At 42.4% G+C, this 43,857-nt stretch carries 39 protein-coding genes; 5 read left to right on the forward strand and 34 right to left on the reverse strand.

The window, feature by feature from the left end:
• The 29 genes from ADH27_RS03050 to ADH27_RS03190 all read right to left on the reverse strand — a co-directional run.
• Positions 1 to 963 (reverse strand): GBS Bsp-like repeat-containing protein (locus tag ADH27_RS03050; protein WP_048715593.1); only part of this gene is annotated, 963 nt, incomplete at its 3' end.
• A gap of 252 nt (positions 964 to 1,215) precedes the next feature.
• A complete protein-coding gene (locus ADH27_RS03055) occupies positions 1,216 to 5,022 on the reverse strand; it encodes a GBS Bsp-like repeat-containing protein (protein WP_065426892.1) in 3,807 nt (1,268 codons plus the stop codon).
• Positions 5,023 to 5,164: 142 nt separating this feature from the next.
• Positions 5,165 to 6,217 carry a sugar transferase gene (locus tag ADH27_RS03060; RefSeq protein WP_048715595.1) on the reverse strand — a complete coding sequence of 351 codons (1,053 nt, stop codon included), beginning with the start codon at positions 6,215 to 6,217 and terminating at the stop codon, positions 5,165 to 5,167.
• Between the two features lie 10 nt (positions 6,218 to 6,227).
• The gene (locus tag ADH27_RS03065) at positions 6,228 to 7,220 is read right to left on the reverse strand and encodes a stealth family protein (protein ID WP_048715597.1); all 993 of its coding nucleotides are present in this window, start codon (positions 7,218 to 7,220) and stop codon (positions 6,228 to 6,230) included.
• Entirely contained in the window at positions 7,217 to 8,317 is a 1,101-nt protein-coding gene (gene glf / locus ADH27_RS03070) for a UDP-galactopyranose mutase (RefSeq protein WP_048715599.1), read from the reverse strand. Before glf ends, ADH27_RS03065 begins: the two co-directional genes overlap by 4 nt.
• Positions 8,318 to 8,337: 20 nt before the next feature.
• The gene (locus ADH27_RS03075; protein WP_048715601.1) at positions 8,338 to 9,336 is read right to left on the reverse strand and encodes an acyltransferase; all 999 of its coding nucleotides are present in this window, start codon (positions 9,334 to 9,336) and stop codon (positions 8,338 to 8,340) included.
• Complete coding sequence (locus ADH27_RS03080; RefSeq protein WP_048715603.1) at positions 9,333 to 10,754, reverse strand: flippase; 1,422 nt, start codon at positions 10,752 to 10,754, stop codon at positions 9,333 to 9,335. Before ADH27_RS03080 ends, ADH27_RS03075 begins: the two co-directional genes overlap by 4 nt.
• Positions 10,755 to 10,803: 49 nt before the next feature.
• A complete protein-coding gene (locus tag ADH27_RS03085; protein ID WP_193389715.1) occupies positions 10,804 to 11,979 on the reverse strand; it encodes a polymerase in 1,176 nt (391 codons plus the stop codon).
• Positions 11,980 to 12,057: 78 nt separating this feature from the next.
• A complete protein-coding gene (locus ADH27_RS03090) occupies positions 12,058 to 13,044 on the reverse strand; it encodes a glycosyltransferase family 2 protein (protein ID WP_048715605.1) in 987 nt (328 codons plus the stop codon).
• Positions 13,045 to 13,063: 19 nt separating this feature from the next.
• Positions 13,064 to 14,038, reverse strand: coding sequence for a glycosyltransferase (locus tag ADH27_RS03095; RefSeq protein WP_048715607.1), 975 nt, complete (start codon positions 14,036 to 14,038; stop codon positions 13,064 to 13,066).
• A 133-nt stretch (positions 14,039 to 14,171) separates the two neighbouring features.
• Positions 14,172 to 15,320, reverse strand: a complete 1,149-nt coding sequence (locus tag ADH27_RS03100; RefSeq protein WP_048715609.1) for a glycosyltransferase family 4 protein — start codon at positions 15,318 to 15,320, stop codon at positions 14,172 to 14,174.
• 2 nt (positions 15,321 to 15,322) lie between these two features.
• Positions 15,323 to 16,495: a beta 1-4 rhamnosyltransferase Cps2T gene (cps2T, locus tag ADH27_RS03105; RefSeq protein ID WP_048715611.1), complete on the reverse strand. Its 1,173-nt coding sequence runs from the start codon at positions 16,493 to 16,495 to the stop codon at positions 15,323 to 15,325.
• Between the two features lie 37 nt (positions 16,496 to 16,532).
• Positions 16,533 to 17,906 carry a sugar transferase gene (locus tag ADH27_RS03110; protein ID WP_048715612.1) on the reverse strand — a complete coding sequence of 458 codons (1,374 nt, stop codon included), beginning with the start codon at positions 17,904 to 17,906 and terminating at the stop codon, positions 16,533 to 16,535.
• Positions 17,907 to 17,925: 19 nt separating this feature from the next.
• Positions 17,926 to 18,621, reverse strand: coding sequence for a tyrosine-protein kinase (locus ADH27_RS03115; protein WP_048715614.1), 696 nt, complete (start codon positions 18,619 to 18,621; stop codon positions 17,926 to 17,928).
• A gap of 12 nt (positions 18,622 to 18,633) precedes the next feature.
• Positions 18,634 to 19,329: a Wzz/FepE/Etk N-terminal domain-containing protein gene (locus ADH27_RS03120; protein ID WP_048715617.1), complete on the reverse strand. Its 696-nt coding sequence runs from the start codon at positions 19,327 to 19,329 to the stop codon at positions 18,634 to 18,636.
• A 42-nt stretch (positions 19,330 to 19,371) separates the two neighbouring features.
• The gene (gene cps4B / locus ADH27_RS03125) at positions 19,372 to 20,103 is read right to left on the reverse strand and encodes a capsular polysaccharide biosynthesis protein Cps4B (protein ID WP_048715619.1); all 732 of its coding nucleotides are present in this window, start codon (positions 20,101 to 20,103) and stop codon (positions 19,372 to 19,374) included.
• A complete protein-coding gene (locus tag ADH27_RS03130) occupies positions 20,096 to 21,574 on the reverse strand; it encodes an LCP family protein (protein WP_048715654.1) in 1,479 nt (492 codons plus the stop codon). The genes cps4B and ADH27_RS03130 overlap by 8 nt, the downstream gene beginning before the upstream one ends.
• A gap of 489 nt (positions 21,575 to 22,063) precedes the next feature.
• Entirely contained in the window at positions 22,064 to 22,927 is an 864-nt protein-coding gene (locus ADH27_RS03135) for a hypothetical protein (RefSeq protein ID WP_048715621.1), read from the reverse strand.
• A gap of 150 nt (positions 22,928 to 23,077) precedes the next feature.
• Positions 23,078 to 24,613, reverse strand: a complete 1,536-nt coding sequence (gene cls / locus ADH27_RS03140; RefSeq protein WP_048715623.1) for a cardiolipin synthase — start codon at positions 24,611 to 24,613, stop codon at positions 23,078 to 23,080.
• A gap of 265 nt (positions 24,614 to 24,878) precedes the next feature.
• Positions 24,879 to 25,301 (reverse strand): SP_0198 family lipoprotein, encoded by a 423-nt coding sequence (locus ADH27_RS03145; protein WP_048715625.1) that lies wholly within the window; start codon positions 25,299 to 25,301, stop codon positions 24,879 to 24,881.
• 121 nt (positions 25,302 to 25,422) lie between these two features.
• Positions 25,423 to 26,670 carry a bifunctional folylpolyglutamate synthase/dihydrofolate synthase gene (locus tag ADH27_RS03150; RefSeq protein ID WP_048715627.1) on the reverse strand — a complete coding sequence of 416 codons (1,248 nt, stop codon included), beginning with the start codon at positions 26,668 to 26,670 and terminating at the stop codon, positions 25,423 to 25,425.
• A 370-nt stretch (positions 26,671 to 27,040) separates the two neighbouring features.
• On the reverse strand, positions 27,041 to 27,352 hold the full coding sequence (locus ADH27_RS03155) for a DUF1292 domain-containing protein (protein WP_006595405.1): 312 nt from the start codon (positions 27,350 to 27,352) through the stop codon (positions 27,041 to 27,043).
• Between the two features lie 17 nt (positions 27,353 to 27,369).
• The gene (gene ruvX, locus ADH27_RS03160) at positions 27,370 to 27,789 is read right to left on the reverse strand and encodes a Holliday junction resolvase RuvX (RefSeq protein ID WP_023027379.1); all 420 of its coding nucleotides are present in this window, start codon (positions 27,787 to 27,789) and stop codon (positions 27,370 to 27,372) included.
• Positions 27,789 to 28,055, reverse strand: a complete 267-nt coding sequence (locus ADH27_RS03165; RefSeq protein WP_006597020.1) for an IreB family regulatory phosphoprotein — start codon at positions 28,053 to 28,055, stop codon at positions 27,789 to 27,791. Before ADH27_RS03165 ends, ruvX begins: the two co-directional genes overlap by 1 nt.
• 141 nt (positions 28,056 to 28,196) lie before the next feature.
• Positions 28,197 to 28,748, reverse strand: a complete 552-nt coding sequence (locus ADH27_RS03170) for a hypothetical protein (RefSeq protein WP_048715629.1) — start codon at positions 28,746 to 28,748, stop codon at positions 28,197 to 28,199.
• Positions 28,749 to 28,757: 9 nt separating this feature from the next.
• Positions 28,758 to 29,351, reverse strand: coding sequence for an SP0191 family lipoprotein (locus ADH27_RS03175; RefSeq protein WP_048715631.1), 594 nt, complete (start codon positions 29,349 to 29,351; stop codon positions 28,758 to 28,760).
• 184 nt (positions 29,352 to 29,535) lie between these two features.
• On the reverse strand, positions 29,536 to 29,934 hold the full coding sequence (gene spx / locus ADH27_RS03180) for a transcriptional regulator Spx (protein WP_006595399.1): 399 nt from the start codon (positions 29,932 to 29,934) through the stop codon (positions 29,536 to 29,538).
• An 87-nt stretch (positions 29,935 to 30,021) separates the two neighbouring features.
• Positions 30,022 to 31,164: a recombinase RecA gene (gene recA, locus ADH27_RS03185; RefSeq protein ID WP_006595398.1), complete on the reverse strand. Its 1,143-nt coding sequence runs from the start codon at positions 31,162 to 31,164 to the stop codon at positions 30,022 to 30,024.
• 47 nt (positions 31,165 to 31,211) lie between these two features.
• Positions 31,212 to 32,480 (reverse strand): competence/damage-inducible protein A, encoded by a 1,269-nt coding sequence (locus ADH27_RS03190; RefSeq protein WP_048715632.1) that lies wholly within the window; start codon positions 32,478 to 32,480, stop codon positions 31,212 to 31,214.
• 357 nt (positions 32,481 to 32,837) lie between these two features.
• Here ADH27_RS03190 and ADH27_RS03195 point away from each other — a divergent pair, with 357 nt between their 5' ends.
• Entirely contained in the window at positions 32,838 to 33,875 is a 1,038-nt protein-coding gene (locus tag ADH27_RS03195) for a S66 family peptidase (protein ID WP_048715634.1), read from the forward strand.
• A gap of 56 nt (positions 33,876 to 33,931) precedes the next feature.
• Here ADH27_RS03195 and ADH27_RS03200 read toward each other — a convergent pair whose 3' ends face one another.
• The 3 genes from ADH27_RS03200 to mutL are packed head-to-tail and all read right to left on the reverse strand — an operon-like array spanning position 33,932 to position 37,068.
• On the reverse strand, positions 33,932 to 34,495 hold the full coding sequence (locus ADH27_RS03200) for a DNA-3-methyladenine glycosylase I (RefSeq protein WP_048715636.1): 564 nt from the start codon (positions 34,493 to 34,495) through the stop codon (positions 33,932 to 33,934).
• Positions 34,496 to 34,504: 9 nt separating this feature from the next.
• Complete coding sequence (gene ruvA / locus ADH27_RS03205; RefSeq protein WP_048715638.1) at positions 34,505 to 35,098, reverse strand: Holliday junction branch migration protein RuvA; 594 nt, start codon at positions 35,096 to 35,098, stop codon at positions 34,505 to 34,507.
• Positions 35,099 to 35,118: 20 nt separating this feature from the next.
• The gene (gene mutL, locus ADH27_RS03210) at positions 35,119 to 37,068 is read right to left on the reverse strand and encodes a DNA mismatch repair endonuclease MutL (RefSeq protein ID WP_048715640.1); all 1,950 of its coding nucleotides are present in this window, start codon (positions 37,066 to 37,068) and stop codon (positions 35,119 to 35,121) included.
• A gap of 252 nt (positions 37,069 to 37,320) precedes the next feature.
• On the opposite strand from mutL, the gene ADH27_RS03215 reads away from it, so the two are divergent.
• Entirely contained in the window at positions 37,321 to 37,761 is a 441-nt protein-coding gene (locus ADH27_RS03215; RefSeq protein ID WP_040802875.1) for a LytTR family DNA-binding domain-containing protein, read from the forward strand.
• Positions 37,755 to 38,213: a DUF3021 domain-containing protein gene (locus ADH27_RS03220; protein WP_048715642.1), complete on the forward strand. Its 459-nt coding sequence runs from the start codon at positions 37,755 to 37,757 to the stop codon at positions 38,211 to 38,213. The genes ADH27_RS03215 and ADH27_RS03220 overlap by 7 nt, the downstream gene beginning before the upstream one ends.
• Positions 38,214 to 38,445: 232 nt before the next feature.
• On the opposite strand, the gene mutS is transcribed toward ADH27_RS03220, so the two are convergent.
• The gene (gene mutS / locus ADH27_RS03225; protein WP_048715644.1) at positions 38,446 to 40,989 is read right to left on the reverse strand and encodes a DNA mismatch repair protein MutS; all 2,544 of its coding nucleotides are present in this window, start codon (positions 40,987 to 40,989) and stop codon (positions 38,446 to 38,448) included.
• A 106-nt stretch (positions 40,990 to 41,095) separates the two neighbouring features.
• Positions 41,096 to 41,539, reverse strand: coding sequence for an arginine repressor (gene argR / locus ADH27_RS03230; protein ID WP_048691892.1), 444 nt, complete (start codon positions 41,537 to 41,539; stop codon positions 41,096 to 41,098).
• A 102-nt stretch (positions 41,540 to 41,641) separates the two neighbouring features.
• On the opposite strand from argR, the gene argS reads away from it, so the two are divergent.
• Together argS and ADH27_RS03240 are read left to right on the forward strand one after the other, a co-directional pair.
• Entirely contained in the window at positions 41,642 to 43,330 is a 1,689-nt protein-coding gene (gene argS / locus ADH27_RS03235) for an arginine--tRNA ligase (protein ID WP_048715646.1), read from the forward strand.
• A gap of 166 nt (positions 43,331 to 43,496) precedes the next feature.
• Entirely contained in the window at positions 43,497 to 43,742 is a 246-nt protein-coding gene (locus ADH27_RS03240; protein WP_048715648.1) for a hypothetical protein, read from the forward strand.
• Positions 43,743 to 43,857: the final 115 nt, after the last annotated feature.

Genomic DNA, 43,857 nt, shown 5'->3' on the forward strand with positions numbered 1-43,857 from the left:
TTGATCTACATAGTAGACATGAACATTGTATTTGCCATCATCATTTTTATGATCTGAAGCTTTGATGGTAGCACGGTAGCTGCCGTCACTTTGACGAATCGCTTTGTGCCAAACAAGATCATCTTGCCAGTTCTTGTCTGACCAAGTTGGGATCAAGACTTCTTTCAATCCATTTGGAGCTACTACATTGCGAATAACTGCATCAAATGTGCCCGTCTCGACATTATTATTTTCAATTGTTAGCGTGCCACTTGGTTTTACGTGGTGTACTTCTGTAGTGGTTTCTGTGATGTAGTTTCGTTTGTCAGCTTGATCTACATAATAAACATGGACATTGTATTTACCATCTTCATTTTTATGATCTGAGGCTTTGATAGTAGCTCGGTAGCTGCCATCACTTTGACGGACTGCCTTGTGCCATACTAGATCATCCTGCCAGTTCTTGTCCGACCATGTTGGAACCAAGACTTCTTTTAATCCATTCGGGGCTACTACGTTGCGAATAACTGCATCAAAGATGCCTGTCTCTGTATTGTTATTTTCAATTGTTAGCGTACCACTTGGTTTCTGTACTTCATCTATCGGTAAACTATTATTTTCTGCATCTACCACTCGTGCGCGTGCGCCGTATGGGGCGCGACTAGCTACCACAGTAGGTGCTGGTTGCTCTAATGAACCCTTCTCGTCAGTGACCTGCTCAGATGACTGATTGTCACTAACAGTCTGTGTGACAGGTGCTATCGCTGTTGCAACGGTATTTTCTGTCTGAACACCTTTCTTAACTCCCACTCCTTCGTTCACAGTATTCTGTGCTTCTGATGAAGTTGTTGTATTTGCAACGACAGCTGATGTATTTTCTGGTGTTTGATTGGACGAATGTTGCTCATCAGCTTTGACTTGTTGTGTCGAAAAAGCTAACAAAACGGCTGTCCCAGCATAAAAAATAAGATCTTTCTTTTTCATGTATCTTCCCTTACAATTTTTTTACGGATTGTACCCACGTAGTAGTATTATAGCACAAACCACCGGATCAAGGAACCTCTATAAAAAGTATAAGTTGAAGTAGAAAAAAAAGTTCTCGGTTGATTCAGTAAGTCCCTATATTTTTAAATTAAAAACGAGCATCTCCGTCTATGAGAATACTCGTTTTTCCAAAACAAAATGGATTATACCTGATTGCCATTGAATAAAATTTACTTACTTTTTTAGAAATAGCTAAGCAAAAACACTGAAAAATGGTGATCCTAATTTTGCATCAATTGGATCTGTACTTTTTACCGAGAAGATGTAATCAATAGAATGCCAACCGTTATTAGCAGGGTTGAATGGATCTCTTACATAAGTTTTCCCATTATCGTAGCCCTGCAAGACAATTTCATGCGTATAAGGAGCATTGATAAAGATGCTTTCCTCAACTGCAGCAAGAACGTGTTTTCCTGATACTAAGGTAGCTGCAATTGCATCTTTCCCTGTAAGCATTTGGCTCGTCAATCCCCAATGCTTAGTAGCAGCCACTAGTCCATCTGCATCAGTTCCAGCTACAGCAATTTTATTAAAGGAATTGGTGTTGTGATACAGATAATCCGCTACTGTCGTTGGTAGTACTTCTCTTCCGAGAATATCCGTAAATGCCATCGCTAAAGAGGTTGGAACACACCCTGATTGGTCCATATTACTCACACCATACCATTTTGCTCCCCAACGAGGGTCCCGTTGAGAATAATAGGTTGTTTGTGGATTTACCTTTTGATTTCGTGGAGACAAGGCTGTCTGACCGAGGTTAAAACCTTCAACTCCCCCATCTTTGTAGTCTACATAGACGTGAGTGGTATAGTTGCCCGCTTCATTACCGTGATTATTGGCAGAGACAGTGATCTCTGTGTGCATACCTGTCGGTGTTGCGGAATACCAGTAAAGATTTTCTTGATGAGCTTTAGACCAAGCTGCAACACGAATATTCTTAATCTGACGTCCCTGAGGTGCTTGATCTACAGCTACCGTATAGGTTCCGTTCGTTGTATTAACATTCTTGATAGAAGCTTGCGTCTTGGTCTGGGCATTTCGGAACTCCACTTCTGTAGTCGTTGTACCAGCACCCACACGAGAGCCATCGTTTTGAATATAGTAAAGGTGAACATGGTACTTACCAGTAGAGTTCTTGTGATCGCTCGCTTTGACCGATACCTTGTAGTCTCCATTTGATTGGCGAGCCGCCTCATACCAGCGGATGTCGTCTTGGCCATCCTTATCAGACCAAGTTGGGACTTGCACAGTCCGAACACCTTTAGGGCTGTAAACATCCTTGATAATGACGTCAAAGGTACCTGTATCCTTGTTATTATTTTGGATTAAGAGAGTACCAGAAAGACGGGCTTGACGCACTTCTGTCGTGGTTTCTGTAATATAGTTTCGTAGGTTATTTTGATCTACATAATAAACATGGACATTGTATTTACCATCTTCATTTTTATGATCTGAGGCTTTGATGGTTGCACGGTAGCTACCGTCACTTTGACGGACTGCTTTGTACCATACTAGATCATCTTGCCAGTTCTTGTCTGACCAGGTTGGGATCAAGACTTCTTTTAATCCATTTGGAGCTACTACATTGCGAATAACTGCATCAAAGGTGCCTGTTATAGTATTGTTATTCTCAATCGTTAACGTGCCGCTTGGTTTTACGTGATGTACTTCTGTAGCGGTTTCTGTAATGTAGTTTCGTTTGTCCATTTGATCTACATAATAGACATGGACATGGTACTTACCATCTTCATTTTTGTGATCTGAGGCTTTGATGGTAGCTCGGTAGCTGCCGTCACTTTGACGGACTGCCTTATGCCATACTAGATCGTCTTGCCAGTTCTTGTCTGACCAGGTTGGAACCAAGACTTCTTTTAATCCATTCGGGGCTACTACATTACGAATAACTGCATCAAAGGTACCCATCTCAACATTATTATTTTCAATCGTTAACGTGCCACTTGGTTTTACGTGGTGCACTTCTGTCGTAGTCTTTGCAATGTATGTTGTGGTTTCTGTGATGTAGTTTCGTTGGTTATTTTGATCAACAAAGTAGACATGGACGTTGTACTTACCATCTTCATTCTTATGATCACTCGCTTTGATCGTTGCACGATAACTGCCATCACTTTGACGGACCGCTTTGTGCCATACTAGATCGTCTTGCCAGTTCTTGTCCGACCAGGTTGGAACCAAGACTTCTTTCAAGCCATTTGGTGCAACAACATTGCGAATAACTGCATCAAAGGTGCCTGTCTCTGTATTGTTATTTTCAATCGTTACAGTTCCACTTGGTTTTACGTGGTGCACTTCTGTCTTGGTCTCTGTGATGTAGTTTCGTTTGTCAGCTTGATCTACATAATAAACATGGACATTGTATTTACCATCTTCATTTTTATGATCTGAGGCTTTGATAGTTGCACGGTAGCTGCCGTCACTTTGACGGACTGCTTTATGCCATACTAGATCGTCTTGCCAGTTCTTGTCCGACCAGGTTGGGATCAAGACTTCCTTCAATCCATTTGGAGCTACTACATTGCGAATAACTGCATCAAAGGTACCTGTCTCTGTATTGTTATTTTCAATCGTTACAGTGCCGCTTGGTTTTAAATCCTCTGGTCGTTTCCCAATATAAACGTTTGTCGTTGTTCCACCCACACCCGTCATTTGTCCATTATTCTGAACATAGTAAAGGTGAACATTGTAAAGACCGGTTGAGTTTTTATGGGCCGCTGCTTTTACATTGACGGTATAGGTCCCATTTGCTTGACGGTTAGCTGTATACCAAACAAGGTCATCTTGACCGCCTGTTTCTGACCAGATTGGGACAGAAACGGTTCGAACTCCATTTGGTGCCTTAACATTTGAGATGACAACATCAAAGCGGCCCGTCATAGAATCGTTATTGACAATGTCAATCTTCCCACTTAAGCTGCCTTCTGTCGGGTCTGCTGCAAGTTTTGCGTTCGCTGTAAAGCGACCGGTATAGTCCACACTGTGGTCAAAGAGGTGTTTTCCTGGAAGCAATTCCGCTTGAGAAGTGAACTGCCACGCACCAGCTTTCCCATTGTAACGCAAGCTTTTCGCATCGTTTACAGACAATTTTGGAGAAGGGTATTGGGCAACCCAGAAATTCTGAAGTCCAAATTGAGCGGTGTTGACAGGACCTTTCTTGCGAAGGTTGTTTTCATCCAACCAGCTAGCACTGGTGTAGAACATTAAGTTGGTGTAGCCATTTTTACGCATTTCGTCCGCCCAAGCTTGGGTGTTACGGTTAATGTTTGGCTGCATCTTAGCATCCTCAAAGTCATTGACCATGAGGGTGTTCTTTGGAAGATTCAACCGTTGCGCAGCCGCAATATAGAATTGTGCCTCTGCACGCGCTACTTCTTCAGAAGTATAGCGAGAGAAGTGGTAGGTCGATACTTGCAGACCCGCAGCTTGTGCATTGCGAATTTGGTTCTCCGCATTCGGGTTCTTGTACCAAGTGTCTTCTGTCAATTTGACAACGACACCGCCCACGCCCTTATTAGCTAAGGTACGGTAGTCACCAATACTAATCTCTCCGTTGTGGCTACTCACATCAACGAATGATTTTGGCTGAACTGCTACATCCGTAGAGCGACTAGCTGGAGCGTTTGAACCCGTATTGAAAAAGGTGGTGCTTCCTGCATCAGACTGAAGAGGAGTTTCTTCTGTCCTCTCAGTAGGCGCTACTTCTGTGGCCTTCTCCACAGATGGGGTCCCACTTTCTGAAGCCGCGACCTTGCTCGCAGGTGACACAGGCTGCTCAGTCACATTTGCTGGTGCTGCATAGTTGCTTGCGACAGGTGCTACCGACTTTTCAGAAACGGCTACTTCTGGCGCTTTTTCAGCTTGGACTTGGTTGCCTTCAGTAGTAGCGGCCTCATTTAAAACCAGCTCATCTGCACTGACTCCCTGAGCAGATACAGCCATCAAGACTGCCGCTCCGGCATAAAAAATAAGATCTTTCTTTTTCATATAAACTTCCCTTTATACAAATTTTATACGTAAATCATTTTACCACACGGTTTCAGCGATGAAAAGTTTTATAAGGCAATTTTTAAAATTAGTGATATTTTTTAAAAACTAAAAAAAGAAGTCCTTCTGACTTCTTTTGATCTTATGCTAAATGCTTTAAGGCTGTCTTTAAGTAGTGACCATCTCGGATTTCTTGGCCAACACGCTTGGCATTTTCAACCAAGGTTCTGTAAGCCTCATCTGAAAGATTTTCAATGGTTGCCTTCAAGTCATGAAGAGACTCTACTGCAATCCCGCAACCCTTCTCAAGTACAAAGTGAGACAAAGCCGACTGCTTCCACACCACAAGCGGGAAGCCCGATGCTAGATAAAGCGACGCTTTGTGAGAGTTGTTGTAGCGAAGGTACTCGCCAAAAACACCACTACAGGTTTCCGCACTATCCCCATCCCAAACTAATCCAAAACCACCCTCAAGAGCAGCAGGAAGTTCATCTGGTAGAAAGGAACCAAAGTAGGTTTCATTTGCAAGTGCTCTAGTCTTATCAAAGCCAACACCATAAAGGTTATATGCAGGTTCAGCAGGAAGTGAGTATAGATAGCCAGCTTTTTCTTGTGCCAAATTACCTGCCACAATCATCGGCTGGTCTTTTGTTTGGCCACTCTTCTCTTGGAAATTTGGAATCAAATAGTCAAAAATGCCAAGACTGACAATCTTATCTTCCACCACTCCTTTATCCACCAAAACTGACTTCATAATAGGATTATGGGCAATAATGCCATCAGCTGCACCAAGAAGACCTGATTCTTGAACCTGAATACGAATCTTGTGCTTTAAAGGGAAATTCTCAACATTGACATAACGAAGAGCTTCTAAATCGTGGATAATAAAATTAACTTTTACCCCTTTTTTCTGCGCTTTCTTGACATGATGTGTCGTAAAAAAGCTATGGTGAAGCATTGGGAATTGAATAAGCAATTCATCTCCTTGTTGCAATTGATCCAAAGCCTGACCAAAAGCCTTTGATTTATGAAGCTGTGCTTTAACCGTGCTCATCTCGTACCAATTGTCAACTGAAAGAACCAAGGCTTGATAGCCCTCTCTCTTTACAATTTCTTCAACGTCATTACGTGCCTTGTTACCCGCATTTTTTACATTGTTATCGTGTAAAAATTCTTCTTTTAAATAGTATTTCATCTCTTATTTCTCATTTTTCAAAAGCTGATTTTTCAGGATAGCGTTCTTTCAAGATTTCCTTAAAACGAATGATATTCTCCTCTTTAATGTCAACATCATCATTCACACAAATCAGTTTTTTATGTTTGTCTTTAAAGATACTCTCTAACCGATCTACTTGATTTAAATCTATCGACACTCCAAAATTCTTTGACATAGGGTAAAACTGATTACTTTCAATTTGCCAATGTTGACAGATATATTGATTAACATCTACTCCGTAGTCTCTAATTTTATTTCGTGACGTTTTATCTAGCGTTTCTTCTTCAATTTCCCATAAATGTGCCAAGGTACTCTTCTTCATTGGAACAGGCACATGCTGATTTACGTATCCAGTCGGCCCCCAAGGCAGGAGTAGCAAGTTTTTCAAAAGCAAAGACCCATAACGGAAATTAAAGAATTTCCAAGGTGAAGATTTTAAAGCCTTCTTATTAGGAAAATGACGATAAATTAATTCAACATTATTGTGATAAGTGTTCGTAAACGGCGACCAAGGAACCAAAGCATCGTATACTGCTAAAAGCTTGGGTTGTCCATTCTTATAAAAATCGGAAGGTTGACTGTCTCTAATCAAGTACATATCATCATTGAAATAGAGATAGTTTTCCAACAAGCCTTCAATCCGATGGAGATTAAGTTCAATAGCCGCTGAATTATAAGTAGGTAGATACTCTTTTGGCATAAATTCTTTATGAGTGACCAACTTGAGTTTTGGATGCTCCAAGTTCAACCATTCCGGTTTTTGTCCATTGGTGACTAAGTAAACATGATTGACCCAAGGAGCGTGCTTTTCAATCATTCGAAACCAATAATTAAAAATGCCGTAATCACGATAACGTTGCTCTCCGTCGATTTCTTGGTCTATTTCTGACATTTGACCTGTCACGGCTTGTTTCTCGCGGATAAACTCAGGATCACTTCCGTCGACCCAAAGAACCACGATATCAATTTTTTCTTGTGTCATTTAGTAAATTCTTTCTCAACGACTTCCAAAGCACGCTCTATAACCACGTGCATGTCGTAGTATTTATAGTCTGCCAGGCGTCCACAGAAGATAACCTTGTCATTTTTAGCGGCTTCTTTTTGATACTTGGCAAACATAGCGTTGTTCTTTTCGTCGTTGATTGGGTAGTAGGGTTCATCTCCACGTTTCCAATCAGCTGGATACTCACGGGTGATAACTGTCTTCGGTTGAGTACCGTATTCGAAGTGCTTGTGCTCGATGATCCGAGTGTAAGGAATCTTACGCTCGGTATAGTTGACCACGGCATTCCCTTGATGATTTTCCTCATCCAAGATTTCATGTTCGAAACGCAGGCTACGATATTCCAACTCCCCATGTTTGTAGTCAAAGTACTGGTCAATCATCCCTGTAAAGACAACTTTATCAGCTGAAGCTTCAAGCTCTTCACGATTGGCGAAGAAATCAACCCCAAGCTCTACTTCTACATCGCCCAGCATGTTTTCAATGATGACGTTGTATCCACCGATTGGAATTCCTTGGTAACGGTCATTAAAGTAGTTATTATCAAAGGTCAAACGAACTGGAAGGCGCTTGATGATAAATGGTGGAAGGTCTGTTGCAGAGCGGCCCCATTGTTTTTCTGTATAGCCCTTGATCAATTTTTCGTAGATATCTGGACCAATCAACTTGATGGCTTGTTCTTCCAAGTTTTTCGGCTCAACATCTTTCATGTCAGCCGTTTGCTCCGCAATCTTGTCCTTGACTTCTTGAGGAGTCTTTGTTCCCCACATGCCATAGAAGGTATTCATGTTGAAGGGAAGATTATAGAGGCTCCCCTTGTAGTTAGCCACCGGCGAGTTGATATAGTTATTGAATTCAGCAAATTGATTGACATAATCCCAGACTTTTTTATTTGAAGTATGGAAAATGTGGGCACCGTACTTGTGAACATTGATTCCTTCAACATTTTCACAGTAAATATTTCCGCCAAAGTGATTACGCTTGTCAATCACTTTTACTTTTTTGCCACGCTTGGTTGCCTCATGAGCAAAAATTGCCCCCGATAAACCAGCACCAACGATCAGATAGTCGTACATAGTTGTCTCCTATTAATAATTTATAATTTAACGATTCGATTGAAATAAGGGATTTTCATTAATATTCCAACCACAATAAAACTTACACTCAATGTGAAGATGAGAAAAAGCAAATGTGCTCCTGCAAAACTAAATCCAACTGATTTCTCCCACACTTTCATAACATATGTATGTATAATGAAAACACCCATAGTTTGATTAGAAAGATAGATTATCCATCTGTTTTTATCTGTATTTAAATCAAACGTCAGCACCGTCAAAAAAGTCCCTAAACTTATAACTTTCACAAAAATACTATCATAAAAATATTCAGCAAAAAGATTATGGTGAATATACTTCGCTAGCATAAATAAGATTAATGGTGAAGCAAATAGTAAAACTACGGTTATTTCTTTCATCCAACTCCTAAAACATTTTTTAAGAGTATCCAAGCTAAATTGTGCTAGAAATCCACCTAAAATATAATAGAAAAACCAGGTCCATAATCTAAATGTCTGTATAACATAAACTTGAACTGGCATTTGAAGTAAAATATTTGTCAGCTCAACTACCAAACCGATAATTACCAGTACAGAAAGAATCAACAAATACCGTTTTTTTGATTTTAGAAATTTTTTCAAAATTGGTAGACACAAGTAAATAAGAATTAAAGCACCAAAAAACCAAAACTGGAAAAAATAACCTCTTTGTAACAAAGAACCCAAAACTTTTTTTATTGGGTTTTCTGAAAAATCCCTCTTATAAATCCAAATGATTAAAGTCCATATCGATACGGTTACAAGAATCCATTTTATTTTTTGCAGGATGTATGAATAGCTTATTCCATTTTTTCCCAATAACAAATAGCCATTTACCATAAAAAATAGCGGAATTGAATAGGTACCTAAGTAATATAAGTATGTTAAGTAATTCCAAGATCCAGTTTCTTTAAATCCTGGCATTGTGGTATGGAGTAGAACAACTCCTATACAAGCCATAATTTTAAGCAAATCTAGGTTTGTATTCCGTATTTTCTTCATTTCGATTGTTTTCCTATTATTTGTTTTAACTCTTTCACATCTACCACTTTCAGAACTAGAATAACAAGCAGGTAAATGAGGCCACCAAGCACTGCATACACAAGAACATTTAAAGTAGGTGAAAAATGCAAGAATGGTTTTGCACTTAGCAACAAGCCATACATTATAGCAGAAGCGAGAATAATTTTTGCCATAGCCCCAAGAATCGGTACTTCCTTGAGGTAATGACGGGTATAGTACAATTGAATTCCCCAGACCAAGGATTCTGTTAAAACCGAAACAATGGCTGCACCGATAAAACCAAAGTGAGGCAAGAAGAGCAAATTCAACCCGACACTGACAATGGCAGGAACAGTGGTCGAAATCATAAATTCTTTGTTTTTATCATGCGGGATGAGGATTTGAATCCCCATGATATTGGTCCAGCCGATAAAGAACATTCTAAAAATCATGATGGCTATGGCATAACGCGCATCCTGGAAATCCTTTCCTAGGAAGAACTGAACAAAGTCATCATTGACAATCAGCATGCCGGCAATGATCGGGAAAATGACCAAATTATAAATCAAAAAGGACATTTGGTGCATCTTGTTGACAGCCTTGTGGTCCCCTGAGGATAAGAGGCTCGATACCCGAGGCAACATGACACTTCCCAGTGAGGTCACTAGGGTCAGCAAAATATTGACCAATTTCAAGGCCTGATCATAGATCCCCACATCCTTTGTAGAGGCGAGAGCCCCCAGCATGGTCCGGTCAAGGGTGACATAGAGGGAAATAGCAATCTGCGGTAAAAAAAGCAAAATGACCGGTTTTAAATGCACCCGTGCATAAGCCATATCAAAATGGGCTTTCCCAATAAATTCACGGGCGGGCAACCACATACTGAGCTGACCTAATAATTCAAAGATCGTTAGTAAGAATACATAGAGATAAAGATCATTAGCAGACTTAACAAACAAGAAGATGGAGATGACTCCAACCAGTTTGACCGTGATGTTCCGAATCGTAATCTTGCGAAAGTCCTCTAAGCCCTGAAAGAGCCAGGAAATATCGAGCCCTTTTGATACTAAGCTAAGGCCCAAGATATAGGCAACAGGATTTTGCATGGAAGGAAGCGCCAAGCAAAGCAAGAGATAGAGTAAAATGGAGACAAAGGTCGCGCCTAACTGGAGAGTATAAATCCCCCAGAAATTCTTTTGGATGTCCTTGCGGTGTCCTGAGATCTCCTTGGTTCCATAATTGGCTACTCCTAGGGTCGCTAAAAGGATAAAGTAGGTGACAATGGAGTTGAAATAGCCGTAAGTCCCTAAGTCATCTGAACTAAAAACCCGTGTCACATAAGGTGTGGTGATAATCGGTAGAATAATCACTAGCAACTGGTAGGAGAGATTATAGGCGTAATTTTTAAGAACTTTCATAAGGATGTAACTCGTCTTAATCTTTCTTTTTAACTGGACTTAACTCTTTTTATTCAATTTTATTATCTGGATTCATAATAAACAATCGACTGATGAACAAAATTAACGGAGAGTAGCGAAGAACCAACATCTGAGGATCGAACATTCCATGGATAATCATAATTCCTAGGCAAGCCAGTACGATATCTTTTTGAATGGATATGAAATATTTCATAACTTTAGTAAGAGCAAACAACATGAAGGCACTGACAATCAAGCCATCAATAACCAATAATTGAACAAAAGAGCTATCAATATAATTGTAATTACTAGTGAAATTTCCAAACATATCAAGAGTTGTAAAGGAAATTGGTTGCCCTAACCAAGATACACCAAAATTTCGGAAACCATCCACACTGAGACGCAAACGATTATGCGTAAATTGATCGACTAAGTGAAATAAATTGCCAGATGAATAAAAACAAAAATACAAGATAACCGCTAAAGCTACAATAAAACCGTACTGCGCAAGTGCCTTTGACAAGAAATTTCCAATGATAAACTCTTTTTTAAAGATTTTAATACTCAACAAGGCATAGGTTAGTATCAAAATACTTAAGTAAAATGGACTAGATGTCGAAGTTTGTTGGTACATATAAATCGTAGCCAAGAGTAAGGCCAACAATTCAAGATACGAAATTCTTTTACCCCGAAACATCAGATAAGTACACAAGGCAAAGAACAGTCTCTGTGATGCAAATGATACATAGTTAAATCCTAGACTAAAACGGTAGCCACCATCTGCATTCATAAACATATTGGTAATCATACCTTTTTGACTGGCATAAATTGTCAAACAAAGCACCAGGAATGTCGCCACAGAAAAAGTTCCTAATAATTTCCTAAAATCAATATCTCTAGCGGAAAAAACAAGAAGCAACACATTTATATCTAACAATCCATCGCGATTTTTTGCAACTATAAACATTGCAATAAAAAATGCCGTTACTATTAATAATTGTTGCCAATGAAATCTAAAGTAATATAGCGTTTTCGGAAAGTTCATCAACTCCTTTATCAACAGCATAATAATTGTAAAGTAAAGGAGTAAACGATAAAGCGATAGAAAACCATCTAATCGAACAAAATAAGTGGTTGTGACTAACGAAGCGACAACAACCCATATAAACAAGGTAAATAAATAAATTTTTTCTGAGATAAAACGATTGTTCATCACAACAGTCATCCAAACCTTTCAATCATGATCATATAGTCTTATTACCGGTATCTATAAAAACCTCTCACAACTAAATAGCGAATTTCCCTATTTTATCAAGGTTTGCAGTTTTTTTAAAAAAATTACTGTCAGATACATTCTGAAATGTAATAACCGTCTAACTAGAGGGTGAAGCGGAGAAGTAGATTTTTTTATCAATGAAAACATCTCTTGATTTCTACACAAGACCTCAACATAGTGTCGTTTTTTAGAAAGAGACATCTTTTGCTTTGATATGTTCTGAATATTACTCATCAGGATGCGCGCCTTTATTTGATCTATAAATTGATCATCTTGGATATTCCAACTTGTCATCAACTGATCAACTTTTCCTAGTTCTTCCAATTGATAGTTCATCCTATTAGGATGATACTGTCCCATCGCAGAATCTATTCTTCCTGAAATATAGACATAATAACAAGATTTCACCAAGAGAACTGAATTGACATGTTGATAAACATTAAAATTGAAACGAACATCTTCTCCCAATTCATAGGATTCAAAAACAATTTGATGTTCCTCCAGAAATTCTCTACGGTAAATTTTATTCCAAACAGTATACATCATGTCTGTTAACCATAATTCTTGAAAAAGCGCAATAAAATCACTCTTGTCTTTTTTTCCTTCAGCAGGAAGTATTTTTGCCGATCGATCTATTTCTGATAAATTCTTTTCAATCGAATTATAGTAACTAAACACCAATAAGTCTAATTGTGAATCTAATTGACTTTCCACATCTGAAAATAGATTTCCCACAAGATAGTCATCCGCATCCACAAAACAAATAAACTCGCCTTTCGCTTTGGATAAGCCAAAATTACGTGCCGGACCAACACCATGGTTTTCAATATGATAGACAGAGATATTTGCGTACTCATTAGCATAAATATCGCAAATACTACCACTACGATCTGTAGAACCATTATCTACCACTATAATCTCCAAGTCATCATAATTCTGAGAAATAACACTTTTTAAACAACGCTCAATGTATTTCTCAACGTTATAGACTGGAATAATAACAGAGTATTTCAAATTAAACTCCTAAATCATATCAGAAAATGTTTTGTATACTGAAGGCTAGTTTTAATACTTTAAGTCTAAACAGTATATATTTTAACTTATTTGGTTGGTCTTTCATTTGAGAAAGAGAAACATTATTCTTAAGTAATTCTTGTTTCACTTCATTAGTAATGTCTATATATTTTTTATCTAATTTAGATTTATATAAACTTGCCAAGATATGAGTCAAGCCATTCACATAATATAGCTGTGAAATTTGTAATTCTTCTTGATTCAACTGTGAACGAACAAAAGTAGAATAAAAAACTTCTTTGTAGAACCCAAACATATCTCTAAACTTCTTCTCATTCCAAGACTGTGTAATGGAATCCGGGTTATCGATTAAGTAGTGATAGTACTTCTGATTTGTCGCATAAACCCTCTTTGCTGAAAGAAAAAGCTTGTAATTAGTACCAAGATCCTCATAGTATTTACCAATTGGAAACTGAATGTTATGATCAGTGAATAAGGATTTCCGATAGACTTTGTCGTTAGCAAAACCAGTAATATAACTATGCTTCAGCATTTGCACAAAAGCATCCTTCCCGTCAAAGACTTGAGTCTCTACTGAATCCGAAACTATAACATCTTCTTCACCTTTGACAAACTCACGATTAAAAGAAATAATATCAAATTTTTGAGATTCAAGCGCTTCTGCCAAGGCTATAAAGGTATCTGGCTCAAGCCAATCATCTGAATCAGGAAAATAAACATATTCTCCCTTAGCCTGAGAAAGACCCGTATTTCGAGCTTCAGAAAGTCCACCATTCTCTTTATGAATGACTGAAATAAAGTCATACGCTTTAACATAGTCATTACAAATTTGAGGAGAACGATCAGTACTTCCATCATCAACAAGTATGATGTCATAGTTTTTCCATTCTTGAACAAGAATACTCTTAAGACAACGGTTTAAATACTTTTCGACATTATAAACTGGAATAACGACAGTTAAAAGTGGTTTCATATATTTTTCACCTGAACTTTTATTTTAGTCTGTATTTTCATAATCTGTTTTACTGACTTTACAACATTTAATAATAATGGTAATTCTTTAAAGCAGACAGGAAATAGTTCTATTTTTCAACCAATTTTATTTTTTAGTATTTCCTATACAACTCCGAAAAATTCCGAATATAACTTTGTAAGGAGAAGAGTTCTTTTTGACGTTTGACTGATGCCTTGCCAAATTGCTCTCTCTTCTCAGTGTTCTCGGCTAAATCTTGAATAGCCTTAGATAATTCTGCAGGCTGATTTGGTGTGGCGAGAAGACCATTTTCCCCTTCCTTGACCATTTCACAGACACCGCCATGACGGTAACCTACTATAGGTTTGCCACAAGCCATGGCTTCTAGGACGACTGTTGGTAATGGATCTGGATTGGTACTTGGCAAGACAAAGATATCAAACATATTATAGAGTTCTGTCGTCTTGCTATAATAGTCAATTCGCTTGATTTGTCCAGCTACTGGTGAGTCTGAAATAGCTTTTTCCAGCTCATCCACGCGCCACTCTTCTCCCTCAAATGCACTACCTGCTAAAAAAGCTACTGCTTTTGGATTGGTCTGTAAGATTGGAGTAACAGCTTCTAGGAAGTCCCCTTGCCCTTTCCAGGCATTCACTCGACCAACCATACCGATAACCAAAGCATCCTGTGCGATCCCAAATTGATCACGGACAGTGCTAGCATCGATTTCATGATAGACGGCATTGTCGACCCCATTATAAATAACTTGAACTTGGTCATCCTTGACATAGCGAGACTGTTTGACATGATTAGCAACGGCATTTGAAACTGTCACAATCGTATCCGCATAGCGCCCCATCAAAAAGTTGATGAAGTCAGAAATCGCTTTTGGTTTGACGATAATCTCGTGCACATGCCAAATCAAAGGAAGTTTTAACTTCCGTTTGAGATAAATTCCCTCCAGCACCGCAGTCGTATTATTGTGAATGAGGGTTATACCATTCTCCTTAGCATACTTTGCAATTTGTTTAGAGTAACTGTTATAGGAGCCAAAGTACTCAAGAATGCCTTTTGGATTAAAATATTTCCGGCGCAAGATTGGATAATCAATAACTTTAACCTTTGCACCGACCTTTTCCAATGCACTCACTAAGACACCATCGTTGGGCAAGATGACATGGGCCTCAAAGGCATTTTTATCCAACCCCTTAATAAGTTCCAACAAAACCTTGTCAGCACCATACATTTCGGCACCAGCGTGAAGATATAAAATTTTCTGCATTTCTATCCTTTAAATACTTTCTCGTAGTCAGTGACAATCTTTTCCCAAGTAAAGGCTTCAGCAATCCGTTGACTTGATTTTTGATTGAGATCTTCGATTGCTTGAGCATCCATTTGTTCAGCCTGATCAATGACATGTGCCAATTGATCTTTCTTCCAATAAAGTGCTCCATCTTCACCGACTTCACGGTTAAAGCCAACATCTAACAAGAGGTTGAGTTTAGTAGACTCGAGCGCTTCTAGAAGTGACGGATTGGTTCCACCCACCTCATGACCATGGAAGTAAGCGAAGGCATTCTCACGAATGTATTTGAGCAATTCTTGATCGTAGACTGTCCCGACAAACTTCACTCGAGGATCTTGATCAAATCCTGTATCCTTACGCAACTGTTCATAGAACTTGTTTTGTTCCACATTGGTAATGAGAACAAAGTCCTTGTCAGAGTTTGATGCCATAAAGCCACGAATCATGGCCTCATAGTTGTTCTCGGGGACAAAGCGACCTACGACAAGATAGTAATTCCCTTCGGAGACTTGCTTATCCGCAAACCAAGTCCGTACTTTCTCGTCTTCTTTACTCAGGAGCGACTTGTTTGTATCGGTTCCATAGGCGATATAGGTGGTCTTAGGTTGATACTTTGCGTAATCCTTCTGGATATAGGCTTCGATATTCTTGCTATCACAGATCAAAAGGTCAGCGTGTTTGACCATGAGTTGCTCAGAAAACTTCCAATACTTGCGGACTGGAAGACTCCACTTCGCACGAAGCCACTCATGACCATCTGGATTGACCATAAGAGTCCCACCGATAGCCTTGATTTTCTTTTTAATCCTAGAAATAAAGGGACCAATCCGGCAAGCCAAGACATAGAAGATTGGTGCCTGGTCCTTGTTTTCCTTTGCGATCTCAATCGCCTTGTTAAGTGCCGCAATATCGTAAGCAATAGCACGCGCAGGACCGATATTAGGGACGTCAATGTTATAACAGATTGCGCCATTATGCTCGAAAGTATCTGCAGTAATCCCAGATTTTGCAGAATTCTCCCGCATACAAGCCACATAGTACTGAATTTCACGGTCTTGTTGGCACTCTGTCAGCTTTTCGACAAAGGTTTCAAAACCACCATATTTCGCTGGAATTCCTTTAGAACCAACGATATAAACTGACTGTTTCATTTTTCTCCTTACATGGAAAGGACGAAGCAGGAATTTCCTACTTCGCTCCATCTCGTTTAAATACAACTTTGATCGTTTTCAGCAAGATTTTTATATCTGACCAAATGGTCCAATCGTCAATATAAGATACATCTAAGCGAACCACTTCATCAAAGTCCGTAATTTCGCTGCGTCCACTCACCTGCCAAAGCCCTGTAATTCCAGGCTTGAAGCTCAAGCGGCGTTTCTGTTCCGGAGTGTACTTCTCATACTCATCCACTGTTGGCGGACGGGTTCCAACCAGACTCATATCTCCTTTTAGGACATTAAAGAATTGGGGTAGCTCATCCAGACTGGTCTTGCGGATAAAGCGTCCAATTGGCGTAATCCGAGGATCATTGTCCATTTTGAACATCCCACCGGTCATAGTGTTTTGATCCATCAATTCTTTTTTCCGCTCCTCTGCATCGACATACATAGAACGGAACTTATAAAACTTGAAATAGCGTCCATTTTTCCCGACCCGCTTCTGGGCAAAAATAGCAGGACCACCGTCCTTACGAATCAAAGGTACCAATACAATCGCTACCAAGCCACAGAGGAGCAAGCCTACCAAGGAACCACAGATATCAATCACGCGTTTCGCGGTCACGTGGCTAGGTTTGTAGAAGTTGGTCGAGAAGGTAACAACATTGAGTCCAGCCACTTCGCGAATCCGTTTGTTGCCAGCAAAGTTCAAATCAAAAGCATTGAGGTTAACGGTAACGTCGATTCCCATGGTCTCAAATTGTGAGACATACTCCCCAATATCATACTCTTCACTTGGAAGATTGAGAAAGACTTCATCTACCACTTCATAGGTCGCAAAACTCAACAGGTCCTCCTGGGGAACAACCCGAACAGCTGGGTGTTGAAAGGCTGGGCGGTCTAATACTGTCACCGCAACCACTTCCCCACCGCTATCATTGGACGAAAGAAGTCGATCCAGGACTTTATCCAGACGAGAATTCGCTGTAATCAAGAGAATCTTGTGACTTCCTTTGAGACTATAATAGAAGCGTCTCCAGTAGCGTTTGATGAGGTAGTTCATCAAGTAAAGAGCCAGAGTAAGAAGCACTAGAAAATAAATCATCCCCCGACGGGAGAGGGAGAACTTCTCCTCCAAAAAGAAGCTCGAAAAACTGATGACAAGCGCGAAACACAAGCTGTATTTCAAGGTTTGTAAGAAATCGACTAGATGCCCCCGCTTGAAATAATCTTGGTTGTAATCGCTGACGTAAAAGGCTACGTAATGCAACAAATACAGATAGAAAATTGTATTAGAGTGGATTTCTGTCTCTGTCACAAAACTAAACAAATAAGCCACAACTAAGACTGGTAAGCTTTGAACAAAGGCCAAAGCAAATTTGTGAAATCCCCTTCCTTCTGTCATAATACCCCTATCCTATTCCTTATCTTTTTTTCCCATAATTGCCATAGTTCCCGTAATTACCATAGGAACCATATTTTTCTAATTGAATATCAAACTTATTGAGGACCACTCCTAGGAATGGTGTCCCCGTCTGCTCTAGTTGCTCTTTGGCCTTTTGAACAGCCTTGCGACTAACAGCTCCTGCTGCTGTCACAATCAAGCTACCATCACAGCGTTGAGCAATAATCGCCGCATCAATCACCATCCCAATTGGTGGGGTGTCGACAATGATATAGTCATAGTGATTGCGAAGCGCCTCAATGATGACCTCGAAGTTTTTACTTTGCAAGAGACCCGTTGGATTTGGAGAAACCTGCCCTGCCAGGAGCACATCCAGTTTTGGATAATCTGTCGTCGCAATTGCTTGCGAAATCTCACTCTTCCCAGAAAGTACTTCTGTCAATCCTGCGACACGACCTTGGCTCTTGAAGACACCTGTCATGACCGAGTTACGGATATCCGCATCGATCAACAAGGTACGATAGCCCGCACGCGCAAAGGCTGTCGCCAAATTCGTAGAAATGGTTGATTTTCCTTCGTTTGGTTGCACAGATGAGATGGCAACGACCTTAATATTGGTCCCACTCAACTGAATATTGGTACTCAAGGCATTAAAATACTCTTCAGCCTGAGTCATCGCTGCTAATTTGCTTTTTACAATTTCTAAGGTTGCCATGAATTCTCCCTCTTACAGTTTCTTCACACTAGGGATCACACCTAATAGTGTGATGCCCATCACTTCTTCGATATCTTCTGGTTTCTTCACTCGATCATCCAGTACCTCAGATAAGATCACCAATATGGAAATCACGACGCCTCCAAGGACAAAACCAATGACAACATTTCGCTTGATATTTGGTGAAGAAGGATTTTGCGGTACGACAGCCTCATCCAAAGTCGTCACGTCCGATACCTTGGTCACAGCAATAATTTTTTCGGCTGCTACATCTTTCAAGCCATTCGCGATCCGAGCTGCTTCTTGTGGATCTGGGTCTGATGCTGTGATGGACAAAATCCGAGTATCCGCTGGAACTGCCACTGAGACTTTCTTAGCAAGCTCTGCTGGAGTCATTTCCAACTTCAACTCTTCGATAGCTTGGTTCAAGACATTTTGAGAAAGGATGATCTCGCGATAGTCTTTAACCAAGTAGGATCCCGCTTGAAGATCTTGGTTGGTCAAGGCATTGTTTTCTTGATTCTGACGGCTGACTACGTAGATACGGCTGGTACTTTGGTAGATCTTTTTCGCTACAAAAGCGCTGTAGCCTAGGGCTCCAATCGCAAACAACAAGGCCGTAATGATAATTGAGAATTTACGACGCCATAAGGTTTTAAAGAGGGAGACCACATCCAATTCGATCTCTTTGCTCTCTTGGTTTTTCATATTCACTTTCTCCTTTTCAATCTCCGTGATGGAACTTGATGATTAAAACAATTCGTCATCCAATAATGTTTGCTGATTTTCAACAAAAAGGGCACGCGCCCGGTCACTGCCGTAGCGTTTTTCAATCAACTGATAAGCCTGGTCCATGTATGGAGGGCGCTGATCAACATTGTGCATATCGCTGGCAACAAAATGGACCAAGTCCTTGTCCAAGAAATATTGGGCACGATGTTTCATGAACTTATAGCGATCACCAAACAACTTCGGCTTGAGGACACTCGAACTATTGATCTGGGTATAGCATCCCATTCGGATTAATTCCCGCACCCGTTTTTCATTTTTTTCCAAACAGTGGTAGCGTTCAATGTGGGCAACCACCGGAGTCACTCCTAAGCGCAAAACTGCACTTAAGGCCTGGTGAATCTCCTTGTAGGGGGTCGCCATACTAAACTCGATCAAGGCAAAACTGGTATCAGCAAGCGTTGGAATAATCCCGGCTTCTAGCTTTTCTAGGATATCTCGCGTATAGTAGATTTCTGCTCCGAAATGCAGTTTCATTTCAGGCAGATAGGTCTCTACCATCTCTTTTACTGCCAAGTAGTTTTGATGGATCTTTTCTTCTGGGGTTTCAAACATCCCTTTTCGACGATGAGATGTCGAAACGATGGTACGAACCCCTTGACGGTAGCTTTCCTCGATGAGGAGCTTGCTATCCTCAATCGTCTTTGGTCCATCATCCACATCAAAGACAATGTGTGAATGAATATCAATCATTGTTTTTTCCTTCCATGGTTTGGTTTATTTTTTCTTTGGCTTGTGCCACGCTATCAGCATTCAGCTCCATCATGTAAAGAGCAGATCCTGGCATCGCATATGAAGGCAAGTCATTTCGTCCTTGTCCAGTGACAGCTTGTGAAGTCACCTTGTAGCTTCCACCATTCTCCAACTGTGTATTGACCAAATTCATAATGGTTGGCAAGGGCATATTGGTTTGCAAGGAATCTTGTAAACCAGAAACGATTTCGTTGTAATTGCTCAATGCTTTGGTCGATGTTAATTTATGGATAATGGCTGCGATCACTTTTTCTTGGTTCTTCCCGCGATCGTTGTCTCCACCTTCGAGAGAGTAGCGTTCACGGACAAAGCCAAGGGCCTGTTCCGAATTCAAGTGGACTTTCCCTACAGGGAAGTGGTAGTTCCCGTGTAGACTTGTAAACTCTTGATCATTTTCTACATCAATCCCTCCGACGAGGTCGACAAGCTTCAAGAAGGATGTGAAGTTCAAGCGGACATAGTAGTCAATCTTGATGTCGTACAGATTTTCTAAGGTATGAATAGACGCATCTACTCCGTAAATCCCAGCGTGGGTCAACTTATCCCCTTGGTTGTTCCCGCCATCAGCGATTGGAACATAGGCGTCACGCGGAGTTGTCGTCAGCAAGACTTGCTTGGTCTTTCGATTGACCGTCATGATAATATTGACATCAGACCGAGAAACCGAAGTGACTGGACCGTAAGTGTCAATCCCGCTGACATAGATGTTAAAGGTATCCGCATTGGCATCTGCCTTTGCCTTGGTTTCCACTTGGCGACGAATCTTGTAAGAGTAGATTTTCTTTAATTTTTTTGCGTAGTCAGCATCCACACTTGCTACAGTATCTTCAAAGGTACTATTCAGGACGATGGCTTTCGTCTTGTCTTCTTGTAGGGCCTGGTAGGCTGCCGCATAAGATTCCACATCTTCGATGGTCAAGTCATGCTGGCGCGTTTTCTTCACTTCCTCTACTAGGGCCATCAGATCATCTGCATTATTATTCCCCGTAGGCGCTGCCACACTGCTGATTTCTTTGATATCTTGGATTGGGCTATCTGCTTTAACATAGACAGCCATCTCAAACTCCGTATAATTGGCATTTCTGTTCACATTTCCAGCGACATCGACCAACTGTTGGGTAACATAGGTTCCCACAGAGGTTCCTAGCAAGCCTAGGACCAATAAAAATAGCGTCGTCTTTTTAGCCTTGCCTGCAAGGATCAAACCCAAGGTTAAAAAAAGTCCGCCAACCAGCAAGGCCGTCACAAGGATATTCAAATAGCGAAAGGCTAGGATATTGTAGCTAAAGACATTATAAAGAAAGAGCCCAGCCACAAGTAGCGTTAAGACCCAGAGACCGCTATTGACAATCCGTAGCTGATCCCAACTGCTAGTTCTAGTTGAGCGTTTGTTTTTTCTGCTTTGATTCATTTTATCCCCCATACCATTTTCTTAAATATTATAACATAAAATCATCCTAAAAATCGGAATCTAGGCCCAATTCTCCACTATTAATTTTATACTATTCTGAGCTCTCTGTACAGCAATATGGGACAAAGAAATGAGTAAATAAAAAAGGTGAGGAAACTCACCTTTTTGAATGTAGATAAACTATTATTTTACATAAAACAGCTAGTTACTCTTCAAAAATGATTTATTTTGCCATTTAAGAAGATTAAAAACTTTCCGCTGTGAGAAAAGTGCCTGAAACACAATAGTTTCAGGCACTCGGGAGTTTTGAGAGTAAAACAGTTTGGGAAACTGTTTTAGCCCGAGCCCAGAAATTAAAGAGCGAGGGGGCTCAAAACTAAGTCATGTAACTTCTTCGAAGTTCGCTGACGTCCGCACTCACCTAAGGAAAGTTTTTCGGAAGACTTTATCTTCAATCTGAAGGTGAGGAAACTCACCTTTTTTATGGATTTATACTTTGTCTTTTGAGGTTGAACTTGTATCTGAATCCTTGCTAGTTGAGTCACTCTGCGAGGAATTGCTTCCTTTACGAGTTTCAGCTCCATCAGCAGAATATTCGTTTACAAAGATTTCCTTACGCAATTCAAGGAAGCTTTCATCGCTAAGGATGTAACGTCCTTCTTTGGTTTTAGTCAATTCCAAAGTGTACTCGCGTGGTTCGATGTAACCAAAGTCTTCATTCAAACGGTCAAATGCATAGTAGAACAAGAAGTTGTTCAATAGAGACAAGCGTTTTTCTAAATCTGGATCTGTGTTGTCTTCTAATTTTTTAACATCTTCAATTCCGTTTTCAAACAGACTAGATTTTGCGCGGTTGATCAAGTTAGCCAAGTCACGTGTTGCAATTGCACGAGATTTGAAGGTAACTGTCGCAGTATCTCCTTCGTCTTCAACCTTAGTGATTTCATAGTCATCACCAATCGTTGCTAACACTTTGAAACGAGCTTGGTCAAACAATTCCAAGATTTTTTCTGGAGTGAATGTTTCAGTTGTCAATTCAAGTGTGTAGTTTTCTGCTGGTAAATATTTTGATGCATTTTCATCAACAAATTTTTCAGTAATTTGTTTTTTCCACTTATCAACCGATGTTCCCATCAAAGTTGTGAAACCAGAAGAATGGTCAGTGAAGATGGCACGAAGAATGATATCTCCATCTTTCTCAATTTGTTTTTTTGTTTTTTCTTCTTTTGATTCGCTAGATTGTTCTACCTTGTCCTCTTTGGCTGGTTTTTTCTCAGTAGCTGGTTTTGACGAACAAGCTGCCAACAACAACAAGCAGGCTGGTAAGACACCATATTTTACGAGCTTTTTCATAAGTTCTCCTTATTTTTTATAGATTATGTTCATTATACCAAAAATAGACCCCTTGAACATTCTTAGACAAGCCTATGTAAGGAAATTGTAATATTTTGTCTCTCCTTCGTAATAAAAAAGACCCCTTCTATTATGGAGGGGTCTAAGCACCTATAGCATGGGCGCAAATAACTGCATAATTTCTTTGATCAAATGCTGGTACCAGATGATCCGGAAAGTGTCCAACTGGATCTGCTGAGATACGAAGAATATCTCTTCAAAATCCGCTCGGATCTTGGTCAATTCTGGGCTTCGATACATCCAGACAGCATTCTCATAGTGATGAACTAGGCTCCGATAGTCAAAGTTAATGGTCCCGACTACTGCGACTTCATCGTCGGCCAATACTTGCTTGCTATGGATAAAGCCTGGGGTGTATTCATAGATTTTCACCCCTGCTTCCATCAGGTCTGGATAAGCCCCTCGTGTAACGATTTGGATCAATTTTTTATCCGGAATGAAAGGGGTCACGATGCGTACATCGACACCACGGAGAGCCGCATTTCGAATATCTTCCGTCAAATCATAATCAATGATTAAATAAGGGGTCGTAATGTAGACATAGTCTGTTGCCTGATTGATGATATTCTGATACACAGACTTACCAACCTGGGACTTGTAGATGGGTTTCGGTCCACTCCCAAAGGGGATATAGAAGCCTTCTCCATCTACCGCTTGGTTTTCCATATGGTATTTATCGAAATCTTCAATCTCTCCCTGGTTGATGTACCAGTTCATGAGAAAGAGTCGCGTCAAGGCCTTGACGGCTCGGCCGTCCAAGCGCACTGCACTATCCTTCCAATGACCGAAGCGTTCTCTCTGGTTGATATACTCATCCGCTAGGTTAACGCCACCTGTATAGCCAATCTGGCCATCAATGACCAAGATCTTGCGGTGGTCTCGATTGTTATAAGCCACCGTCAATCGTGGCACCACCTTGTTAAACTTATGGGCATCAATGCCTAATTTGCGCAAGCGTCTGGTGTAGTTTCCCTTCAGGGTCGCCATACAGCCAATATCATCGTAGAGCAGCTTCACTTCGACCCCTTCTTTGACTTTCTCAAGTAGGATCTCTAGGATGCTGTTCCACATCAAACCTTCCTCGATGATATAGAATTCAAGAAAGATAAATTTCTTGGCTGAGCGCAAATCCTCTAATAGTTGTGGGAGCATCTGGTCCCCTAGTGGGAAAAAGGTCGAAGCCGTCCCGTTGTAGAGGTCTGCGTTGTGGTCCATGGACAGAATAGACTTGACCATCCCATAGACGCTCTTACTCTCTTCTTTCAATTGGAGGCGAAGCTCGTGGCTGTTGTCCTCACGAAACTTCATGGACTCCATATTTTCCAACTGGACCATTTCTTTTTTGGACAGGCGCCGCTCCCCAAACATGAGGTAAAGAAGGGAACCAAAGACGGGGATAACGGCAATCAGAAGCCAGGTCACCTTGCTCTCTGGAGGCATATTTCGGTTGACGATCGCCAAAATGGTCGAGATATACAAGAGAATCATGATGGTGACAGACATCCAATTTGGGAACCATTCATTTAGCCAAAAGAAGGCCGCAAAGGACAGCCAGAGTTCAAACCCCATAAAGAGGATACTGAACCCATATTTGGACATTAACAATCGAATCTTTCGAAAACTCACCCTCATTCTCCTTCTTTTCTAATCCCTACTAGTATACCAGTTCTAAGAAGGGAGTGCAAACCCGATAAAATGAAAAAAGAGGCTGGGACAAAAGTCCTAGCCTCTCAATTGTCTTTGGATTGTCGAGCAAGACGCAGTGGTTGAGTGGGCTCTACTACGCTGATTTCATCAGCTTTTACAGCCCTACTCAACTGTGCGGAGGTGGGACTACGAAATCGAATGCTAACGAATTACCGATTTCTGTCCCACTCTCACTTCTGCTAGTTTATTGCTTTGTCAGAACAATCGTATCCTGATCACCCAAGTCTTGATCCGCTTCTTTCAGGGTCAGTTGTTGCCCCTCCAATTGATAGCGGTAGCCATCATCTCCGATAAAGAGAATCTGGTTGGCAGCATCTAGCTTGACCTGTTTCAGCTCTTGCTCTCCATCTGCCTCTACAGCCGTCCAAGTACCTGAATCACCAGCGATGACGAGCGTCACTTGATCGCTTTCATCCATTCCCATATAGGTTCCGTCCAGACCTGTTTGATTAACCTGCGGACTAGTCGTTGTCTGTTGAGAAGAAGTTGCCGTTGTGGTCGTCGCACTTGATGACGTGTTCGTTTGCGATGGTGTTTGCTGGTTCGAACACGCTCCAAGTAGGAGGACTGTAGCTGTTGCTAATAAAGCAGTTACTTTCTTTGCCATGGATGGTCTCCTTTCGCGCCAACTTTTCAACGGACTTCCCCGTTCATTTGTGGCTCACCTTTAGTATACGTTAGAGCCTGTTTTTGGTCAATCTTTATGACTGGCCGATGAGAGTTGCTACCTATAAAGGATTCTTTCCCTGCTCTAATAGATATGCGCGAACTTCGGAAATAAAGTAGAGAGAGCCAGTGACAAAGAGCACCTCTTGACCATCTTGTCGGCTATAAAAATCTTGCAAATAATCTCTGAAATCCGCCACATAAGGATAGCCTAAGCCATCCGCCTCTTGGACCACTTCCCCATAAGCAAAGGTCGTCACCGTCAAGTCCGCCTCCGGCAAATCGTTTGCAAAGATCTCCAACATTCCCTGGTAATCCTTGCGTTTTAAAGCACCAAAGAGGATCTTCACGCGCTTATCTGAAAAAGTGCGGGCATATTCGACCAAGCGATGGATGGCATGGGGGTTATGAGCGCCATCTAGATAGATGCCTTGGCTAAAGTTTTCCAGACGACCCGGCCAGCTAGTCGCTTGCAAAGCCTCCCGAACACCGTTTTCATCGACCGCCAGACCTCTCTGCTCCATGAAGAGGAGAAAGGCTTCGAGAGCCACCGCAGCATTCTCTTCCTGATAAGCTCCATTGAGCCCAATTTTCAGTGAGTCAAACCGATGCTGCGCATCTTGAAAGACGCCCTTCACCAGTTGGAAATCTTCTCCATAGCGAGCTAGCGGACAGCCTATTGCTTGGGCCTTTTCTATGCAGACTTGCTCAGCCTCTTTAGCCAGTGGACCGATAACAGCCGGCTTCCCGGCTTTAAAAATCCCAGCTTTTTGCCTAGCAATGGCCTCTAGGCTTCCTCCCAAGGTCTCCTGATGATCCAGCCCTACTGAGGTGATCACTGCTACCTCTCCTGTGATGACATTGGTCGTATCAAGGAGGCCTCCGATCCCAACCTCGATCAAGGCCAGGTCTACTTTTTGTTCATGGAAATACAAAAAGGCCAAGAGGGTGATGATCTCAAAGTAAGAGAGTTGGTCGTGGGTCTCGAGAAGCTGAGACTCCATCGCTTGAATGCTCTGACCCAAGCGAATCAGGTCCTGATCCGAAATCGGTTGCCCATTGATACAAATCCGATCATGCATACTAACGATATGCGGAGAAGTAAAGGCACCTACTTTCAGACCATGTTGTTGGAATAGTTGGCGCATAAACGCAATGGTTGAGCCCTTCCCATTGGTCCCCGTCACATGGATCATCGGAACAGCTTCATGAGGGGCACCTAAGAGCTTTACAGCCTGTTGCATCCGCCCCAAGCCTGAACGAAAATTGAGTCCAATTCGGCTATTCATCCATTCTTCAATTTGATTCATTTCTTTCTCCTAAAAGAAAAGAGCGATCAAGCCTTGTTGCTGGCTCACGCTCTGCTATTTCTTTGGTTTCTTATTTCACTTCCAATATTTTTAGAAGTTGGGCTAAAAACGTCCCCCGGACTTCCTGCTTTTTCTTGTTTCTTGAAGCAGGGCTAAAAACGTCCCCCGACTTCCTACTTTTTCTTGTTTCTTGAAGCAGGGCTAAAACATCCACTGGACTTACTTGCGGTCCTTGTTTCTAGCGCAAGGGTAAAAATGTCCCCCGACTTCCTGCTTTTTCTTGTTTCTTGAAGCAGGGCTAAAAACATCCACTGGACTTACTTGCGGTCCTTGTTTCTAGCGCAAGGGTAAAAATGTTCACTGAACATTTTTACTCCTCCATAAAGCTGTTGAAGACTTCTTCAATCATGTTCCATTCATCATCTGAATCTTCTGGGATTGGTTGAAGGTCGCCTTCTGTTCCGTCTTCGTTTTCAGTAAATGAGTAAGCTTGGATTTCTACTTCACCGTTTTCATCTTCTTCTGCATTTGCAGGAATCAAAAGAACATAGTTTTTACCAAATTCTTCTTTTCCATCAATGGTCAAAAGGATTTCAAACAAGGTTTCGTTTCCTTGCTCATCTACCAATGTAATCAATTCGCGTTCGTCATGGTTGTGATCATGATCATGATTGTGTGCCATCTTATATCCTCTTTTTTCTAAAATTTTCGATCTAAATAATTTTGCAAAATCAACTGGGCAGCCAATTTATCAATTACTTTTTTTCGCTTATTTCGGCTAATATCCGCTTGCTCAATCAGCATCCGCTCTGCGGCAACGGTCGTCAAACGCTCATCTTGATACTCAACCGGCAAGTTGAATAACTCTTCAAGGCGCTTTCCATAAGCTTGACTCGCTTCCACTCGAGGACCGCTTGTGTTGTTCATGTTTTTCGGTAAACCAACCACAAACCGATCAACCCGGTATTCCTTCACCAGTTCAGAGAGACGGTCAAAACCAAACTCTCCTTTCTCCTCATCAATCTGAATAATCTCCAGACCTTGAGCAGTAAAACCTAATGGATCACTGATGGCTACTCCGACAGTCTTCGAGCCAACGTCTAGTCCCATAATTCTCATTAGAGATCGATCCCTTGCCCTTTCAAGTAGTAACGAACCAATTCTTCAACAATTTCATCTCGTTCGTACTTACGAATTTGGTTGCGAGCGTTGTTATAACGAGGTACATAAGCAGGATCACCACTGAGTACATAACCAACGATTTGATTGATTGGATTGTAGCCCTTCTCATCCAAAGATAAGTAGACATCCTTTAATGTATCACTAATTTCTTTACGGTTTGAATCGTCAAGATTAAAACGTACTGTTTCGTCTGTAAATCCCACAATACCACCCTCTTTCTTTATATTCATACTATTATATCATAATTTCCATACTTTCTCAAACGAAAATTACTGATTTCATGGGCTTTCTTGGACTTTTCATCACTTGTTTCCGAAAGCAATCTTCTACAGTTTTCAATGACTTTATTTTACTTCTTTAAAACCATTTTTTTCCATGTTTTTGATGAAGAGCGTTGGAGAATAGGTCTTGATCATTTTGCAAATTTCTCCCAAGTCTTCGCTGTTTTTAATGTCATCGAAGTCTACTTTATCAGGATCAATCTCAATCTCAGAGATCATTGCTTCACCTGTCCAATCTGATGTCACGGTGATTCCATCGTAGTCTCTCAATTCATCAATGCCACCTTCACCTTCGTAACCTTCGATCAAGGCTTGTTTGGCACCTTCTTTATCATCCTCAGCATCGATCAATTTCTTGACTTCATCTTTGAATTCGTCCGACACATGAGTCGCTAGTTTGATAGAAACTTTCTTGTATTTCTTACCTTGGTAGGATACGGTTACTGTAATTTCCTGTTTGGCTACCTCGTCAGCTTCATTGACATCTCTGTTAATCTTAAAGGTCCGAGTAACGACGCTATCTTTCGATAAGGACTTGCCCCCTTTTGATTGAGAATTCCCACAACCTGCCAAGATAAGCAATCCAGCAACGACTAGTAATAGAAATTTTTTCATGTTTTCTCCTTATTCTTCTTTTGCTCCATTACGGAGTAGATTATTCATATATTCTGTTGGTGTCAACTTCAACAATTCTGCAATATTAGCCGATTTGAAGTACTCTAACTCAACCGCTTTTTTAGTATCCAACTGGGTGAAATCATAGGTGATGACCGTTTGGTATTCATTTTCATTTGGTACGGTCAGTTCAATGGTAAAGCCTGGAAGAGTCCGGGCTTGTTTGAGTTGTTCATCCTTGTCCATCGACTCCACCATCAATCGTTGGGCTTCTTCGAGGCCGACCTCTTGAATGGCTTTTTTCAATTCATCACTAGCAGGAGTGGTATTGGTCATGACCAATTTTTGTAATTGTTCCCCTTGATAGGTGATGGTCTGCTCTTGGCGAATACCTTTCTCATCTGTCGGAAGGACAAAATGTTTGGTAAAGACTTGCTGCTCTTCAGCCTTCTCTAACAAATTTCGATTTTCTTTATTGAACGATTCAATTTTAGCACTGTTGGATTTTTGAACACTGGAAGAATCGGTTTTCCCATGTTTCTTCTGTCCACAAGCTGTCAGCGTCAGGAGCAAGACTCCGAGACAAATAAGCTTCTTTTTCATGTTTTCTCCTTTGATAAGCTTCTATAAAAGGGATTTTCCCCACAGAAGTATTGTACCATAGAATGCCCAGCAAAAACATTCTTACAACCATTTTTTCGTGGATTCTTTGGCCAGATACAAAAGAAAAAGTCGAGATCTTGACATCTCGACTCTTCTCAGTAGCTCAATGTTTGGCTACTTGTTCTTATAAGGCTGCTCTTAAGCGAGCCTCTGCATTTTCAACATTTCGTACAGAGCGTGGTAAAAAGGCCCGAATATCATCTTCCTTATAACCAACTTGAAGTCGCTTGTTATCCACTAGGATAGGACTTTTCAAGATCCGTGGTGTTTCTAAGATGATATCGATGACTTCATTCATGCTGAGATCTTCAATATCGACACCTAGATTCTTAGCGTATCGGTTTTTTGAAGAAACGATACTTGCAATGCCATTTTCTGTTTTGGTCAAAATATCGAGTAATTCTTCTTTTGTAATCCCTTCTTTACCAAGGTTTTGTTCTTTATAGATCAACTGATGAGCATTTAGCCAAGTTTTGGCTTTTTTACAACTCGTGCAACTTGAAACTGTGTAAATTTTAATCATGCATGCACTCCTTTCGCCACACGATAATAACATTGTAGTATATTATACCATAAAAACCATCAGTCTTTCGACCTATTTTGAAAAAAATTACTCTTCAATCTCAATGGCATCATCAAGATCTAGTGTTACTTCTTCAACAAGTGGGCTTTCAGCTACTTCATCTTGTGCAACTACAGCAGTGTCATCATCAATCAAACCGAAGCGCACGCGCACTTGGTGGTCAATCTCATCAAAAATTTCTGGATGGTCTGCCAAGTACTTCTTAGCATTTTCAGAACCTTGGCCAATCTTCTCACCGTTATAAGAATACCAAGCACCAGCTTTTTGGATCAAATCAAGATCTGTCGCAATTTTTAGCAATTCACCTGTACGTGAAATTCCTTCCCCGTACATGATTTCAACCATGGCTTCTTTGAACGGTGGGGCTACCTTGTTCTTCACAACCTTGATCTTGGTTTCCTTACCAACATTGGTATCTTTTTGGTCCCCCGTACCCTTGATTTGAGTATTTCCACGAACATCTAGACGAACCGAAGCATAGAATTTAAGGGCACGACCACCAGGTGTGGTTTCTGGATTCCCAAACATGACCCCAACTTTTTCACGCAATTGGTTGATAAAGATAGCAATGGTCTTGGTCTTGTTGATCGAAGCTCCGAGCTTACGCATAGCCTGGCTCATCATCCGAGCTTGCAAACCAACGTGGCTATCACCGATATCACCATCGATTTCTGCGCGTGGGACCAAGGCAGCAACAGAGTCGATAACGACCAAGTCAACGGCACCAGAGTCAATCAATTTACCAGCAATTTCAAGTCCTTGTTCTCCTGAGTCTGGTTGAGACAAGAGGAGTTCATCAATATTAACCCCAAGAGCTGCAGCATAAGATGGGTCCAAAGCGTGCTCGGCATCGATGAAGGCAGCAATGCCTCCTTCTTTCTGTGCTTGCGCTACTGCATGGAGGGCAACGGTTGTTTTACCTGATGATTCTGGACCATAGATTTCGATGATCCGACCTTTTGGATAACCACCAGCACCCAAGGCAATATCAAGAGCCAAGGAACCTGAGCTCATGACTTGAACTTTTTGCTCTGCGCGTTCGCCCAGACGCATGATGGATCCTTTACCAAAGTCTTTTTCAATCAACTTTAGGGCATCATTGAGCGCTTTTTCACGCTCATCTCCAAATTTCTTAGAGATATCATCTAATTTTTTCTGTTTTTTCGCCATTCTTTTCTCCTATATTCAAAGCGTAATGCTATACAAGCTTCTTATCATTATAGCAAATTTTCATCTAATAATACAGTCCGGCGTACCAGATTAAAGGCATGGAGGACTGCAACTTTACGAACATCCATACGACTCCGGCCAGCGATATTGACCTTGATCGATTGGACTCCTTTAGGACCTGCAATTCCAATAAAAACGGTCCCTGCTGGGTGGCCTTCTAGACTGTCTGGGCCAGCAACACCTGTCAGACTGACTCCATAGTCAGCCCCTGTTAAGAGACGAGCTTGCGCTGCCATCCGCTCAGCTGTATGGGCAGAGACCACTCCATGTTCTTTCAACTCAGCTAGGGGGATTTGGAGCATTTTGCTCTTTTCCTCTATGCTGTAAGTGACGAAACCTCCTGGTAGGACTGCTGAGGCTCCTGAGAAATTAGCCAGAGTCGACTGGAACATCCCGGCCGTCAAGCTCTCTGCTGCGGTTAGGGCCAAGCCTCTCTCGCGCAAGAGTTCAAAAGCAACCTTGGCTAGGGAATTGTCATCTCCATAGCCATAGAAGAGCTGGCTCAAGGCTTGACCATCCAAAGTCTCATGACGGAGGATCACTTGCTCCAACTGATCCAATTTCTGATCTGCTTGCTCTTGTGACGCAGCCTTGGTCGACAAGCGCAAGGTCACTTCCCCGGTCTTGGCGTAAGGAGCCACTGTCGGGTCCGTCTGGCCATCAATCACATCGGCTAGGACTGTTACTAGCTGGCTTTCCCCAATCCCAAAGAAGCGCAAAACACGTGAGTAGAGCTTCTCGCCTGTGGCTAGCAAGGGCACTAACTCATCAGTAACCATGGGTTTCAATTCACTAGGGGGACCAGGCAAGACAACATAGCTAACGCCCTCTACTTCAATCAGCCCTCCCACTGCCAAACCGGTCAGATTTTGGAGCGGTGTTGAGCCTGTCACTATTTGCGCTTGTCTCAGATTGTTGGGAGTTCGGACATGGTCTGGCCGACTGGCAAAGAAGCGGTCCAACTTGGCCATTGCTTCTGGATCAAATGTCAAGTCTCTATCCAAGAACTGGGCTAGGGTCTGCTTGGTCAGATCGTCTTCGGTCGGTCCGAGGCCTCCCGTGAGGATGACGAGATCACTTCGATCACGCGCAATCGCAAGAACAGACAAGAGACGATCGGCATTATCCCCAACTGCAGTTTGGAAATAAACGTCGATTCCTAGACCGGCCAACTTTTCTGATAAGAATTGCGCATTGGTATTGACAATCTGTCCTGTGAGAATTTCGGTTCCCACTGCAATGATCTCTGCTTTCATAACGCCTCCACTTATACTATTCGTAATTTTTCTTCATTGTAACACAATTTCCTAAATTATTTTAAAAACAGATTGAAGAAAAAGTTCATTTTAGGTAACTTTCTTCAATCTTTTTCTTTTAGAGTATTATAAAGTAAAAAACTCTTATAAATTCCGTTACATCAATATTCCTAAGAGATTTAACTACGTGGTAACCAACTTCTAGAAGGGCTTGCCTATATTCTGAAGTAAGCACATCGAGCGGTTATTTTTATATTGCTTTATTGACATAAAATCGTATCTCTAACGCTAGTCCTTATATTTTTCTATCACTTTTTATGATACAATAGCATCAATTTATTTTTAGGAGGATAATATATGACTTCTACTATTGGTATTGTAAGTTTATCTAGTGGGACTATGGGTGAAGACTTTGTCAAGCACGAAGTGGACTTGGGTATTCAACGTCTCAAGGACCTCGGACTCAACCCTATCTTTTTACCTCATTCGCTAAAAGGCTTAGATTTTATCAAAGAACATCCTGAAGCTCGTGCAGAGGATTTGATTCAGGCCTTTTCTGATGATAGCATCGACATGATCCTATGCGCCATTGGTGGAAACGATACCTATCGCTTGCTACCTTATCTTTTTGAAAATGACCAACTACAAAAGGTTATCAAACCAAAGATTTTTCTCGGTTTCTCGGATACGACCATGAACCATCTCATGTTGCATAAACTAGGAATCAAGACTTTTTACGGCCAATCATTTCTAGCAGACATTTGTGAGTTAGACAAAGAAATGTTGCCATATAGCCTCCACTACTTCAAAGAATTGATTGAGACGGGAAGAATCTCAGAAATTCGCCCTAGTAACGTTTGGTATGAGGAACGGACTGATTTTAGTCCCAAAGCCTTGGGAACACCTCGTGTCAGCCATGCAAATACAGGTTTTGACTTATTGCAAGGCAATGCTCAGTTCGAGGGAGAAATCCTCGGTGGTTGTCTTGAGTCTCTCTATGATATTTTTGACAACTCTCTACACGCAGATAGCACGGACCTCTGCCAAAAATACAAACTTTTCCCCGACTTGTCAGACTGGGAAGGAAAGATCCTCTTGCTAGAAACAAGCCAAGAAAAGCCTGAACCTGACGACTTCAAAAAGATGTTGCGGACTTTGAAGGACACGGGTATATTCGAGGTCATCAGTGGACTATTAGTCGGAAAACCTATGGATGAAACTTTCTATGACGACTATAAAGAAGCACTTTTGGATATCATCGATAGCAATATCCCAATTGTCTATAATCTGAATGTTGGTCATGCAACTCCAAGAGCCATTGTCCCCTTCGGAGTCCACGCCCATGTAGATGCAACGGAGCAAGTCATTCGCTTTGACTATAACAAAGAAAGCTGAGATAGAACTCTCAGCTTTTTTTCTATATTCTCAAATACTTTCGCTATCTGTACTCACTACTTACCGCTTTTCCATTCACAATCATTCTCATGGTCATCAACCAGACCTGCAGCCTGTAGAAAGGATAAAACTGCGACTGGTCCGGTGAACTTAAAACCACGTTTTTTGAGGTCCTTGGATAATGTCTCAGATAAGGCTGTTTTAGCTGGTGCTTGACTGTAATCTGAAACATCATTGACGATGGTTTTCTCATCGACAAAAGACCAAAGATAGGCATCAAACGACCCGAATTCCTCCTGAACTTGTAGAAAGGTCTGAGCATTAGCTCGTGTCGCAAAGATCTTGGCTCGATTGCGGATAATTGCTGGATTATTCATCAAAGCTTCCAGCTCTTCATCCGTCATCTCCGCGACCGCTTGAATTTGGTAGCCATGAAAAGATTCTCGGAAAGCCTGCCGTTTATTGAGGACCGTTTCCCAAGATAGACCGGCCTGATAGGTTTCCATACAGAGTAACTCAAAAAGTGCCTGATCATCGTGGAGGGGCTGTCCCCACTCCTCATCATGATAGGCCACATAGAGAGGATTGGTCATTTTAACCCATCCACAACGTTTTGGCATCTTCTTCTCCTATTTGACCAACATCTTCAGGGCAGACTTGATGTAGTTTTCAGCCGTATCAGAAGTTCCTTCAAAGAATTTCTTGATTTTCTTGAGTTCCGTTGCCTTGTAGCCCAAAGCCAACATGGCTTCCATAGCTTCTTCAAGAGCTTGGTTTTCTTCTGAAACTTTGGCATTGGACTGAGCCGGTGCATCTTCTAGGTCAAGATTAATCTTACCTTCTAGGTCCAAGACCATCTGTTGGGCTGTTTTCTTGCCGATCTTCGGAAACTTGGTCAAGTAGGTGATGTTCTTGCTTTCAATAGCTTGGACAAGGCCTGCATTGTCATCCGCAGCGATAATAGCTAGAGCTGAGACAGGTCCAATCCCGGAGACTGAGATCAAGTTCAAAAAGAGCTGTTTCTCTTCTTCGGTCGCAAAGCCATAGAGAAGGTGAGCATCTTCACGGACCACTTGGTGCAGATAGACGTGCACCTCTTGATTCATTTTGCCAGAGTAGGCATAGGGATTGGCCACATGCAAGAGATAGCCGATCCCAGCTGTTTCTACCACGATGTATTTGGCAGTGATTTTCGTTAAAATTCCTTTAATGTATTCGTACATAATCTTCCTTTATTCTTTGTTTAATACTTGCCCAATTCCCGTAAACTGGTGTGATTTTCCTGAATGCGTCGGAACATCTTTTCCATATCCGACTTGGTAAAGTTAACCAAGACCGGACGGCCATGAGGGCAGTTATAAGGGTTGTCACATTGGGACAGTTGGTAGATGAGATCGCGTGCGGAGTAATCGTCTAGCGTGTGATTGGCCTTGATGGAGCGTTTGCAGGACATCATGATGGCCAACTCAGCCCTGTATTTCTTGATGGACACTTCCTTGGTCAAAAGGAGCATGTCACACATCTCATAGATGCCCGACTCAATCTCTTCTTCCTTCATCCAGATCGGGTGCTCCCGCAAGATCAACTGGTTGGCTCCGTATTCTTCTAAGTAGACTCCCACTTCCTCTAGGAGGTGCTTGCGCTGTTGCAGGCGGATCAGATCGTCTGCAGGGAACTCAAAGATATAAGGCACCAGCAGTTGTTGCTGACTGCCGTCTACGTCCCCGATGCTCTCCCGGTATTCTTCGTATTTGACCCGCTCTTGGGCCGCGTGCTGGTCAATGATGTAGAGGCCCCCATTTCCTTGGGCAAAGAGATAGGTTCCATGCATCTGACCGAAATATTCCAACTCTGGGAAGGTCGAATGTTCTTCCCCTTCCAACTTGTCATAAGCCTTGTCTAGACTAGCTAGATCCAACTCTGGGTGGTCAAGTTGATCATACTGAGGCGCCTTTCGCTCCGCGAATTTGATGGCTGGTGATTTAGCCTCCTGATTTCCCTCTTCTGGGGCAAAGAGAACCGTTTGCTCTGGGGTCAATTCACCACTTGGTTGGGATTCTGCAACCTCTGGACGGACAAAGAAGTCTCCCTTGTCTCGGTCGTAATAGAGGCTATTTTCTTTTAGGGGGAGACTGGTCTGGACTGGTTTTTCTGTTCGACGAAGCGTCGACTTGGCTAGATTTTCCAAAGCATCTGGAATCAGATCCTGCTCTTTCAAAGCGGAGACAATGGCCTGGGAGATCAAGGCCATTAGTTCTCGTTCTTTAGAAATACGCACCTCTTGCTTGGTCGGGTGGACATTGACATCGGCTAGATAGGGGTCAATCTGGATATTAATCACTGCTATCGGGAAGCGTCCGACCATAAGTTTACTGCCGTAGCCGTCCAAGATGGCCCGATTGAGCAAGAAATTCTTGATGTAACGACCGTTGATAAAGAGACTAATGTAATTGCGATTGGCCCGGGTCAATTCTGGCAAAGAGACGAAGCCCGACACTTCAAAGTCCAAATCACCTGTCTCGATGGCAACCATTTTCTTAGCGGTAGCGAGCCCGTAGACTCCTGCGATGGCTTGACGGAGATTCCCCGTTCCTGCCGTCCGTGTCATTTCATGGCCGTCATTGATCAAGGTAAAGGCAATCTCTGGATGGGCCAGACTCAGGCGGTTGAGAATGTCGACGATATGGGACAACTCTGCCTGCTGGCTCTTCATATATTTGAGGCGGGCTGGTGTATTGAAAAAGAGGTCCTCAACTGTGATTTTAGTCCCCACAGGGCTAGTCGCCGGCTCAAGAGAAGTGATTTCGCCCCCTTTAGCCTCTAGCTTGGTCCCATGACTAGCTCCTTCCTGAGCTGTCAGGATGGTCATGACACTGACAGAGGCAATAGACGGCAAGGCCTCGCCACGGAAGCCTAGTGTCCGAATGCGAAAGAGGTCGGCTTGACTCTTGATCTTACTAGTGGCATGGCGACGAAGGGCTAATTCCACTTCCTCATGGGCAATCCCTTGTCCATTATCCGTGATTTGAATGCTCTTTAAGCCAGCTTCTTCGATCTCTACGACAATCTGACTAGCTCCCGCATCGATGGAGTTTTCAACCAGTTCCTTGACCACACTAGCAGGGCGCTCGATGACCTCACCGGCAGCGATTTGATTGGCTAGAATTTCTGGTAATTCGATAATCTGTGACATAGCTTCCCCTCTTATGTTTTATACGCGCATAGGTAGAACTATTATACCATATCTACAAGGAAGGCCTCCCTTTATAAAACCTTGTGCTCCAGCTCCATTAAAGATACCGTCTTCTACCAGATAAACAGACAAACTGACCGAATATGCGAAAAGCCTTGTCTTGATGCCTGAAAAAGTGTTTAATAGACTTGTAAGCAAGAAGTCCTGCTAGCGGATCGCTTACCTGACGTCAATATGTTAGAAGGGATTTGTATGAAAGTAACAGTTACCATTGACCCCCATTTTCAAGAAGAAGGCGTAGCCATCACAGGGCCACAACCTAGCGAACGCATCCAGAAAGTCCAACAATTCATTGAGGAATTGGACCAGAAGGAACGCTTGCGAGCGAAAAAGGAGGGGGAAACCTATCTTGTAGAGACTCACTTGTTTCATCGGTTCTATATTGAAAACCGTCAAGTCGTTGGGGAAACAAAGGATGATCACTTCATCCTCACCGGCCCCCTCTACCAACTCTCTCAAGACTTGCCCATCTATTTTTTAAAAATTTCCCAATCTGAAATTATCAATACCAAAGAAATCGATCACCTGCATTTTACCAGCAGCGGATCGGTCCAAATCAATCTGAAAAACGGGACCATCACCTATTCGTCTCGTCGCTATTTAAAAGCTATTAAGGAGAAATTATCATGTTAAAGACTCATCTATCGAATGCCTCTAAAGGCATCTTCATCGGCCTTACCCTCTCTATCGTCTTTTCTTTCCTAAACTCACCTTCCACTTACATGCCTCTCAGTCCAAGTTCAGGCGTTGGACAATGGATGCAAGCCCACGACGTGCATGGATCCCTTGTCATGCTCTATTGTATCCTTATATGGGCTGGCATCGGCTTGCTCTTCAGCTTAGGAAAAAACCTGTTCAACAAAGACTGGAGCCTCCTCCGTGCGACCCTCAGCCACTACCTTTTGATGCTCTTTGGTTTTCTACCTTTGGCAACCTTGGGAGGCTGGTTCCCAATCCAAATCAGCTTCTACATCTCCGTCATTATAGAGTTTAGCCTTGTGTACTTGGTTATCTGGGCGGTTTCTTATCACATTTACAAGAAAAAAGTAGAAGAGATCAACCAACAGTTGCAAGGAAAAGCCTGAGGAATTCAAAAAAATGACTTTTATTTTTTAGTCATTCAAGAAGATGAAAAACTTTCCGCTGTGAGAAAAGTGCCTGAAACAACTGTGTTTCAGGCACTCGGAATCATTGAGACCTTAGGCTCAATGATTAGTCATGGAACTTCGTAGAAATTCGCTGACGTCCGTACTCACCTAAGGAAAGTTTTTAAAATTACTTTGTCTTCAATCTGAAACAGTTCGAATGAACTGTTTTTTAAATTCTCTTTTTCATCTCGGCAACTGCCATCATGACTTCCATCGGGGTCATGTTGTAGATATCGAGAGTTTTTAATTCTTCTAGTACTGGATGGGTGGCATCTGCTGCAAACAGAGATATCTGTTCTCCGACCTGTGGAGAGGATTCTTGTGTTGGAGTCGCCATCGGCACTTCGTGACTTTGGCCTTCTAATTGACTCAAGATAGTATCTGCCCGCTTCAAGAGATCGCTTGGCAGCCCGGCAATCTTTGCCACATGGATCCCATAGGATTTATCCGCTGGTCCCTCTTCAATCCGGTGCAAGAAGGTCACTTGGCCATCCTTCTCCAAGGTTGCGACGTGGACATTGCGCAAGCGAGATAGGGTCTGCTCCAGGTCGGTCAACTCATGGTAGTGGGTGGCAAAGAGCGTCTTGGCACCTGTCCGGTCATGGATGTATTCGATGATGGCTTGAGCCAGAGCCATCCCATCATAGGTCGCCGTCCCCCGTCCCAACTCATCAAACAAGATGAGAGAAGCCGGAGTCGCTTGGCGAATGGCATTGTTGGCCTCCATCATCTCAACCATAAAGGTCGATTGGCCGGATACCAAGTCATCTGCAGCCCCAATTCGGGTATAAATGGCATCAAAGAGAGGGAGGGTCGCTGCCTGTGCCGGTACAAAAGAACCAAGCTGAGCCATAATGACAATGATGGCCAACTGGCGCATATAGGTGGACTTCCCGCTCATATTAGGCCCCGTAATCAACTGGATATCACAGGTCTCATCCATAGAAATGCTGTTGGGGATGTAGCTTTGAGCTCCCATCACCTTCTCAACAACTGGATGACGACCCTTCTCAATCCGGATATCACGCGCCTCTTGGAAAACTGGCCGAGTCAGTTGTTGCCTTTCAGCCACACAGGCCAACCCTTGCAAGACGTCCACCGTTGCTAGGGCTTGGGCTAGGGACTGCAAGCGCTGAATGTACTTGCCGACTTCCTCTCTGATCCGTAGGAAAATCGCATACTCTAGGCTAGTCGACTGTTCCCGAGCTTCTAGCATCTCCCCTTCAATCCGAGCCAGTTCCTCTGTCCCAAAGCGCTCAGAATTTTTCAAGGTCGCCTTGCGGAAGAAATGGGCTGGTACACGGGATAATTGGGAATTGGTCACATGGAAATAATAGCCATCTTTTTTGTTGTAGTCAATTTTAAGTCCGGTGATGCCACTGGCCTCCCGTTCTTTAGCTTCGATCTCTGCAATCCAGCCGGTCCCTTCCCGGAGGACAACACGGTACTGATCCAGAGTTGGGTCAAAGCCGGTACGGATGATATTGCCTTCTGTCAGAACGATAGGAGCATCCGGATCAATCGCTGCCTCGATGAGACGGCAAAGCTCTGGCAGCTCATCTAACTGGGCGATGAGGAGATCCAGCACCGGCTCGCCCATCTCGACCAAAAGCGATTTGATCAAGGGAACATGGCGCAGGGTTTCTCCCAACTGCAAGAGGTCCTTGGGAGTGGTCTTTCCAAAAGAGACCCGACTGGCCAATCGCTCGATGTCATACACTCCCTTGAGACGATCTGCTAAATCGCTTCGCTCAAAGAAGTGATCCAAGAAGACCTGGATAATCTCTTGGCGCTCTTCAATCCGATGGCGGTCCATCAAAGGCTTCTGGATCCAAGTCCGCAAGAGACGGCCTCCCATGGCTGTCTTGCTTTCATCTAGGAGCCAGTAGAGGCTGCCATGTTTTTTGCCAGTCCGAGCATTTTCTGTCAAGTCCAAACTCGCCTTGGTCGCATAATCCATCTGCAAGAAATCACGGACTTCATAGTGATGGGCAGGCTTGATATGGTGGAGTTCCCGCTTCTGGGTTTCCTGGACGTATTGGAGCAGGCCTCCAGCTGCTATTCTCTCCAAATGAGTCAGGTTAGCCCCTAAAAGTTGGACATCCTCCGCCACTTCTGAGATAGGGGAGAGCAAGAGGTTCATTTGGCCAAGAAGGACTCTTTCTTCACCTTCTGACAAGGAGTAGGTCAGGACAATCTCCCGCGCCCGTAGGTTGCGGATCTCCCCACAGACCATGGCAAAATCATTCAGACTGGTGACCTGAAACTCCCCGGTCACTAGGTCCATATAGGCAAGGCCATAGTCCGTCTCATCATGAGACAAGGCTACCAGGAAGTTGTTGGCGCTGTCTGGCTTGGTCGAATCGACAACGGTCCCCGGAGTAATGACTTGGACCACTTCCCGTTTGACCACACCGACGGCTTGCTTGGGATCTTCCATCTGCTCTGCAATAGCCACCTTATAGCCCTTTTCGATCAAGACATCGATGTACTGCTGGGCCGAATGATAGGGAACTCCAGCCATGGGAATCGGATTTTCTGCATTTTTATTCCGAGAGGTCAAAGAAATCTCTAAAATCTGTGCTGCATTGACGGCATCTTCATAAAAGAGCTCGTAAAAATCCCCCATCCGAAAGAGCAAAAAAGCATCCGGATAGTCTTTTTTGATATCTAGGTATTGCTGCATGCCAGGTGATAGTTTTTCTGCTGCCATATCGCTCCTTTTCTATATCATTGCATTCATTCTGAGTGCTTACTCCAACTCTAAACTGACATAAAAGGAGGGCCGATCCCTTTCTGGACTGGTCCCTCGCCCTTGACTAGTGACTAGAATGTTGGAGAATAGTCTGCTGGACTGTTTGTGCTACTTCTTGGTCCTTGCAAACAATTAAGAGGGTATTGGCCCCTGCGACGGTGCCAAGGATTTGATCATCCAAAATCTCATCGACTGCGTTGGCTAAAATAGCCGCCTCTCCCAGCTCCGTCCGAACAACCAGTGTGAACTCCGCTCTCGAGACCACTTGTGCATATTGAGCAATCAGTCTAAAAATATCTGTTCGATCTGGTTCGTCTGCTAATTTATAATAGAGGCCACCCTTTTCTTTTACCTTGATCAGACCGATTTCTCGTAGGTCCCTGGATAAGGTGGTCTGGGTCACTCCCGCCCCTCTTTGATCTAGGCGGTCTTGAATGTCTTTTTGCGTCGATAACTTCTCATGTTGAATAATTTCTCGAATCAAAAGCTGACGTTCATCTTTTTTCATTTTTGCTCCACTTTTGAATAATTATACTTTGATTATACCAAAAAGTTTGAAGAAAGGCCGATTTTTGTGATAGAATAGTAACAAAAGACCAAAGGAGCTACTATGAATCATAAAGAACTTATTGCAAGTGAATTGGCAAAAGTCATTGAAGGCTTAGACCAAGAAACTATCTTAAATTTACTAGAGCAACCAAAATCTTCAGACCTCGGAGATATCGCCTTTCCTGCCTTTTCTTTGGCTAAAATCGAACGCAAAGCTCCTCAAGCGATTGCTGCTGATATTGCGGAAAAAATCGATGCCTCTCACTTTGAAAAAGTCGTTGCTACTGGTCCTTACGTAAACTTCTTCTTAGATAAATCACAAATCTCTGACCAAGTCATCAAATCTGTTATCGAAGCAGGTGCAGACTACGGTCAGCAAGACGAGGGACATGGAGGAAATATTACCATCGACCTTTCTAGTCCAAATATTGCAAAACCTTTCTCAGTTGGTCATTTGCGCTCAACCGTTATCGGAGATGCTCTTTCAAATATCTTCCGCAAAATGGGCTACAACACCATTAAAATCAACCACTTGGGAGACTGGGGTAAACAATTTGGTCTCTTGATGGTCGCTTATAAAAAATGGGGTAGCAAGGAAGCCGTTGAAGCCAATCCAATCGATGAATTGTTGAAACTCTATGTCCGCATCAATGCCGAAATCGAAAATGATCCTGCTTTGGACGAGGAAGGACGTCTCTGGTTCAAGAAATTGGAAGATGGAGATCCAGAAGCAACTGAATTGTGGCAATGGTTCCGTGACGAGAGCTTGGTAGAATTCAACCGTATCTACAAACTCCTCGGTGTTGAATTTGACAGCTTAAACGGAGAAGCTTTCTACAATGATAAGATGGATGAAGCTGTCCAAATCCTTGAAGAAAAAGGCTTATTGAAAGAGTCTAAGGGAGCTAGCATCGTTGAGTTGGATGATGTCAACCTTCCACCAGCTATGATTAAGAAATCAGACGGTGCCACTCTTTATATCACTCGTGATATCGCAACCGCTATCTACCGTGCACGGACTTACAACTTTGTGAAAAACATCTACGCTGTAGGTCAAGAACAATCTAACCACTTCCGTCAGTTGAAAGCTGTTTTGAAGAAAATGGGATTTGACTGGAGCGACGATATGATCCACGTTGACTTTGGTTTGGTGACAAAGAACCGCCAAAAATTGTCAACTCGTAAAGGAAATATCATCCTGCTCGAACCAACCCTTCAAGAAGCCATCTCTCGTGCCAAAGCTCAGATCGAAGAAAAGAACCCTGAATTGGAAAACAAGGAAGAAGTGGCACATGCAGTCGGTGTTGGTGCCGTTAAGTTCTACGACTTGAAGACAGACCGTCGCAACGGGTATGACTTTGACCTTGAAGCCATGGTATCCTTCGAAGGAGAAACTGGACCATACGTCCAATACGCATACGCACGTATCCAATCCATCCTTCGCAAAGCCAACTTCACACCATCTGCAGATGCAACTTACAGCTTGAACGACCCTGAAAGCTGGGAAATCATCAAACTTCTCCAAGACTTTGCTCGTGTCGTGAAACGTGCTGCTGAAAACTATGATCCATCCTTGATTGCTAAATATGCGATTAACTTGGCTCAAGCCTTCAACAAGTACTATGCTCACACTCGTATCTTGGATGAAAGCCCCGAACGCGATAGCCGCCTTGCTCTTAGCTACTCAACAGCAGTTGTCTTGAAAGAAGCGCTTCGCTTACTTGGTGTCGATGCACCTGAGAAAATGTAATATCTTCCTTACTTTTTGATAGGAAACCATCACTTTTAGGGGTGAGAGGAATCGCTAAATAAACCTTATTTAGTTCCATCTCACTCCTTTTCTCATGCTAAACACACCTATATTTTTAGCGATTATCGCTTCCCTTCATCCATTATCTTATCCTTCGGAGAACCCTATGAATCAAACTGTTTATATTCTTATTTTAGTTAGTCTGCTCGTTCTCTTTTTAATCAATAAATACGAGAGAGAAAAACTGCAAAAGATTTTACAAGAGCAACTCTTAAAAGATGAAGCCTTCAAGGCAAGCATCAAGGAACAAATCCAAACGACGGAAAACATCAACGATGTCATCCACGCCATCAATAAGGACTATCGCCTCGGCCTCTTGCTCTCGAAAGAAATCACAGATCAATTAAAATAAGCCCTAAAAGAGGAGTCATACAAAATATGACCCCTCTCTCTTCAACCGCAACAAATAAGAGAGTGGGACAGAAATCGGTAATTCGTTAGAATTCGATTTCGTCGTCCCACCTCCG

The organism is Streptococcus sp. 343_SSPC (genome assembly GCF_001072385.1).
Taxonomy (GTDB): domain Bacteria; phylum Bacillota; class Bacilli; order Lactobacillales; family Streptococcaceae; genus Streptococcus.

Coding starts and splice junctions, on each gene's coding strand:
- ADH27_RS03145 (WP_048715625.1), bottom strand. CDS start 25,301: ATGGCAAAGAAAGTAACTGCTTTATTAGCAACAGCTACAGTCCTCCTA.
- ADH27_RS03130 (WP_048715654.1), bottom strand. CDS start 21,574: ATGAATCAAAGCAGAAAAAACAAACGCTCAACTAGAACTAGCAGTTGG.
- ADH27_RS03100 (WP_048715609.1), bottom strand. CDS start 15,320: ATGCAGAAAATTTTATATCTTCACGCTGGTGCCGAAATGTATGGTGCT.
- ruvA (WP_048715638.1), bottom strand. CDS start 35,098: ATGTACGAATACATTAAAGGAATTTTAACGAAAATCACTGCCAAATAC.
- ADH27_RS03055 (WP_065426892.1), bottom strand. CDS start 5,022: ATGAAAAAGAAAGATCTTATTTTTTATGCCGGAGCGGCAGTCTTGATG.
- argR (WP_048691892.1), bottom strand. CDS start 41,539: ATGAAAAAAGATGAACGTCAGCTTTTGATTCGAGAAATTATTCAACAT.
- ADH27_RS03170 (WP_048715629.1), bottom strand. CDS start 28,748: ATGAAAAAATTTCTATTACTAGTCGTTGCTGGATTGCTTATCTTGGCA.
- ADH27_RS03065 (WP_048715597.1), bottom strand. CDS start 7,220: ATGACACAAGAAAAAATTGATATCGTGGTTCTTTGGGTCGACGGAAGT.
- ADH27_RS03190 (WP_048715632.1), bottom strand. CDS start 32,480: ATGAAAGCAGAGATCATTGCAGTGGGAACCGAAATTCTCACAGGACAG.
- ADH27_RS03085 (WP_193389715.1), bottom strand. CDS start 11,979: ATGACTGTTGTGATGAACAATCGTTTTATCTCAGAAAAAATTTATTTA.
- glf (WP_048715599.1), bottom strand. CDS start 8,317: ATGTACGACTATCTGATCGTTGGTGCTGGTTTATCGGGGGCAATTTTT.
- ADH27_RS03220 (WP_048715642.1), top strand. CDS start 37,755: ATGTTAAAGACTCATCTATCGAATGCCTCTAAAGGCATCTTCATCGGC.
- ADH27_RS03195 (WP_048715634.1), top strand. CDS start 32,838: ATGACTTCTACTATTGGTATTGTAAGTTTATCTAGTGGGACTATGGGT.
- ADH27_RS03135 (WP_048715621.1), bottom strand. CDS start 22,927: ATGAAAAAGCTCGTAAAATATGGTGTCTTACCAGCCTGCTTGTTGTTG.
- ADH27_RS03240 (WP_048715648.1), top strand. CDS start 43,497: ATGAATCAAACTGTTTATATTCTTATTTTAGTTAGTCTGCTCGTTCTC.
- ADH27_RS03095 (WP_048715607.1), bottom strand. CDS start 14,038: ATGAAACCACTTTTAACTGTCGTTATTCCAGTTTATAATGTCGAAAAG.
- ADH27_RS03200 (WP_048715636.1), bottom strand. CDS start 34,495: ATGCCAAAACGTTGTGGATGGGTTAAAATGACCAATCCTCTCTATGTG.
- recA (WP_006595398.1), bottom strand. CDS start 31,164: ATGGCGAAAAAACAGAAAAAATTAGATGATATCTCTAAGAAATTTGGA.
- ADH27_RS03060 (WP_048715595.1), bottom strand. CDS start 6,217: ATGAAATACTATTTAAAAGAAGAATTTTTACACGATAACAATGTAAAA.
- mutL (WP_048715640.1), bottom strand. CDS start 37,068: ATGTCACAGATTATCGAATTACCAGAAATTCTAGCCAATCAAATCGCT.
- ADH27_RS03080 (WP_048715603.1), bottom strand. CDS start 10,754: ATGAAAGTTCTTAAAAATTACGCCTATAATCTCTCCTACCAGTTGCTA.
- ADH27_RS03155 (WP_006595405.1), bottom strand. CDS start 27,352: ATGGCACACAATCATGATCATGATCACAACCATGACGAACGCGAATTG.
- ADH27_RS03115 (WP_048715614.1), bottom strand. CDS start 18,621: ATGGCAACCTTAGAAATTGTAAAAAGCAAATTAGCAGCGATGACTCAG.
- cps2T (WP_048715611.1), bottom strand. CDS start 16,495: ATGAAACAGTCAGTTTATATCGTTGGTTCTAAAGGAATTCCAGCGAAA.
- ADH27_RS03075 (WP_048715601.1), bottom strand. CDS start 9,336: ATGAAGAAAATACGGAATACAAACCTAGATTTGCTTAAAATTATGGCT.
- ADH27_RS03110 (WP_048715612.1), bottom strand. CDS start 17,906: ATGACAGAAGGAAGGGGATTTCACAAATTTGCTTTGGCCTTTGTTCAA.
- ADH27_RS03120 (WP_048715617.1), bottom strand. CDS start 19,329: ATGAAAAACCAAGAGAGCAAAGAGATCGAATTGGATGTGGTCTCCCTC.
- cps4B (WP_048715619.1), bottom strand. CDS start 20,103: ATGATTGATATTCATTCACACATTGTCTTTGATGTGGATGATGGACCA.
- ADH27_RS03150 (WP_048715627.1), bottom strand. CDS start 26,670: ATGAATCAAATTGAAGAATGGATGAATAGCCGAATTGGACTCAATTTT.
- mutS (WP_048715644.1), bottom strand. CDS start 40,989: ATGGCAGCAGAAAAACTATCACCTGGCATGCAGCAATACCTAGATATC.
- ADH27_RS03215 (WP_040802875.1), top strand. CDS start 37,321: ATGAAAGTAACAGTTACCATTGACCCCCATTTTCAAGAAGAAGGCGTA.
- ruvX (WP_023027379.1), bottom strand. CDS start 27,789: ATGAGAATTATGGGACTAGACGTTGGCTCGAAGACTGTCGGAGTAGCC.
- spx (WP_006595399.1), bottom strand. CDS start 29,934: ATGATTAAAATTTACACAGTTTCAAGTTGCACGAGTTGTAAAAAAGCC.
- ADH27_RS03175 (WP_048715631.1), bottom strand. CDS start 29,351: ATGAAAAAGAAGCTTATTTGTCTCGGAGTCTTGCTCCTGACGCTGACA.
- argS (WP_048715646.1), top strand. CDS start 41,642: ATGAATCATAAAGAACTTATTGCAAGTGAATTGGCAAAAGTCATTGAA.